The organism is Polynucleobacter sp. AM-7D1, assembly GCF_018688455.1.
In the GTDB taxonomy this organism is placed as follows: Bacteria; Pseudomonadota; Gammaproteobacteria; order Burkholderiales; family Burkholderiaceae; genus Polynucleobacter.
Genome location: NZ_CP061319.1, coordinates 1662229 through 1719899 on the forward strand (window position 1 = coordinate 1662229; position 57671 = coordinate 1719899).

At 44.8% G+C, this 57671-nt stretch carries 60 protein-coding genes and 1 tRNA gene (2 of these 61 only partly in view); 22 read left to right on the forward strand and 39 right to left on the reverse strand.

Annotated features, from left to right (window positions below; all coding sequences use genetic code 11):
- The 7 genes from GQ359_RS08680 to GQ359_RS08710 form a co-directional block, all read right to left on the reverse strand.
- On the reverse strand, positions 1-2069 hold the 5' portion of the coding sequence (locus tag GQ359_RS08680) for an efflux RND transporter permease subunit (protein ID WP_215386716.1). 1054 nt of this gene lie to the left of the window's left edge; only the first 2069 of its 3123 coding nucleotides appear in the window; its start codon is at positions 2067-2069; its stop codon lies beyond the left edge, outside the window.
- A 10-nt stretch (positions 2070-2079) separates the two neighbouring features.
- Positions 2080-3120 carry an efflux RND transporter periplasmic adaptor subunit gene (locus GQ359_RS08685; RefSeq protein WP_215386718.1) on the reverse strand — a complete coding sequence of 347 codons (1041 nt, stop codon included), beginning with the start codon at positions 3118-3120 and terminating at the stop codon, positions 2080-2082.
- Positions 3117-3689, reverse strand: coding sequence for a hypothetical protein (locus GQ359_RS08690; protein WP_215386720.1), 573 nt, complete (start codon positions 3687-3689; stop codon positions 3117-3119). The genes GQ359_RS08685 and GQ359_RS08690 overlap by 4 nt, the downstream gene beginning before the upstream one ends.
- 13 nt (positions 3690-3702) lie before the next feature.
- Complete coding sequence (locus tag GQ359_RS08695; protein WP_215386721.1) at positions 3703-4986, reverse strand: TolC family protein; 1284 nt, start codon at positions 4984-4986, stop codon at positions 3703-3705.
- Positions 4987-5056: 70 nt separating this feature from the next.
- On the reverse strand, positions 5057-5392 hold the full coding sequence (locus GQ359_RS08700; RefSeq protein ID WP_215386723.1) for a cobalt-zinc-cadmium resistance protein: 336 nt from the start codon (positions 5390-5392) through the stop codon (positions 5057-5059).
- A gap of 218 nt (positions 5393-5610) precedes the next feature.
- Positions 5611-5946, reverse strand: a complete 336-nt coding sequence (locus tag GQ359_RS08705; RefSeq protein ID WP_215386725.1) for a YnfA family protein — start codon at positions 5944-5946, stop codon at positions 5611-5613.
- A gap of 239 nt (positions 5947-6185) precedes the next feature.
- Positions 6186-7004: a hypothetical protein gene (locus GQ359_RS08710; RefSeq protein WP_215386726.1), complete on the reverse strand. Its 819-nt coding sequence runs from the start codon at positions 7002-7004 to the stop codon at positions 6186-6188.
- Positions 7005-7019: 15 nt separating this feature from the next.
- On the opposite strand from GQ359_RS08710, the gene GQ359_RS08715 reads away from it, so the two are divergent.
- The 10 genes from GQ359_RS08715 to dacB all read left to right on the forward strand — a co-directional run bounded on the left by GQ359_RS08715 (position 7020) and on the right by dacB (position 18977).
- Positions 7020-7355 (forward strand): hypothetical protein, encoded by a 336-nt coding sequence (locus GQ359_RS08715; RefSeq protein WP_215386728.1) that lies wholly within the window; start codon positions 7020-7022, stop codon positions 7353-7355.
- Positions 7356-7548: 193 nt separating this feature from the next.
- Positions 7549-8262: a Tn7 transposase TnsA N-terminal domain-containing protein gene (locus GQ359_RS08720; protein WP_215386730.1), complete on the forward strand. Its 714-nt coding sequence runs from the start codon at positions 7549-7551 to the stop codon at positions 8260-8262.
- 1 nt (position 8263) lies between these two features.
- Complete coding sequence (locus tag GQ359_RS08725; RefSeq protein ID WP_215386732.1) at positions 8264-10366, forward strand: Mu transposase C-terminal domain-containing protein; 2103 nt, start codon at positions 8264-8266, stop codon at positions 10364-10366.
- A complete protein-coding gene (locus GQ359_RS08730; RefSeq protein WP_215386734.1) occupies positions 10353-11237 on the forward strand; it encodes a TniB family NTP-binding protein in 885 nt (294 codons plus the stop codon). The genes GQ359_RS08725 and GQ359_RS08730 overlap by 14 nt, the downstream gene beginning before the upstream one ends.
- Positions 11221-12219: a TniQ family protein gene (locus GQ359_RS08735; protein WP_215386736.1), complete on the forward strand. Its 999-nt coding sequence runs from the start codon at positions 11221-11223 to the stop codon at positions 12217-12219. The genes GQ359_RS08730 and GQ359_RS08735 overlap by 17 nt, the downstream gene beginning before the upstream one ends.
- On the forward strand, positions 12216-13154 hold the full coding sequence (locus GQ359_RS08740) for a TniQ family protein (protein WP_215386737.1): 939 nt from the start codon (positions 12216-12218) through the stop codon (positions 13152-13154). The genes GQ359_RS08735 and GQ359_RS08740 overlap by 4 nt, the downstream gene beginning before the upstream one ends.
- A gap of 318 nt (positions 13155-13472) precedes the next feature.
- Complete coding sequence (locus tag GQ359_RS08745) at positions 13473-14300, forward strand: diguanylate phosphodiesterase (RefSeq protein WP_215386739.1); 828 nt, start codon at positions 13473-13475, stop codon at positions 14298-14300.
- A complete protein-coding gene (locus tag GQ359_RS08750) occupies positions 14300-14923 on the forward strand; it encodes a response regulator transcription factor (RefSeq protein ID WP_215301983.1) in 624 nt (207 codons plus the stop codon). The genes GQ359_RS08745 and GQ359_RS08750 overlap by 1 nt, the downstream gene beginning before the upstream one ends.
- A 7-nt stretch (positions 14924-14930) precedes the next feature.
- Entirely contained in the window at positions 14931-17360 is a 2430-nt protein-coding gene (locus GQ359_RS08755) for a response regulator (RefSeq protein ID WP_215386741.1), read from the forward strand.
- A 48-nt stretch (positions 17361-17408) separates the two neighbouring features.
- Positions 17409-18977, forward strand: coding sequence for a D-alanyl-D-alanine carboxypeptidase/D-alanyl-D-alanine-endopeptidase (gene dacB / locus GQ359_RS08760; RefSeq protein ID WP_215386743.1), 1569 nt, complete (start codon positions 17409-17411; stop codon positions 18975-18977).
- On the opposite strand, the gene GQ359_RS08765 is transcribed toward dacB, so the two are convergent.
- The 7 genes from GQ359_RS08765 to GQ359_RS08795 form a co-directional block, all read right to left on the reverse strand.
- Entirely contained in the window at positions 18923-20017 is a 1095-nt protein-coding gene (locus GQ359_RS08765; RefSeq protein WP_215386745.1) for an L-threonylcarbamoyladenylate synthase, read from the reverse strand. The two genes, dacB and GQ359_RS08765, sit on opposite strands and share 55 nt — an antisense overlap.
- Before the next feature lie 2 nt (positions 20018-20019).
- Complete coding sequence (locus GQ359_RS08770) at positions 20020-21204, reverse strand: 5-(carboxyamino)imidazole ribonucleotide synthase (protein ID WP_215386746.1); 1185 nt, start codon at positions 21202-21204, stop codon at positions 20020-20022.
- Positions 21205-21207: 3 nt separating this feature from the next.
- Complete coding sequence (gene purE, locus GQ359_RS08775; protein WP_215386748.1) at positions 21208-21702, reverse strand: 5-(carboxyamino)imidazole ribonucleotide mutase; 495 nt, start codon at positions 21700-21702, stop codon at positions 21208-21210.
- A gap of 81 nt (positions 21703-21783) precedes the next feature.
- The gene (locus tag GQ359_RS08780; RefSeq protein WP_215386750.1) at positions 21784-22680 is read right to left on the reverse strand and encodes a phosphoribosylaminoimidazolesuccinocarboxamide synthase; all 897 of its coding nucleotides are present in this window, start codon (positions 22678-22680) and stop codon (positions 21784-21786) included.
- 7 nt (positions 22681-22687) lie between these two features.
- Positions 22688-23752 (reverse strand): class II fructose-bisphosphate aldolase, encoded by a 1065-nt coding sequence (fba, locus tag GQ359_RS08785; RefSeq protein WP_215386752.1) that lies wholly within the window; start codon positions 23750-23752, stop codon positions 22688-22690.
- A gap of 61 nt (positions 23753-23813) precedes the next feature.
- Positions 23814-25250, reverse strand: coding sequence for a pyruvate kinase (gene pyk / locus GQ359_RS08790; protein ID WP_215386754.1), 1437 nt, complete (start codon positions 25248-25250; stop codon positions 23814-23816).
- Between the two features lie 2 nt (positions 25251-25252).
- Complete coding sequence (locus tag GQ359_RS08795) at positions 25253-26464, reverse strand: phosphoglycerate kinase (protein ID WP_215386755.1); 1212 nt, start codon at positions 26462-26464, stop codon at positions 25253-25255.
- Between the two features lie 211 nt (positions 26465-26675).
- Here GQ359_RS08795 and GQ359_RS08800 point away from each other — a divergent pair, with 211 nt between their 5' ends.
- From GQ359_RS08800 to GQ359_RS08820, 5 genes are read left to right on the forward strand one after another with little or no spacing between them, the layout of a single operon-like run.
- The gene (locus tag GQ359_RS08800) at positions 26676-27599 is read left to right on the forward strand and encodes a branched-chain amino acid transaminase (RefSeq protein WP_215386756.1); all 924 of its coding nucleotides are present in this window, start codon (positions 26676-26678) and stop codon (positions 27597-27599) included.
- A 14-nt stretch (positions 27600-27613) separates the two neighbouring features.
- Positions 27614-27805, forward strand: a complete 192-nt coding sequence (locus GQ359_RS08805; protein ID WP_215386757.1) for a zinc-finger domain-containing protein — start codon at positions 27614-27616, stop codon at positions 27803-27805.
- Positions 27806-27850: 45 nt separating this feature from the next.
- Positions 27851-28888: a lipopolysaccharide heptosyltransferase II gene (gene waaF / locus GQ359_RS08810; protein ID WP_215386758.1), complete on the forward strand. Its 1038-nt coding sequence runs from the start codon at positions 27851-27853 to the stop codon at positions 28886-28888.
- Between the two features lie 34 nt (positions 28889-28922).
- Entirely contained in the window at positions 28923-29357 is a 435-nt protein-coding gene (locus tag GQ359_RS08815) for a nuclear transport factor 2 family protein (protein ID WP_215302004.1), read from the forward strand.
- A 28-nt stretch (positions 29358-29385) separates the two neighbouring features.
- Positions 29386-30000 carry a DUF2946 family protein gene (locus GQ359_RS08820; RefSeq protein WP_215386759.1) on the forward strand — a complete coding sequence of 205 codons (615 nt, stop codon included), beginning with the start codon at positions 29386-29388 and terminating at the stop codon, positions 29998-30000.
- On the opposite strand, the gene GQ359_RS08825 is transcribed toward GQ359_RS08820, so the two are convergent.
- Positions 30001-31719 carry a M48 family metalloprotease gene (locus GQ359_RS08825; protein ID WP_215386760.1) on the reverse strand — a complete coding sequence of 573 codons (1719 nt, stop codon included), beginning with the start codon at positions 31717-31719 and terminating at the stop codon, positions 30001-30003. It lies immediately after the preceding gene.
- Between the two features lie 23 nt (positions 31720-31742).
- Here GQ359_RS08825 and moaC point away from each other — a divergent pair, with 23 nt between their 5' ends.
- Positions 31743-32222, forward strand: coding sequence for a cyclic pyranopterin monophosphate synthase MoaC (moaC, locus tag GQ359_RS08830; RefSeq protein WP_215386761.1), 480 nt, complete (start codon positions 31743-31745; stop codon positions 32220-32222).
- A 13-nt stretch (positions 32223-32235) separates the two neighbouring features.
- Positions 32236-32442 carry a hypothetical protein gene (locus GQ359_RS08835; RefSeq protein ID WP_215386762.1) on the forward strand — a complete coding sequence of 69 codons (207 nt, stop codon included), beginning with the start codon at positions 32236-32238 and terminating at the stop codon, positions 32440-32442.
- A gap of 23 nt (positions 32443-32465) precedes the next feature.
- Here the strand turns inward: GQ359_RS08835 and GQ359_RS08840 are convergent, their stop codons facing one another.
- The 15 genes from GQ359_RS08840 to GQ359_RS08910 form a co-directional block, all read right to left on the reverse strand.
- A complete protein-coding gene (locus GQ359_RS08840) occupies positions 32466-32822 on the reverse strand; it encodes a hypothetical protein (protein ID WP_215386764.1) in 357 nt (118 codons plus the stop codon).
- 118 nt (positions 32823-32940) lie between these two features.
- Positions 32941-34746, reverse strand: a complete 1806-nt coding sequence (locus GQ359_RS08845; RefSeq protein WP_215386765.1) for a sodium:solute symporter family protein — start codon at positions 34744-34746, stop codon at positions 32941-32943.
- A 12-nt stretch (positions 34747-34758) separates the two neighbouring features.
- Entirely contained in the window at positions 34759-35019 is a 261-nt protein-coding gene (locus GQ359_RS08850; protein WP_215386767.1) for a DUF4212 domain-containing protein, read from the reverse strand.
- Between the two features lie 241 nt (positions 35020-35260).
- Positions 35261-35911, reverse strand: coding sequence for a 3'-5' exonuclease (locus tag GQ359_RS08855; RefSeq protein ID WP_215386769.1), 651 nt, complete (start codon positions 35909-35911; stop codon positions 35261-35263).
- 2 nt (positions 35912-35913) lie between these two features.
- Positions 35914-37803: a DUF294 nucleotidyltransferase-like domain-containing protein gene (locus tag GQ359_RS08860; protein ID WP_251367865.1), complete on the reverse strand. Its 1890-nt coding sequence runs from the start codon at positions 37801-37803 to the stop codon at positions 35914-35916.
- 158 nt (positions 37804-37961) lie between these two features.
- Positions 37962-38477 carry a pilin gene (locus GQ359_RS08865; protein WP_215386779.1) on the reverse strand — a complete coding sequence of 172 codons (516 nt, stop codon included), beginning with the start codon at positions 38475-38477 and terminating at the stop codon, positions 37962-37964.
- Between the two features lie 110 nt (positions 38478-38587).
- On the reverse strand, positions 38588-39286 hold the full coding sequence (locus GQ359_RS08870; protein WP_215386780.1) for a TerC family protein: 699 nt from the start codon (positions 39284-39286) through the stop codon (positions 38588-38590).
- Between the two features lie 81 nt (positions 39287-39367).
- On the reverse strand, positions 39368-40261 hold the full coding sequence (gene sucD / locus GQ359_RS08875) for a succinate--CoA ligase subunit alpha (RefSeq protein WP_215386782.1): 894 nt from the start codon (positions 40259-40261) through the stop codon (positions 39368-39370).
- A gap of 15 nt (positions 40262-40276) precedes the next feature.
- On the reverse strand, positions 40277-41446 hold the full coding sequence (sucC, locus tag GQ359_RS08880; RefSeq protein WP_215302026.1) for an ADP-forming succinate--CoA ligase subunit beta: 1170 nt from the start codon (positions 41444-41446) through the stop codon (positions 40277-40279).
- A gap of 171 nt (positions 41447-41617) precedes the next feature.
- Positions 41618-42154, reverse strand: a complete 537-nt coding sequence (gene recX, locus GQ359_RS08885; protein WP_215386784.1) for a recombination regulator RecX — start codon at positions 42152-42154, stop codon at positions 41618-41620.
- A gap of 7 nt (positions 42155-42161) precedes the next feature.
- Positions 42162-43244 (reverse strand): recombinase RecA, encoded by a 1083-nt coding sequence (recA, locus tag GQ359_RS08890; protein WP_371822472.1) that lies wholly within the window; start codon positions 43242-43244, stop codon positions 42162-42164.
- 121 nt (positions 43245-43365) lie between these two features.
- Positions 43366-43896, reverse strand: coding sequence for a DUF2878 domain-containing protein (locus tag GQ359_RS08895; protein WP_215386788.1), 531 nt, complete (start codon positions 43894-43896; stop codon positions 43366-43368).
- A 65-nt stretch (positions 43897-43961) separates the two neighbouring features.
- Positions 43962-44038, reverse strand: a tRNA-Met gene (locus GQ359_RS08900).
- Between the two features lie 39 nt (positions 44039-44077).
- The gene (locus GQ359_RS08905) at positions 44078-44731 is read right to left on the reverse strand and encodes a VTT domain-containing protein (RefSeq protein ID WP_215386790.1); all 654 of its coding nucleotides are present in this window, start codon (positions 44729-44731) and stop codon (positions 44078-44080) included.
- Between the two features lie 52 nt (positions 44732-44783).
- Positions 44784-45191 (reverse strand): hypothetical protein, encoded by a 408-nt coding sequence (locus GQ359_RS08910; protein WP_215386792.1) that lies wholly within the window; start codon positions 45189-45191, stop codon positions 44784-44786.
- Between the two features lie 46 nt (positions 45192-45237).
- On the opposite strand from GQ359_RS08910, the gene GQ359_RS08915 reads away from it, so the two are divergent.
- Complete coding sequence (locus tag GQ359_RS08915; RefSeq protein WP_215386793.1) at positions 45238-45849, forward strand: MOSC domain-containing protein; 612 nt, start codon at positions 45238-45240, stop codon at positions 45847-45849.
- 60 nt (positions 45850-45909) lie between these two features.
- Here the strand turns inward: GQ359_RS08915 and GQ359_RS08920 are convergent, their stop codons facing one another.
- The 4 genes from GQ359_RS08920 to GQ359_RS08935 all read right to left on the reverse strand — a co-directional run bounded on the left by GQ359_RS08920 (position 45910) and on the right by GQ359_RS08935 (position 50711).
- Entirely contained in the window at positions 45910-47580 is a 1671-nt protein-coding gene (locus GQ359_RS08920; protein WP_215386795.1) for an MFS transporter, read from the reverse strand.
- Between the two features lie 154 nt (positions 47581-47734).
- Positions 47735-49060, reverse strand: coding sequence for a TRAP transporter large permease subunit (locus GQ359_RS08925; protein WP_215386796.1), 1326 nt, complete (start codon positions 49058-49060; stop codon positions 47735-47737).
- Entirely contained in the window at positions 49053-49577 is a 525-nt protein-coding gene (locus tag GQ359_RS08930; RefSeq protein WP_251367866.1) for a TRAP transporter small permease subunit, read from the reverse strand. The genes GQ359_RS08925 and GQ359_RS08930 overlap by 8 nt, the downstream gene beginning before the upstream one ends.
- 33 nt (positions 49578-49610) lie before the next feature.
- Entirely contained in the window at positions 49611-50711 is a 1101-nt protein-coding gene (locus GQ359_RS08935) for a TRAP transporter substrate-binding protein (RefSeq protein ID WP_215302043.1), read from the reverse strand.
- A 291-nt stretch (positions 50712-51002) separates the two neighbouring features.
- Between GQ359_RS08935 and GQ359_RS08940 the strand changes: the two genes are divergently transcribed.
- The gene (locus GQ359_RS08940; RefSeq protein ID WP_215386797.1) at positions 51003-52601 is read left to right on the forward strand and encodes a gamma-glutamyltransferase family protein; all 1599 of its coding nucleotides are present in this window, start codon (positions 51003-51005) and stop codon (positions 52599-52601) included.
- Here the strand turns inward: GQ359_RS08940 and GQ359_RS08945 are convergent.
- A complete protein-coding gene (locus tag GQ359_RS08945; protein ID WP_215386798.1) occupies positions 52588-53217 on the reverse strand; it encodes a trimeric intracellular cation channel family protein in 630 nt (209 codons plus the stop codon). The two genes, GQ359_RS08940 and GQ359_RS08945, sit on opposite strands and share 14 nt — an antisense overlap.
- Before the next feature lie 80 nt (positions 53218-53297).
- Between GQ359_RS08945 and maiA the strand changes: the two genes are divergently transcribed.
- A complete protein-coding gene (maiA, locus tag GQ359_RS08950; RefSeq protein ID WP_215386799.1) occupies positions 53298-53978 on the forward strand; it encodes a maleylacetoacetate isomerase in 681 nt (226 codons plus the stop codon).
- Here maiA and GQ359_RS08955 read toward each other — a convergent pair.
- Genes GQ359_RS08955 through GQ359_RS08965 form a run of 3 tightly spaced genes read right to left on the reverse strand, consistent with a single transcriptional unit; the run spans position 53949 to position 56655 of the window.
- On the reverse strand, positions 53949-54878 hold the full coding sequence (locus GQ359_RS08955) for an AEC family transporter (RefSeq protein ID WP_215386800.1): 930 nt from the start codon (positions 54876-54878) through the stop codon (positions 53949-53951). The genes maiA and GQ359_RS08955 overlap by 30 nt on opposite strands.
- Before the next feature lie 14 nt (positions 54879-54892).
- Positions 54893-55417, reverse strand: coding sequence for a gamma carbonic anhydrase family protein (locus GQ359_RS08960; RefSeq protein WP_215302052.1), 525 nt, complete (start codon positions 55415-55417; stop codon positions 54893-54895).
- Between the two features lie 35 nt (positions 55418-55452).
- Positions 55453-56655 carry an ammonium transporter gene (locus GQ359_RS08965; RefSeq protein ID WP_215386802.1) on the reverse strand — a complete coding sequence of 401 codons (1203 nt, stop codon included), beginning with the start codon at positions 56653-56655 and terminating at the stop codon, positions 55453-55455.
- A 138-nt stretch (positions 56656-56793) separates the two neighbouring features.
- On the opposite strand from GQ359_RS08965, the gene GQ359_RS08970 reads away from it, so the two are divergent.
- Both GQ359_RS08970 and GQ359_RS08975 read left to right on the forward strand, forming a co-directional pair.
- Positions 56794-57156 (forward strand): Rap1a/Tai family immunity protein, encoded by a 363-nt coding sequence (locus GQ359_RS08970; RefSeq protein ID WP_215302056.1) that lies wholly within the window; start codon positions 56794-56796, stop codon positions 57154-57156.
- A gap of 48 nt (positions 57157-57204) precedes the next feature.
- On the forward strand, positions 57205-57492 hold the full coding sequence (locus tag GQ359_RS08975; RefSeq protein ID WP_215302058.1) for a glycine zipper domain-containing protein: 288 nt from the start codon (positions 57205-57207) through the stop codon (positions 57490-57492).
- A 106-nt stretch (positions 57493-57598) separates the two neighbouring features.
- Here the strand turns inward: GQ359_RS08975 and htpG are convergent, their stop codons facing one another.
- Positions 57599-57671 carry the final stretch of a molecular chaperone HtpG gene (gene htpG, locus GQ359_RS08980; RefSeq protein WP_215386804.1) on the reverse strand. Its footprint extends 1829 nt past the window's final position, so only the last 73 of its 1902 coding nucleotides appear in the window; its start codon lies off the right edge, out of view; it ends in the stop codon at positions 57599-57601.

The following is a 57671-nucleotide window of genomic DNA, read 5'->3' on the forward strand; positions in this document are numbered from 1 at the left end:
CTACGCAGCACGTCTAAATCATCGCCAAAAATCTTAATCGCAATTTGCGATCGCACTCCTGAAAGCATGTGATCTATTCGATGTGAGATTGGCTGACCGATTGCAATTGCAGCGGGTAAGTTAACCAATCTTGACCTAATATCTGCCTGTATCTCGGCCATGGAGCGGTCTAAATCTCCCGCAGGCTTTAAACCAACATCTAACTCACTTACATGTACACCTTCCGCATGCTCGTCCAATTCTGCGCGACCACTCCTGCGTCCAACATAAGTCACCTCAGGAACCTGCCTGACTAATCTTTCTGCTTGGCTAGCTACGCCTGCCGATTCAGAGAGAGAGACACCAGGATTTAAACGCAGTCCGATCAGTAAAGTCCCTTCGTTAAAGGGCGGTAAAAATGAGCTCGCCATAAAGGGAACACTGGCAGCAGCGACTATGACGGATGCAAAAGCATACATCAGAGGCTTTTTAGGCGCCGCTAACAACCTTGACAACTGAACCTCATAATGGCTTTTAAGCCAAGTGACAATCTTTGTATCGTGATCCCTCAGGGACTGCATTGAGGGCAGCAGATAAAAGCAGAGTACTGGCGTGATAGTGACTGAAACTAAAAGTGATGCAAGAGTAGAGACTATAAATGCAATACCCAAAGGAACAAATAGTCGCCCCTCTACACCTGGTAATGCAAATAATGGGATGAATACCAAAACGATGATGGCTGTAGCGTAGATAATTCCGGTTCTTACCTCAAGCGATGCGGCTCTCACAATCGCTAGTGGACTTAATTGGTCTAAAGATGCTTTATCTAGATTTACTCTAAGGCGACGAATTACGTTTTCCACATCAACTACTGCATCATCAACCAGGCCGCCGATTGCAATGGCTAGGCCTCCTAAGGTCATCGTATTAATTGATAAACCAAAGTACTTAAAAACCAGGGCAGTTAAGAGAATTGAAACTGGAATTGCTGTTAATGAGATGAGGACCGGGCGAATTGTTCCTAAAAAGAAGTACAGCACTACAGCAACAAAGATTGATGCGCCAATGAGCTTACCCTCTAAAGTGCTAATGGATGCATCAATAAAGCTCGCCTGCCTAAATGTTACTTTTGGAGCTTCCATGCCAGTTGGCAAGCCCTGCTTTAATTCTGCAATAGCTGATTCAATCTTTTTTGTAAGCGCTACCGTATCTGCTGAAGGTTGTTTTTGTACACCTAGAATGACTGCTGGCCCACCTTCATAACCGGCATCGCCTCGCTTAACTGCTGGTGCAAAAGTAATATCTGCAACTTGTCTTAAAAGTATTGTTTGTCCATTGCGGTTTGATACCGCAATGTTCTTTAAGTCTTCAAGGCTAGAAGTTCGCCCTATATGACGAATAAGATACTCACGATTATTGGACTCAAGAAATCCACCAGACGTATTTGCAGAGTAGCCCCGCAATGCATCTTCAATCTGTAATATGCTAAGGCCTAGCTCCGCCATACGACGAGTATTCGGTTGTACTTGAAACTGCCTGACTTGCCCGCCAATAGGAATGACTTGCGCTACCCCGGGGATAGCCATCAATCTGGGTCGCAAAACCCAATCAGCATACTCGCGAACCTGCATGGATGAAATCTTAGATTCATCAATCGGAATGGCAATTTGCATGATCTCACCCATGATCGAACTAATGGGCCCCATACGCGAAACAATGCCATCCGGAATTGCTCCGTCCATAGATGAGAGTCTTTCTGAAACCATTTGTCTGGCGCGATAGATGTCTACAGACCAGTCAAAAGTAACGTATATGAAAGAAAGGCCAGCACTAGATACTGAGCGAATGGCTTCTACTCCTGGTAAACCATTCATAGCCGTTTCGAGTGGGAATGTAATGAGTTGTTCAACTTCTTCTGAAGCCATTCCGCCAGCCTCAGTCATGATGGTGACAGTAGGCTTATTCAGATCGGGAAAGACATCCACAGGCATCTTGCTTAAGGTGTACGCACCATAGACCATAGATATAGCACTAAGCAAAATCACCATCATGCGATTTTTTAAGCTGAAATCTAATAACCAAGTAAACATGTCTTAGTCCTTAACGAATTTGATTGATGAGTGATGCCCCATCAGTAATGACTCGTTCACCATCTTTAATACCGCTAGTGATAACAATGTTCTGACCATCTAAAGGCTCATATACAACTGTTCTGGGCTCAAATATTTCTGGGGACTTTTTAATCCAGACAATTGTCTGGTTCGAGCCACTTTTCACTAATGATTTTGAAGGCGCCTTTACTCCAGTGACCTTGCTATCGGTATTTACGAATACTCGAATGGGCTGACCTATGGGTAAAAATTGGAGATCGTCCGATTTAGCAGAAAAAGTAAGAGGTAAAGCTTGCTCTCTAAGGGTCTGTCCACCACCGAGATACTTGAGCTCAATCACTTTGCCATTGACATCCACCTTGCCATCAGCAATGTTCTTACTCAGATTTGAGTCGTAGGCAAGCGCTTCTATTAATAGCTTAGATGGATTAACGACCTCAAAGATTAGATCTCTTGCTTGCACTACTTGGCCAGATACAACACCCGTAGTAGAAATAATTCCGCTGACTGGGGCTCTTAATTCTTCATTAGCAACCGCGGCTTCCGCCTCTTCAATAGTCTTACGTGGAACCGTATCGCTCAGATCTCGCAAACGCTTTAGTCGACTTTCCGCAAGTGATCTTGATTTTCCTGGGCCAGCCTCTGGCGTTACATACGCCAAGACATCGCCTTTACTAACCTTCTGTCCGGGCAATGGAAAACCAGCTGGTCCCGGCGTAATACGGCCAGCAACAATCGCCTGCACCTTACCGCCAAAGTTAGGATCCATGATGACTTTTCCAGCTAAATCATAGGTTTTGGCATATTCGCCGAACTGGCCAGGAGTTGTCATCACGTGTAACTGGCGTTGCGCAGGCTTGGGAATAAAAAGGCTGCCGTCCGACTGTCTTTTCGGGGCATCGCCCTGAACTTGGGATGCTTCCGACTCGCCATGACCCGGCCCAGCATGAACCTTAAAAGCAAATAGCGCCACAGATAAACCAATAAGGATAAAGGGGCGAAATACAAAATCTCTCTGTTTGCGATTCATACCCGCTCCTTGATTTGTTTAATTAACTTTTTTGTATGCGTCATCAACATCTCTTTCTTGCGATAAGAAAAATAGGCAATTGCCATCAAGAGGCTGAAATAAAGCAAGATCTTTATTGCTGATTTCCAAGTGATCAATGAGGAGCGCTCAAAGGAACTTAGATCGATAGTGGCTGCTAGTATGTCGGTAACATCATCATCATTAATCGTGATGGTGATCGCAGTAGGCTGATCTTTAATTTTATTTTTTAGGCGAAAGAGATACTCTCCATCGCCATGAGGCTCTGAACTAATTTTAGAGCCCTCAAGCTCAATTTCAACCTTGGCTCCTTTGACCAATTCATTGGAGGAGTAGCGATCTAGGTAGAGTGTGATTTCCTTACCATTGATCACTCCTACCGCCTCATAGAGATCAGATTCAGCATAAAAGCGAGGTAATGTTTGAGTTTGTGCAGTGGTGGGTTTTTCCTCCCCATGACCAGGGCCTGCATAAGCTGCCGATGCAATTGTCAGAGATAGCGCAATTAACAGTTTTGACGCCAACTGACTGTATTTGTTCAATAAATTCATAGTTAAAGTGACCTTACTCTGGTAACAAGCCAAGGGCCTGTCGTAAATTTGAAACTGAGACTGCGTAATTGATTTTTGCAATCGCAGCCTGTCTATTTGCATCCACTGCTTCTAGCTCAATACGTAGTCTTGTGGGCAAATCGGTTTCACCAAAGCGAAATGATTTGTCAAAAAATTGACGTGTTTCATTGGCTAAGTTAGACCTCTTATCTGCAGCGCCAAGCTTCATTTGTGCCGACTTCACTAAAGCCACATTTGATTCCACATTACTTAATGCAGACTCTCGCTCATAGGACAATCGAACCTCTGAATCGACCATCTCAGCTGTAGCACTGGCCAATCTATTAGTATTGCGAGCATCAGAGCCAAAAGGAATTCTTAACCCAACAGCAACTGATTGCTGATAGGGAACGCCATAGACTTCACGGCCCTTAGTAGTCCATATTTGCAATTGTGGGGAAGCCCGAGTTTGAGATTTTGCTAAGTCAAGCGCTTTTTTAGCAACCTCTAACTGATCTACAAGGGCTGCAACGATTGGCAAACTGGAATCTAGTCCTGACAGGTTTTCAGGAACCTTGGGTAACGGTTCAATATTTTTAGCAATGTCACCGAATTGGATTTTCTTGAAATACTCACTTCCCAATAAAGAACGCACCCTTTGCTCAGCATTAATGACGTTGGCCTGCGCTTCGACCAAAAAAGCTTCTGATGATGCGAGAGCCCCATTAGCCTGATGAAGATCTGCGCGAGATAAGTCTCCAGCCTTAAATCTCCTCTCAACATCAAGAGCTAAGCTCTTTGTATTCTCATTTCTGCGGAGCGCTAAATCAGATTCAATTTTTGATTTCTGATAATTCCAATAGGCATCCCTTACTTCAGCTGCAATTCTCAATTGGGATAGATAGTATTGAGACAAAAGCTTTTTATATTCAGCATCCGCTAAATTAATTGAGCTTGACCGCTCATTCCACAACCACAGAGGGATATCTAAACCCAGTATGGTTTCACTAGCGCCTTGATTGGTGTTAGTTCTATCGGTCTTTTGCGACACTTCCACCGAAGCTGGGCTTACTAAAAGGCTGCTAGCAATTTTTTGCCTAGCAAGCGCGGCCTCTACTCGATACTGATAGGACTTATAGTCAGGTTGGCGCTCCCATGAAGATTCATAGAAGGACTTTAAGGCCGACTCAGCTTTGCGCTCGCTATTAGCAAACGCTATTGGCGACCCCAATATAAAAACCAATCCAGTAAATTGAATGACGCAGCGACGAACTACGCCCGAATACTCTCGCAACATAAAAACTCCATTTGTTTGTTCAAAACAGAGTTAGCGAGAGGAGAAGAATTAGGTTAAGGCTCTCGCTAACTTAGGCGAGAGCGAGCCAATTGGGTTTTTCGGGGCGGTGAGGAGAAATATCGACTAAAAACTCTAATCGAGCATCTTCATAATGAAAGACGGTAGAAGTAACTGAAATGCTAAAAGTGGAATGCAATGCTGGAGAATGTGCCAAATGACAGACTCCACAATCAGAATCGTAGCTTGCAGAATCGCTAGCTGAGGCAATACTGACTGGCTTCTCATGCTCGTGATGTGAAACATGAGCAGCTGCCGCCTGCTCTTCTTGGCAGTAAGCAGTAACCGTAGCATAGGATGTTTGTATCGATAAAACTAGCAGGGCCAGAATTATCAGGATTTTTCTCATTAGCCAATTACAGCATATTTCTCCGCACTTTGCATTTTGAGCTTTCTCACAAACGCATAATGGATTAGCTTCGCATAAAGATGTTTACCGACAGCTCATACCCGTAAAAACACCTAAGCAGGACGATTCTAGTATTTCTTGGTGTCCTTAGGCAGAATCGACCAAAAGCCCAGGATGCTCGACTCTGTATCTAGACTGTGGTTTTAAACAACATTCCGCTAGCTCCTACTAAATGGTTGAAAAGCGATAATTACCATACCAATTAAGGCGACTATTGCCCCAACTACGTCCCATCTAGTTAGTTCAACCCCTTCAACCACTCTGAGCCATATCAGCGCAACGACGATATACATACCTCCATACGCCGCATAAGTTCTGCCTGCGGCGGCAGGATGAAGGGTTAGCAACCACGCAAATAATAGAAGAAATACTACCGCAGGCAAAAATAACCAAGCAGACTTATCTTGTCTTAATACAAGCCACGGAAGATAACAACCGATAATCTCCGCTATAGCTGTAATAGCAAATAGCCCTGTGAGTTTTATAAATTCCATAATTCCTAAATTTTAATAATTATCCAATCAATTTCTTTATTAAGCCTTACAAACGAAAAAACTACTCGAAGGTGGTTTTGGTATTTCATGGTGGTCCGGGGCGGAATCGAACCACCGACACAAGGATTTTCAATACTCTCCTCCATTGACCCCTTATGGCCGGAATCCGTCAGTCAAACCCCTAAAAATAGCCTCTTTTGACTTTCCGCAATAGGTTAAGAAGAAGACGACGAAATGGGTTACGACACCCTACTAGATTTCAATGGGTGGCTCTTTCCACCGTAGTACGAACCTAAAACAGGTATCTGCCCGGCTTTGCAAAATGGCCATGTAATTGCCCACCTACGTTGGAAGGGGCTATTCCCCTCTTTCTGATTTTTAAGTACCTCAATATCGTCAACTTTTTTTATTAAATCCACATAACACTCCTTCCCAAAGTCGCCAAGCCTAAGAATTAAATATTCTTCTAGGAAATGACTCTTAACTGGAAAAGCGTCCATTGGTAGCGGGTATTGCATAGTTTTCATATGCATACCGTGAAGAAGCTCTAAATATCCCCTTGTTAACGCAGAAATTCCTTCCATCGACCATTCAAATGTTTCATTAAAGCTAGATGAAAATCTAGTAATCATTATTGCTTGTCTATATCCAGGGATATCTTTTCCGGGCCTACGCTCTAGATCATTTTGAATGAGCACTCGATCGATGCGCTCATAAATTTGTGCTTCCGTAATGGACTTGGTTTCCAACAAATCCCAAAGTTCTGCATTAAAGAGATCTGAGGTACCTTGATATTGCGGATCACTTTCAACGGCTAAAACTATTTCATTGATATCTCTCCAGCGGGGATCTAGGCCCTTAGGGTATCTGTGGTACTTCCTGATATTGGCAAAGATTTTAGGCTGCACATCCCCCTTTAAATGAGGAGAACGCCAAACAAATAGCTTATCTAATCGACCATCTTTTGGATTGCCCCTACTTTTAATTTCTTCATACCAAATCTGGATGCGAGCCTTTTCATAAGAGGTTTTAGGTTGTCCACCTGCTTTTTTGGGCATTAGAAATGGGGTGACTTGAATATTTATTTAATGAACCTTTTTTTCATTTTAGATCAAGGGCACACTAGTCCCAACCTAAAAGGGCTTGAAATGGCGACAACTGAGCGCAATTTATTGAAGGATTTAATGGATCGATATGGCTCCATGGTGGGCGGCAAAGACCTCTACCTGGCACTGGGGTTTAAATCCTATGGCGCCTTTCGCCTAGCCAATGAAAGGAATGAAATTCCAATCAAAATCTTTAAGATCCCCAAAAGGAGGGATTGGTATGGGCTCACGAGCGATTTAGCTCAGTGGCAGATGAGCCTCACGCAAAAGCTCCTCGACAACATAGAAGAGACAAGGAGCTAAAAATGTAAAAAAGCCAGAATCAACCCGAAGGTCTATCTGACTTTTTTGATGCTTGGATCTGCTGCTGTTCGAAATCACAGTATCTCCAAACCCCAAAACAAAGTCAATTTTTTTGAAGCTTATTTGAGCCGACGCGGGAGAAATGTATCCAATTGATGCCTTTTGACGGTTCAGACGAATCACTGGAGATGCAATGCAGCAACACTTACTTAGATCAACAGAAGAAAATTTAACATTAAAAACACTATGTAGAAAATTTAGTAATGGAGCGTTAATTATTCACGAGAACCCTGTTCGACAGGTAGGCGGCAAGAAGAATGCTCCGCACTTAAAAACTACTGCATACCATTTTGATGTTCTTGATGTTGATTGGATCAATACAGAGTCAAGTTTTGAGGCTGACTTTGTTTTAGTAACCACCCTTAATCCCAGTGTATCTGCTATATACCACCAGAGAGCAACCCTAACGCTTTCAAATGGATCAACCTACACTCCTGATTTTTTAGTAATCAAGAATGGGCGACCAACAATAGTAGAGGTAAAACCACATAAATTTACCGTCAAAGAACCATGGTCAAAATTATTCGAGGAAGCCCTTTCTATTTGTGAAACCGTAAACGTTAGATTTGAAGTTCAAACAGAACTGCAATTTCGCGTAGGAAATTTGCATAAAAGGGCCGAATACATTGCATTTTGCGCTCGTCTTGAATTTACTTCAGAAGATATTTTATTGGCTATTGAGGAGGTATCCAAATACACAGATGGAATGACCTTTGATTTTTTCATGAGAATTACGGGCCTTCCAAAGATATTGATTTTAAAACTCGTAGCAAGCCGTCACTTATACCTTAATGATGCGCTTGAATATGAAGATTGCTCGATGATTTATTCGTCACCAGCTTATTGACATGAGAAATTATTTTTCAGTTCAAAAGGGATTTTCATTTTTATTTGAAAATGCCATCCACGAATTTAATAAAGAATTTGCTACTTCGAACTCAGAGACTCGTGTTTATTTTACTAACATGACAACCGGAGAAATCTGGGACAGCACTCGGGAAGATATCTATCTCAATGTGACAAATAAGTCTTACGCGGTGATCCAGACAGGGCTAATCGATGACTTCACTTCAGACATACTACTTCACAATAATTACTCAACTATCGAACTAAATCTAAAACAAAAGTTTACCCATGAGAGGAGGATATTTTATTGCGGTCATTTAATTGCAAAAAATATTAGCGGAAATAATTTTTCTGAATTGCGCGCTGAACTCCATAGAATGAAATCATTTTTAAGTGAGCCAAAAAAACCAAGTCCATCAACTGTCAGACTTTGGATGCTTCAATATCAACCGCGGGAAGATGCTGCTGATTTAATTTCTGGTCATGCATTGCGTCCGAAAGGCCGATATCGATCACATCCTTCGCTAATAAAAATAGCATTTGAGGTCTTGAAACATCATTATTTCATTCAAAAAAATAATAAAAAAAATATAACAAGAAAAACAGCTCAGGCTTGTGCCATAGAAGTAAATGTGCGTGTGAATAAGTTACCGTTATCAGAATTCAAGGAAATATTTCCCGAAAAGGATCCGTTTGCCTATACCGGCAATCCCCCGCTTGCGCTCTTAAGATGCCCGTATATCAGTAGTGCCACCATTAAAAGATTAATTCAAAGTTTTACACCCTATGAACGCGATCGTTTGCGCCTGCCAAAGGAATTGGTTAAGAAAAAATGGCAACATTCAATTGGGGGCGGCTACCCGGAACATGCATTCCAATATGTTGAACTAGACCATACGGTATCGGATGTATATGTCTACGACTCGAAGCATGGAAATATTATCGGTAGGCCCGTCATAACATTTTTAATTGACTCATTCTCTGGCTATATCTTGTCTACATGGGTCAGTTTTGATGGGGAAAACATTGGACGATTCAGTAAGGTCATCGAATTTGCTTACCGAGATAAAACAAGCTTATTAAAAGAATTTAATCTTCAAAATGACTGGTTTTCTTTGCCAGTCAAACCCCTCTATATGCGTATCGACAATGCGCCGTCACAACGCTCCGCAATATTTTATGCGATATCTAAAAACTTAGGCATCAATCCAGAACGTGGCGCAGTTCGAACACCAGTAATGAAGGGTGGTGTTGAGAATTTGATGAAACGGTACTCTGATGCACTGCCTCAGCGAGGAAGACCACTTAAGCCAGGCGAGGTTTCCATTCCAGGCTATGACCCCCTGAAGGATGCAACCATTGCATTTGACGATTTTATTGCCTGGGTATTCAAATGGGTAGTTGATGTGCACAACGTTTCAATTCCTGAGCGAAGCTTAATATCTCCAAGAGATATTCTGATGGAGGAAATGGAAAAACTAAAAGGCACAGTGCCGGTCTACCCAATCATGACTGAAGAGTTTAGGAGAGACTTATCCGTTCCCAAGCAATGCCAGGTTGATAACAATGGCATCACTCTTTTTACTATTAACTATCGCAGCCCTGAGTTACGCGACCTGACCTATCAAATTAGTCCAAAATTTAAAACTGAGATTAGATTTGATCCGAATGATATGGGCAGTATTTTTGTCTTAAATAAAAAAACTCTAAATTGGATTACCGTTCCAGCAGTGCGGGAAGACCTCGCAGGAAAAAGTCTGTTCTGGGTTAAATCAGAACGCAAGGCTCGTCGCCAAATGAACATTGAAAGCGGTGCGCTTCAGAGGCATCTTGAAGCGATATATAGCTTTGGTGCATGGCAAGACCAATTTCTATCTTCCAGCAAAAGAAAATTAAATGAAGCGAAAAAGGATGCTAGGCGCAGGCAGGTTGACCAAGATAACCCCCATGGCAAACCTGAAATTATTCAAATGCTACCGCCGCCCACTCCAATAATCAGCTCCATTGCCGAACTGGAGGCGCTGACTGAAAAATACCCAGCTGTAGATGTTTCCACAACCCCTCTTGACGCAATCATCACATCCGTTACTTATGAACCACTATAAAGCAGCCTCTAAATCTAATATTCCAGCCTCCATTCAGTTACGCAATACACGATTAAGACACCCCCTTTTTGAGGAGGCGTTTAATGGAACTTTGCACATCTTAAAAAATGCTCTTGCAACAGCCCGCCCGAATAGCGGAGTCTTAATTCATGGGCATGGGGGCACTGGAAAATCCACCCTATTAGACTCATTGACAAAGGCCATTGAGAATGGGACCAATGGAGCTCCTCATGGAAGGGTCCTAAATATTACCTTCTCCGATTCAATTCCTACGCCAAAGAGCCTGTACTCTTCCGCCCTAAAACAAAGCAACTACGTTCTTAAGTTTGATGCACGATCAACTCGTGATGGCATTCTTGAAGATAGAGTTGTTGACCAAATTGAGCGCGAAAAATTTATTGCAATGTTTATTGATGAGTCTCAACAGGTAATTAAGCAATCAAAAGATGAGCTTCGAATACGCGTACTTGACTCCGTTAAAAATCTATCTACCAGGACAGGAATTACAACCGTTTTATCGGGGACGCGTGATATTTCGCCTTTATTTGATGGCGAATTAGGAGATGGACAACTAAGCACTCGTTTTGCAACACGATTTTATCTTGCTGAATTTCAAACAGAAATGGCTCTTATGGGATTTTTGAATGGGTATACACAACAGTGCACAGCAATGGATATAAATATTATTCGACATAAATGCAAGGAAATATTCACAAGTATTGGCGGAAACTTACGGCGCCTAACGGATTTCATCATCATGTCTGTTGAGATTGCTGAAAATACAAGTGAGGGCGTTCTAGCAGCCGAACATCTTAAATTGGCTTTCAAAAAATATTATGGAAATGCTCATACTCATGCCAACCCATTCTAATTTTCCATTACGGACTGAGTTATTTGAATACCCTAACTTCCCAATCCACGACACTCTAATGCCTGGTGAATCTGGTCCAGGATTTATTATCCGAATGGCTCAAAAAAACCATGTTGGCTACTATGAGTTAATGCGACATATCAATTTTTATCAGTATCCCTACATCACCAATAATGCCGCAACAATGATTTCCCCTCTTTTTGGGCTCAAACCAAAATGCATTGCAAGAGTAACGGCTGATCACTACAAAATATATGGGCAATGCCACACAAGATTAAATGGTTTTATCTTTAGAAAATCTTACCTTGTAAGACAACGACATCCACAAATATGCCATCTCTGCATTGAGGAGAAACTCTACTCCCAGCTAGTTTGGGATTTGAGCCTTTATACGGCTTGCGTTGAACATAAAATATGTCTTATAGACCACTGCTCTTCATGTGGGAAAAGTCTTACCTGGGCTCGGAACAAGCTATCTGTATGCGGATGTGGAAAACCTTTTTTTGGGAAACACAATAAGAGTTCCATCGCTAGCGAATTCCAACTCTTTGTTTCAAGCGTAATTAAGTCTAAATTTACAGATGATCTCTCAGAGCCAATTTCAAACAATTCATTACTGAAATTATCTGATGGTCTTTCTTTGGATATATTTTTACGATTAATTTGGAGTTTTGGCTTGCACACTGCACCCATGCTTGGCAGACTCTCCCACGGAAAGCAAATTTTAAATACCTCAGCAACGATAGATTTAGTGAATCATGCAATCACAAGAATAAATCACGCGATATATCAAAATTCCATTTCCACTATAAAGATTGCGATCAATAAGACGTCGCTAAACGATGTTTTGGAGGATTCAACTCATCAGGAATTCAACATAATCCATTTTTTATTAGATAAAGTGTCGGCGTTAGAGAGTATTCCTGGAATTAGAAACTCAAATATGCAAAAACAATTACTTTTATTTGCAGATAACGTATGAATAAATTTTGGCCCAAATTACCGACATTACTATGGCTTCCGCCAACTTTTAATGATGAGATCATTAGCTCTTGGTTTGCAAGAATTCGTCATGAACATCGCTTAACTTACTCGGCACTTCTCAAGCAATTTGAATTAAAAATACCATGCGATATTGATATAGCCTCCATCAGACTAGGTCTTGAAAAAATTACCAATGGAACAAATTTTCCTGTAGCAAGAATTTCAGACATGGCTAATATTTTTTCATGGGTCGAACGCAATCAAAAAATAAATTTTGCTTTAAATAGAGACAAAAAAGGTATTGCTTTCATTGCTTTTTGCCCAGACTGCTTGTCTGAGCCAACACCTTATTGGAGGGCTTCTTGGAGATTGAGATTTTATAAAGTCTGTATTTTTCATAGAAAGCCTATGCGCCTTTATTGTCAACACTGTAACAAGAGGCAAATGTGCAATCTTACAAATTTAAGAATTTCACATACTCTAAGAAAAATTGCATTGCGATTCTGTTGCCATTGTTCCAAATCGCTAACTGAAGAGAAATTTAATAGGCCTCATGATTCAAAAAAAATTGAAAAGCATATTGTTGTCCAAAAATTTTTGACTTACTTTTTTTCCAACTATAGACTACGTGAGGACCTTGACTTTGCCTCACTTTTTCTACAGGCCTTAGATCAATTCCCGCATTTCCTAAGGCATAGAAAACCAAATAACGATGAAATTAGATTGCTAAGGCGTTTATTGAGGTGCCTTACGCTTAACATTCGTCAAAAGATTTCGACATCCGATCCAAGCACAAATGACGCGTACCCTAGACATGAACTTAACGCTGTATGTGGAACATCTTCTCAATGGGATCCACTAGATCAAACGATGTACTACGGTGATTTTGATCACTCACTAGACTATTTATCCTTTAGGGCTGAAATTTACTAGCTGAGACTGCCATCTAACAGCTTTAATTTTCATTTGGCTCATGGTGAGTTTTTTTAAAACTCAATGAGATTTCACTCCATTTTTTTAAGATTAAGCAATCTCTTTTATTTCAATATGGTGATCATTTATCCTATAACTTATTAATTAATATAGATATTTATTTTAATAATTAGCGATCCTCTACATCAAAAGGGTTTCCTGTACTTTCTATAATTGAGGCAGGTGAGTAGGTAGATTCCTACATATAAATAAGCCTTAAGCCCTTACAGCTCCAATCTGTCCTGCCTAGACTGGCTATTCAATGATTGGAGAATGCTGATGAGCCCGAAATCCCGGCTGTACACGCTTGTAAAGGCTTGGAAGAACAAACCCTTCCAAGAAGTGCGCGATGCCTGTGGCCAGCCTTGGCTAGGTCTTAGCGGTGAAGTACTCGAAGAACACCAATCCTGGTCCCAGCGACAAGCGATTAGCAATGAACCCATCTTTAATAGCCAAGGAAGCAAGCTGACAAGCTCTTTATTTAGACCATTACTGACTGCCACCGATACACAACTCCTCAGACTGTTCATGGAAGGCTTGGATACGATTACCTACTGGTACCGTAGTGGTCGCTTCATTCCTGGCATCTTGCCTTTGCCAGCGCAACACTTAGCTTCAGCCGACTTCATTGATGCTCTGAGCGACCTCATCCTGAACTCACGACTTCCGGTTGGTCTTATCAGCTTGGGTGTGCACAAACTCAAGGATGCCGACTCCATGCATTCCTGTATGGAGGGCATATTGAGAATGCGCCGTCTCGGCGTTCTGATTCATCTTCTCGAATTTTCTGGAAGTAGCTCACAAATCCGGTGGATTGAAGAAATGGAACCCGAAGGCATACATATCGATATAGGGCAATTCCGTACCAATGGCTTACCAAATGAAATGGTCCTCCTAGCTCAGAAATTTCATAGCCAGATCTACGCCAGCAATATCACCCTAGTAAAGGATTTAGAAAACGCCATGGCTATGGGATCGCACCACTGCTATGGCGGCCTGATGATGCCACCAGTTAGTCGACATCAAATGCTACACACGAGCGATAGCCGTATCGCTAAAGCCATTTTTTCGCTGCACCCTCATAAAAACCTAAACGGAGACAAGTAATGAGAAAACGCGTGATGTTGGTAGATGACCATCCAGCAATGCTGATGGCATTAAAAAGTATGTTGCAAGATCAATTGCTTTTTGAGATAGCAGGACAAGCGCAGCATGGGGAAGAGTGTCTACGCTCAATCAAAGAAGTCAATCCCAATATGGTGATCTTAGATTTAGATATGCCCAAGACCGATGGCTTTGATGTCATTCGCCGGATTGGCTTGATGCATCCAGATGTTCGTATTCTCGTTTTATCTAGCTTAGATGAAGCTGTCTATGGGGGTAGAGTGCGATCCTTAGGTGCTCATGGTTTTGTCAATAAGACCGCTGGTGCCGATGTCATTCTGGCTGCATGTGTTGCTATCTCGCAGGGATATACGTTTTTCACACATGGGAAGAACGGCAACACCTCTTTAAGTGACAACGACAAATTGGCGCTGATATCCGATCGCGAACTGCAAGTCATGAAGTATCTCGGCAAAGGCAACACCAATCAGCAGATATCAGACTTACTACACATCAGCAATAAGACTGTGGCGACTTATAAGACTAGAGTCTTTGACAAACTGGGCATTAACAATATTGCCGATTTGATCTTGTTCTGCCGCATGAACAACATCATCGAAAGCTAAAGCTAGCATGCATCGATTCATATTGAAAAAAGTATTGGCACTCTGCTGCATCTATGGCGGCGTAACTCACGCCGGCCCCTTTAGCGCTTCAGAGCAATCATGGATCGATGCCCACCCAGTTGTGCGATTTAGTATTCACGAAAAATATGCCCCCTATCTTGTCCAAGCCAATCAGCAAGAAAGTGCAGCACCATTTAAAGCCCTACTATCAAAAATTGAAGAATGCACCCGACAGCAATATGTAGCGGTATGGAGAAAATCTGATCAAGAAGGTTTAAAACAACTCAGCAAGGGCGATGTGGATTTCATTATTGATCCGCCTAGCATTAATGACCATGTCATGCAATTTGGCTCTCTGTCTGAAGCCATCTTTTGGGGGCATGATGCCATTGTCACCAAGAACTCAAGTAAGCTGGATTCACCAAGCCTAAAAATTGCCTATTTTGATCGAGGTCTTGAGAATACGCCCTCCATCTTTAATGACTATGCCAAAGATAAAGAGGCTCAGTCACCTAATGACTTGATGCAATCCCTGATCAAAAGCGATATCGAGGCATTGGTGATGCCAATCCGCTTAGCGCGTCGATTGATACAAGAAACCCCAAATTCAGATCTAAAAATTGATGGGCTATATAGTCGAGATCCATTTGCCTATCGTTGGTTAATCTCAGATCAAGATGCTCCCCTGCATGATGTATTGAGTCACTTTTTAAATGACTTAGACCCCATTGAATCACGCCAACTATTTGCCTTAGGCGATGAAGCTAAGCCAAAATCAAGCCTACTACCCTGGCTAAGCGCAATACTGGTATTCATTATTGGTGGGGTGATGCTCTACCAGCTCCAAAGAAAGTATTTTCATCAGAAAAAAACTGCTCTTGAGTTGCTGAACTCCAAAGAGTTAGCCGAAAAGGCCAATGCAGCCAAATCCGCTTTTCTCGCAACCATGAGTCACGAAATTCGCACTCCCATGAATGCCATCTTGGGAGTTCAAGAGCTGCTACTCAGTAGCGCGCAATTTCCTAAAAAAGATAAACCGCTATTAAAGAGCGCTCAAGCTTCAGCTGAATCGCTTTTAGGGATGCTCAATCAAGTACTGGATATTTCTAAGATTGAAGCTGGCAAACTCACCCTCAATCTAGAACCGTGCAATCCACATCAATTGATCATGGATATTCATGCAGCGTTCTCCACGGTAGCCCAGAAACAAAATCTTCTTCTACATACCTCGATTGACCCCAGAATCGCTGAAGTTCTGATGATTGATTCATTGCGTCTACGACAAGTTCTGCAAAACTTACTAAGCAACGCAATTAAATTCACCAAGGAAGGTGAGGTGTACTTTTCCACCACCGTACTGGCAGATGATCATGCCGGCCAATTACTTGAGTTCAGAGTAATCGATACTGGGGTGGGCATGGGCAGCGAGCAAATTAAATTGGCTCTGCAAGCTTTTGAGCAATTACCGACTACGCAGGAATCTTGCCAATCTGAACAAGCGAGGGGTACAGGGCTTGGACTGACCATCACCAATCATCTAGTGAACTCCATGAACAGTCATCTCTACTTTGAAAGCGCTCCAGGCTTTGGAAGTAATGTTCACTTTTCGGTGGCCTTTCCTAGAACGAGTATTGCTGCTCCCCAGCCTACTAGCTTCGACTCATTGGAATCGCCATCCAAAAACTTGATCTCGAAAAGGGCGGGAAGGAAAAACTGCTCCATTCACGCCTTAGTAGTGGAAGATCACCCAGCCAGCCGACAAATTTTGTCTTTGCAATTAGAGGCATTAGGAATACGCACTCGTGTTTGTGAGAATGCTGCCGCTGCACTCATGCTGCTGAAAGATCATCATTTTGATCTCATGCTCACAGATCAGTCTATGCCCGGAATGCAAGGTTCTGAATTGGCTAAACAAATCCGATCTCTGGGTAATCGTGAATTAGTCATTATTGCTGTCACGGCCGATATTTACGCTTTAGACTCCCGCCACCAATTTTTATCCTCCGGTATGAATGGCGTGCTCATCAAGCCTCTAAGTCTTGGTGCTCTTGAGAATGAACTCATGCGCTATTTTGAATCTAGCCAAGACCCCATCTGCAGTAATGAGGTCTACTCATTTGACGCTTTCTCCAATCTCATTAAAGACGATCCCCGCCAAATCGTCGTAATCCTAGAAGAAATTGAAAAGGTACATCTAGAAGTTTTGAGTCAGCTCCAGTTAAATAGTATTCAAGCCCCTATCAATGAGGCACAGTTTCGAAGCCTGGTTCATAAAGTCAAAGGCGGGGCACAACTGTTGCAAGCGAATGAATTTATCTATGCCTGTGAATCGCTTGAAATTGAAGGACTGCTTTCAGATCGGATAGATCGATTCGTCACCCTACTCGAAGAACAAAATCAAACTATCGAGACTTATAAGAAAAGATATCGGCATTAATTTGTGGCTGTTGTCGTAGGCTGGGCATCAAGGTTTATCCTATAGGGAATGCGTACTCAGAATTCTTCAAGCCCAGTCCTAGCCCAAGCTCCCATCGTGTTGCTGGGCCTAGCCATCCTACTCCTGGCCCCTCAGGCGTACTCTGCGGACTTGGCATCGAAGGATGCCGCTCTGAAGTTCATACCTAAGGCTGTAGCAGCTAGCCTTGAGAAAAATCAGATTCCCAAAGATGCAATCAGTATTTCAGTAATGGAAATTGATCAGGATCGGCCAGGAAAAGTGACAGCAAAAACAGAGGTGGACTGGCGTTCACAGCAGGCAATGAACCCTGCATCCACCATGAAGCTCATCACCACCCTCGCAGGATTAGATGTCCTAGGGCCTCAATATCGTTGGCGTACAAACATTTATACCGATGGGCTTATTCGTCAAGGAACGCTCAAAGGCAATCTCTATTTGCAAGGCACTGGTGATCCAAAGCTAATCCCCGAAGAATTCGCCAAAATGATGAACGCTATACAAAATTTGGGCATCCAGAAAATTGATGGCAACTTATTCTTTGATAGAAGCGCCTATACGCCTAGCGTGATGGAACACAACACGATCGATGGCGAATCCTTACGCGCCTATAACGTCCCACCAGATCCTCTGCTGTACGCTTTTAGAACCCTCTCGTTTCAACTAGGTAAGTCACGCACTGCTGACTTTATCGATATCAGCTACACGCCACCACTATCCAAACTCAAAGTGATTAACCAAATGCAGTTGGTCAATCGGTCTTGCGATGACTGGAAAAGCAATCTTCGTTTTAACTTAGACCCTGAGGGTGATGGGTCTGCCACTAACCAACTACTGACTGCGCAGTTTTCTGGCAGCTTTCCTAATGCCTGCAAAGGGGTGAACTACAACGTCGTTGCTTTAGATGCGAATACCTTTCTTACCCAAGGCTTTGCTGCAGCCTGGGAACTCGCTGGCGGCACTTGGGCTCAAGCGCCCACCGGAAAGTCTAGCACCGTTCCCCTAGCGGCGCGACTGCTGCTGCAGTTTGAAGGCATCCCTTTAGCTGATGATGTGCAAGATATCAATAAGTTTTCCAACAACGTAATGGCAAGGCAATTGATGTTGACCTTAGCATTAGAAAAGATGGGTAAACCAGCGACTACTGAAAATGGTGAGCTTGTGATTCAGAGCTGGCTAAAGGGACTGGATCTTCAGTTTCCGGAACTCGTAATTGAAAATGGCTCCGGCCTATCTCGTAATGAAGCGGTATCAGCCGAGCATTTGACTCAACTATTGGTTGCAGCTCGTAACTTATCGGTAGCAGATACTTTTTATAACAGCCTACCAATTGCAGGTAAAGATGGCACGATGAAAAACCGCCTTATGGCACATTTGCGGAAATTTTTGCATTTGAAGAAAAAACCTGAGGCCCGAATAAAAACTGGAGCACTCGTAGATGTACGGGCAATATCAGGCTATGTGATGAGTAAGTCTGGAAGAATGTACGCTGTGACCTCTTTCATAAACCATCCAAATGCTTTGAAAGGTCTAGATGCGCACGATCAACTCTTGGCATGGCTATTAAATGATGGGCCAGATCCAAAACAAGCGCGTTGAAGTCGATCTCGAACACCATCCCATTCCTCGCCCACCGGAGGCTCCGGAAACAGAATTAGATCCCAGCCTTGCTGATCTAAATCTCGCAAAGAGCGGTACAAGCGACTCGCAAATGCAGCACTATCACTAGGCACAATCACTTCCTCAAAATGAGCTGATGGATGCCCATCATCACCTAATGAAGAATCTGAATCCCATACAGCAACGGCTACCCTCGACTTAATATCTGGGAACTCGCTGAGCGCATCCAAGACTCTGCCTGGCGCATACATTCTGAGAGGGGTTGTCGGAGCGTAATGGGCACGAAGACTACCAGAGACCCTTGGTGCATCTCCACCCTGCTTTACTAAATCACTTTCACCAGGCAAATAGACTTTAATACCCGTCTTGCTAAGAATTTCTCCTGGAGTAATGAGGCCTGGGCGTAATAAGACTGGATGCTCACCAGAAGATAAATCAATGATGGTCGATTCAATGCCGACTTCGCAGTCACCACCATCCAAAATCATGAGCTCCAACATACCCTCAAACTCGCTACGGACATCAGCAGCGCTCGTAGGAGATACTTTGCCGAAACGATTAGCCGAAGGAGCAACCACCCCACCCTTAAACTTACGCAGCAATTCTTGTGCAATCGGATGCGCAGGCGCCCGAATCGCCACGGTATCTTGACCACCGGTAAGCTCGTTTAAAACGCTTTTATCTTTTTTAAAGACTAAGGTCAGTGGACCTGGCCAAAAGGCATTAATGAGTCTTAAGGCATCCTCTGATAAGTCCCTTACCCAGGGCGCTAGAACCGGAACCCAATCGATTTGGGATTGATCAAACTTATCAGGGGCTGCCAAATGGACAATCAGCGGATGATTGGATGGTCTGCCTTTGGCGGTAAAAATCCGCTTAACTGCATCAGGATTCTTCGCATCTGCCCCTAAGCCGTAAACAGTCTCAGTCGGAAAGGCAACTAAGCCACCATCTCGCAAAGTTTGTACTGCTTCGTTAATTACCGCAGATGATTGTAGTGAGCTACTATCGCTGGACATTTCTAGGGCTCGATCCCTAATTCAATGGCAACAGCTGCGCAATTTTGGCGCGCTTGATTCAGTGACTCACCCAAACAATTGATATGACCCATCTTGCGACCCATGCGTGGATCGGATTTTCCATAGAGATGTAACTTAGCATCTGGATGTGAGAGCACCTCATCCCAAGCAGGCTCTCTTGTCTTATCTTCACTACCTTCGTACCAAAGATCACCCAAGAGATTAAGCATAGAGACTGGTGCTAGTAAACGGGTATCGCCCAAGGGCAGACGAGCCATGCTTCTTACTTGCTGCTCAAATTGACTGCTTACACAAGCATCCATGGTGTAGTGGCCTGAATTATGTGGGCGCGGTGCAATTTCATTGGCGATGATGTCGCCGCTCTTGAGTACAAAGAACTCGACACATAAAACACCTACGTAATCAATCTTACGAATGAGTGCTTTTGCAGCCTCAATAATTTTTTTCTCTTGAGCTGGCTTCAGTGATGGGGCTGGCACAGTGGAGGTATGCAAAATGCCATCACGATGGATGTTTTGAGAAACTGGATATGCGACAACCGCATCATCATATCCACGCACCACCAAGGCAGATACCTCAAAATCTAAATCCATACGCTTTTCAAGAACACATGGCACCTTAGCCAATTCCGACCAAGCGGCAACTAAGTTGGCAGAGTCATAAACGGTAATTTGACCTTTGCCGTCGTAACCCATACGCGCGGTTTTCAGAATGCCAGGGAATAAATCTGCTGGAACATGGTCTATATCTGCATCACGCTCAATTACACAATAGGGCGCAGGGCCGATATTGGTTTCTGCTTTCCAGGTTGCTAAGAACTTTTTCTCAGCAACACGGTTTTGAGCCAAAGAGACGCAACTACTGCGAGGCGCCACAAAGACGCCTAAAGATTCGAGTTCGTCTAGAGCTTGTGCAGGAACATTCTCAAATTCCGTACTAACGGATTTACACAATGCTGCCATTTCTTTTAGTGCGGCAGAGTCGGTGTAATCGGCTTGAATGAATTTTTCTGCAATGGACCCTGCAGGGCTATCTGATCCAGGATCCAGCACGCAGACCTTGTACCCCATAGCTTGAGCAGCTTGGGTAAACATCCGCCCCAATTGACCGCCACCTAAAATCCCTAAATACGAGCCCGGCAAAATGGGCTCCAAACGATCTGCCATCTTTTAATATCCCGGCAAATTCATGGCACGGGCAGTATCGGACTGCTTCACACGAAACTCTTCTAGTAGTTTTGCTAATGCAGGATCATTGACCGCTAGATTGGCAATCACATGCAAAGCTGCATTTGCGGCACCAGCCTCACCAATCGCAAATGTTGCCACTGGAATGCCCTTAGGCATTTGTACGATGGAATACAGAGAGTCTTCACCGCGTAGATATTTGCTAGCAACTGGAACACCGTAAATCGGAACAATGGTTTTGGATGCCAACATGCCTGGCAAATGTGCAGCACCACCAGCACCAGCAATAATTGCCTTTAGTCCATTTTTGGAAGCATTTTCTGCATACGCAAACATATCGTCTGGCATGCGATGAGCTGAAACTACTTTAGCTTCATGAGCAATACCAAATTGCTCCAGCATTTGAGCGGCATGTTGCATGGTGTCCCAATCTGAATTGGATCCCATGACTATTCCGACTACTGGCTTTTTGCTCATTGACCTCTCCAAATGCCCTGATTTACATCGTTAATCTATCTAAGGACTTATTATCCCAGCCTTTTTGGGGCTTCTAGGAAATTAGCCTTTAGTTAGGCGAGCAAGGGCTTCGCGGTACTTTTCTGCTGTTTTATCAATCACATCAGCCGGCAAAGCAGGCGCAGGGGCCGTTTTTGGCCAGAGCTTGCCGTCGACTATGGCTGTTTCTAGCCAGTCCCGAACGAATTGCTTGTCATAAGAGGGTGGATTTACACCCACATAGTAGGTTTCAGCAGGCCAAAAACGGGAGGAGTCGGCAGTGAGGATTTCATCCATCAAGACCAACTGACCAGCGTCATCTAAGCCAAACTCAAACTTGGTATCCGCAATGATGATTCCACGAGTTGCAGCATATTCAGAAGCTTCTTTATATAAACGAATACTGACCTCACGAATCTGATTGGCTAACTTCTCACCAATCATCTCAATCACCTTGTCAAAGGAGATGTTTTCATCATGCTCTCCCACTTCCGCTTTAGCGGCTGGAGTAAAAATAGGCTCAGGCAACTTCTGCGCATTTTCCAAGCCTTCTGGCAATGCAATACCGCAGACCTTGCCAGTTTCCTTGTAGTCTTTCCAACCGCTGCCTGCTAGGTAGCCACGCACCACCGCTTCAACCAAAATTGGCTTCAAGCGTTTAGCAACCACCGCACGACCTTTAACTTGATCCACTTCATCGGCAGGCACAACGCTCTCAGGATCAATACCTGTCAGGTGGTTCGGAATTACCTTGGCTAACTTGTCAAACCAAAAGTTGGCCATTTGGTTGAGCACAATGCCCTTCTCAGGAATAGGCTGACCCATGACTACATCAAAAGCAGACAGGCGATCCGTGGTGATCATGAGCAGTTTGTCATCCCCCAGCGCATAGACATCACGTACTTTCCCTTTAGAAAGTAGAGGTAATGACTGAATAGAGGTGGCGTACAAAGCGGGCATATTTATCTCACTTCACGATCTGGGCTAATTTGCCACTCTTGTACAGCTCAGCCATTTTTTCCAAAGGAATTGGCTTAATTTTGGATGCTTGACCTGCGCTGCCGAAAGCATTGAAGCGTGCAATGCACACTTTCTTGGCGGCTTCACGTGCAGGCTTTAAATAATCGCGTGGATCAAACTTGCTTGGGTTCTCGAACATGTAGCGGCGAATAGCACCAGTCATCGCCAAACGAATATCGGTATCAATATTGATCTTACGCACACCATTCTTAATGCCCTCTTGAATTTCTTCAACAGGTACACCATATGTTTCTTTCATATCGCCACCAAACTCACGGATCTCAGCGAGCAACTCTTGTGGAACACTAGATGAACCATGCATCACTAAATGCGTATTCGGAATACGTGTATGAATTTCTTTAATACGCTCGATAGCCAAGATGTCGCCTGTAGGCTTCTTCGTAAATTTATAGGCGCCGTGACTAGTACCAATCGCAATCGCCAAGGCATCGCACTGGGTAGCCTTTACAAAATCTGCAGCTTGCTCAACGTCCGTCAATAATTGCTCGCGTGTCATCTTGCCGTCAGCACCATGCCCATCTTCTTTGTCGCCTTGCATGGTCTCCAATGAGCCCAGAACACCCAACTCAGCTTCAACAGTCACACCAATAGAGTGAGAGAACTTCACCACTTCTCTAGAAACATCGACGTTATATTCATAACTTGCAACTGTCTTGCCATCTGCCTCTAGGGAGCCATCCATCATCACACTGGTAAAGCCGCTCTTAATCGCAGCCATACACACTGCTGGACTTTGACCATGATCTTGATGCATGACGACTGGGATATGTGGGTAAGCCTCTACCGCTGCAGAAATCAAGTGACGCAAGAATGATTCGCCGGCATATTTACGAGCGCCAGCAGACGCCTGCATGATCACTGGAGAATCAGCTTCATTAGCCGCCTCCATAATTGCCGTAACTTGCTCTAAATTGTTCACGTTAAATGCTGGCAAGCCATAGCCATTTTCAGCTGCGTGATCCAAGAGTTGTCGTAAAGATACTAAAGCCATGATGGTCTCTTAATTAAAAATGTTAGTAATGAATTATTTGAATCAATATTTAAAAAGCGAATTACTTCACTTGAACAATCTTGAGTGAGTTCGTGCCACCAGGCTCACCCATAGGCTCACCAGAAGTCAGAACAACTACATCACCCTTCTTCACCGCCCCTAACTTCTTCAGGCAATCTTCAACTTCCTGCAAGGCTGTATCACGTTGCTTGGTGTAGTCCAAGCCAACAGGGAATACATTGCGATAAGTGCTCAATGCACGCTGAGTGGCAATCTTTGAAGTTAAGGCGAAAATAGGAACATGAATATTATGTCGACTCATCCAAACCGCAGTAGATCCTGAGTCTGTCAAAGCAGCAATCGCATTGGCATTGAGATGATGTGCAGTAAATAGCGCGCCCAAGGCAATTGTTTGGTCAATACGTGAGAAGGTTTGGTCCAAGAAATCGGTATCTAGCTTTACACGGTCCGACTTTTCAGCCTCAACACAAATCTCAGCCATCGCTTTAATCGTTTGCACGGGATACATACCAGCAGCAGATTCTGCAGACAACATCACCGCATCCGTACCATCTAATACCGCATTAGCTACGTCACTGACTTCAGCACGCGTTGGCACTGGAGCATTAATCATGGACTCCATCATTTGCGTAGCAGTGATCGTGAATTTATCAGCCTCAAGCGCCAGCTTAATCATGCGCTTTTGCAAAGCTGGGACAGCAGCGTTACCTACTTCAATCGCTAAGTCACCACGCGCAACCATGATGCCGTCACTCTCCGCGATGATGCTGTTCAATGCATCAGGTTCAATCGCCTCTGCACGCTCTACTTTTGCAATCGTGCGCACTTTGCCAACACCATGCTTTGCACTAGCGGCATCTGCCAACTTGCGGGCATAGGCCATATCTGCGCCATCTTTCGGAAAGCTGATGGCCAGAAAATCTACGCCCATCGCAATCGCCGCATCTAAATCGGCGATATCTTTTTCTGTCAGGGCTGGTGCAGTCAGACCGCCACCAGCACGATTAATACCTTTGTTATTTGAAAGTGGGCCACCTTGCTCGACAAGGGTAAAGATTTCTCCGCCTTTAACATTCTCAACGCGAAGCACAACTAAACCGTCATTTAGTAAAAGGCGATCGCCTGGCTTGACATCTTGTGGCAACTCTTTGTAATCCAGACCGACACGCTCCTGATTACCCAACTCACATGCGACATCCAGAATAAAGTGCGCACCTTCTTTTAAAAGAATTTTGCTATCAACAAATTTACCAACGCGAATTTTTGGACCTTGCAAATCGGCCATGATGCCCACTTCTTTTCCTACTTCCGCAGAAATGCTACGCACTAAATCATGACGCGCCTTATGGTCAGCAACAGTGCCATGAGAAAAGTTCATTCTCACGACATCCACACCTGCTCGAATCATCTCGCGCAATACTTCTGGCTTCTCTGAAGCAGGGCCCAATGTGGCAATGATTTTTGTTGCTCTCAACATAGTTAGTCTTTCGCTCTTTCAGCCAATACTGCAAAGGCTGGCAAGGTTTTGCCTTCCAAGAATTCCAGGAAGGCGCCGCCGCCAGTAGAGATGTAATCCACTTGATTTTCAATACCGTACTTCGCAATTGCAGCCAAGGTGTCACCACCACCTGCAATGGAAAATGCAGGTGAATGGGCGATTGCTGCAGCCAACATCTTGGTGCCACCGCCAAACTGGTCAATTTCAAACACGCCTAATGGGCCGTTCCAAACAATCGTCCCGGCATGCGCCAACATGATGGATAAACGTGCAGCAGTTTTAGGGCCAATGTCCAAAATCATGTCATCCTCTGCGACTTGATCAGCGGGCACACGGTTTGCGCGCGCCAATGGAGAGAGTTCGTTCGCAACCACGACATCCTCAGGAATCGGAACGTGTGCGCCGCGCTTTTCCATAAGCTCCATGATCTCTCGTGCTTCATCAACTAAGTCTGGCTCTGCCAATGACTTACCAATCGGCAAGCCTTTGGCCAACATAAAGGTATTTGCAATACCGCCACCCACAATCAACTCATCTACTTTGTCTGCTAAAGCTTTAAGGATGGTTAGTTTTGAAGATACTTTGGAGCCAGCCACAATCGCTACCAATGGGCGCTTAGGACTTGCTAGGGCACGGCTCAAAGCATCCAACTCAGCAGCCATCAATGGCCCAGCACAAGCAACTGGGGCAAATTTAGCTACGCCATTCGTAGTCGCTTCGGCGCGATGAGCGGTACCAAACGCATCATTGACATAGACGTCACACAAAGCGGCAATCTTCTTAGCCAGCTCATCATTATTCTTTTTCTCACCCACATTAAGACGACAGTTTTCTAGCAATACCAACTCGCCTGGATTGACTTCAAAGCCGCCATCAACCCAATCGCTAATTAAGGGAACTTTACGATTTAAAAGTGTGGCAATTCGATCGGCTACCGGAGCCAAACTATCTTCAGGCTTGAATTCGCCCTCAGTTGGGCGACCCAAATGTGAGGTGACCATGACAGCCGCACCAGCATCCAAGCACATTTGCACTGCTGGCATAGAGGCCCTAATCCGGGTGTCTTCTGTGATGTTGCCCACATCATCCTGAGGCACATTGAGATCGGCGCGGATTAAAACCCGCTTTCCCTTGAGCAGACCTGCTGCAGCGAGATCACTGAGGCGTTTTACTTTAAAGAGAGTTTCCGGCATGAGAATGGGCAAATTTAGTGGTTTACAGGGAATGCTCCATTCTAAATCGTCTGGGCTTGAGACCTCAAAGGAATTGGACTACCCCGCCCCGCTCCCTGCTCTACAATAAAGGCTGAGACGTATTCCAGGCCTAGGGGCTCCCTAGCAGCATGGCACCCAGTTTTACCGAATTGAATCACCCTATTTATTACATATTTAAAAGGTAGAGAAAATGTCGATGTCCGACCGCGATGGCTTTATTTGGTCCGATGGGAAGCTCGTTCCCTGGCGTGAGGCCAATATTCATGTGCTAACCCACAGTCTCCACTACGGAATGGGTGTATTTGAAGGCATTCGCGCCTACAAAACCCCCCAAGGTACCGCCATTTTCCGCCTTCCAGAGCACGTTAAGCGCCTATTCAATGGAACTAAGATTTTCCAAATGACTATGCCTTGGACCCCTGAGCAAATCACCAAGGGCATTATTGAGGTCGTCAATAGCAATCAGCTGGAATCTTGCTATATCCGCCCAATTATCTTTATTGGCTCCCAAAAGCTCGGCATCTCTCCGAAAGGCAACAGCATCCATACCGCGATCGCCGCCTGGGAATGGGGCGCTTATTTGGGTGAAGATGGTATTAACAAGGGTATCCGCGTTAAAACCTCCTCATTTACACGTCACTTTGTGAACTCCTCATTGGTACGCGCCAAGGCTTCCGGCTACTATATCAACTCGATTTTGGCGAACCAAGAAGTAACTGCTAATGGCTACGATGAAGCCCTGCTACTGGATACAGAAGGCTATGTATCTGAAGGATCTGGTGAAAACGTTTTTATGGTGAGTGACGGGATCGTTTACACCCCAGATCTGGCTTCTTGCTTAGACGGCATTACTCGTGACTCCATTATTGAGATCGTAAAAGATCTCGGCCTTGAATTGCGTGAGAAACGCATCACCCGCGATGAGATCTACTCTGCTGATGAGGCCTTCTTTACTGGTACCGCTGCAGAAGTAACGCCAATTCGTGAGTTGGATGATCGTACTATTGGTGATGGAAAGCGTGGTCCTATTACCGAGAAAATTCAGAAGACCTACTTTGATGCGGTCTACGGTAGAAGCGATAAGTACAAGTCTTGGTTAACTTTCGTTAAGTAATAGGAAATCAGAGAATGAGTGAAGCTCAAGTTGTGATGGTGAATGGCAATACCGATTTACCTTTACATTGCCCAACCAATAAAACTCCTAGTTGGAATTCACATCCACGTGTATTTCTGGATGTGGCTAAAACGGGTGAGGCAAAGTGTCCTTATTGCGGCATTGAGTACAAACTCATTCCTGGCACCGAACCCCACGGACACTAAGTCCATCAGCACCCCTAAATGGGGTGCTGTATCGGGATACCTCATATGAATCGTATTCTGATCATCGCTCCCAATTGGATTGGTGATGCCGTAATGTCCCAGCCTCTGCTGGCGAATCTCAAAGCAAGTTACCCGCAGTCACAGATTGATGTTTTAGCAAGCCCCTGGGTTGCGCCCATCTATCGCGCCTGCGCTGAAGTGCATCAAGTCTTAGAGGCGCGCCTGGAGCATAAGCAATTGCAGTGGGGTCTACGCAAGAAGCTGGCAAGGCAACTGGAATTAAATCAATATGATGCCTGCTTTGTTCTTCCCAATAGTCTCAAGTCCGCCTTAATTCCTTGGCTCGCCAATATTCCACTTCGAATTGCTTATCGTGGAGAGATGCGCTTTGGACTCATCAATTTCGCTTTGGATAATCCGAGCAAAACCAATCGTCCCCCGATGGCAAATCATTACCTTGCTCTCAGCAATGTAATACGGCCATCACAAGAGATTGATATCAATCAATCAGCGGATCCTACACTCAACATCTCACCCGCAGCAACAAAGTCTGTCAGCGCTAAGTTGCAAATAGCTGGGGTAAATGAAAAATCTATCTATGTGTTTTGTCCAGGCGCTGAGTACGGCGTCACTAAACGCTGGCCCACCAATCACTTCGCAACCCTTGCGCAGCAATTAATCATGCATGAATCTGATGCGCATGTCATTCTCTTGGGCAGCAAGAGTGATCACGAATTGGGCAAGGAAATTATTTCCCAAGTGACAAATACCTCTCAGATTCAGAACTGGTGTGGCGAGACTTCACTAGATGAAGCAATTGCACTTATTGGTATGAGTAAAGCATTGGTCAGCAACGACTCTGGCTTAATGCATATCGGCGCAGCATTAAAAGTTCCGCAAGTGGCGATCTTTGGATCAAGCGATCCTCACCATACCCCACCGCTATCTGATAAGGCAAAAGTCATCTGGCTTAACTTGCCATGTAGCCCCTGCCATAAAAGAGAGTGTCCACTTGGGCATCTCAAATGCTTAAAAGATATTTTGCCCACGACTGTATTGAGCGCAGCTCAATCACTCCACTAATTTTGTCGCGATACACATCACCAGAAAGTAAGCCATGACCAAACTTGCCAGACTTTTTCATAATGCCGATGAAGTGGTGGATGCCTGGCGTGATGCCCTCAAGCATCGTGACGTCAAAGGCGCCTTGGCAATCTGGCTAGATGACGACTCAATTACTTGCGTACTCCCCGAAGGTCAACGCTTAAGCGGGCATGCAGAAATTCGTGAGGGTCTAGAGCGCCTGCTGGCAAAGCAAGCTCTCTTTTTAGAGCCGATTGCCTGTATTAACCATTCTGTTTTAGGTGCTGCGGTCTATGACACCACTGAAGCTGTTCATCTACGTGCCGATCAAATTGAAGCGGAGTTTTTCCTCAATATCACTTTGGTCTTACTGCAGGATAGTCAGGGCTGGCGAATTGCTCACCTGCATGCAAGCCATTCAACTGAAGATACTTTTGATGCCCCATCGACTCCACACGGACTGCACTAATTCGTGATGGCTCAAAGATTGCCGCTTTATGGATGAGCAAGTACTTCGATCTCTCATTAAGTGGCCTAATGTTCCACACTGCTTTGGATGGTTAGCCCTGGATCGTCGAGGTCAATGGCGCATGCGTGATGAATTTGCACAAGCCAATCAATTGGCTGGAAGTATCATTCAGCACCTAGCCCTCAATGAATTTATCTCCAGAAATTACGCATGCGATTCCTTGGGTAGATATTTTTTTCAAAATGGGCCACAACGGGTTTTCATAACCCTCGATGCCACGCCATGGATTGCCAGAATTACTCCAACTGAAAGTGGTCCTCAATTATTAACTCAGTGCGCTACAGAAATAAAACCGCATGGCGCTCTGAGCGATGAAAAAGGCAATATCTACATCACTGGCTTGATCCCTCAATCAAGCTCCGATCAAATCGATGCCACTGTATTCACTCAAATAGAATACTTATCAGTTGCGCTATTGCATGATCATGATTTGGATCTCTTCTCAGAGCAATCTCAAGTTCAGGAAGATGCCTGTAGCTTCAGAGGCTCTTGGCAGTGGAATGGCAAAAGTTTACCGATCGAGCCCATTCATTCGGCGGAACTAAGCGAGCGCTTTCACTTCATTAAAGCGCCTAGCAATTAATTAGCTAGGCATATTTTTGCCCTGCTCCTTCAGCTCTTCTTGATACTCCTTCTGCATTTCGCGCAGGCGCGCATCAATACTAGAAGCCTGATAAAAGTCAGCGCCACCAGAAGATCTAGCTATCTTGAGTTGCTCAATGGCAGATGGCCAAGCACCCTCTAGCGCATACTTTTCTCCAAGAGCGTAATGGCGCATCGGCACATTCTTTGCCTGATCATAGGCATTCGATAACATGGTCCACCAAACCACCTCATTAGGCTGCAACCTAGTGCGCGCCTTTAACCAGGCAATGGCATCATTAGTGCGGCCTAGTTTCAGGTAAGCATTCATCATCGCTGCGCCAGCAGCATAGGATTGTGGGAAGGCCTTTAAAGTCGCTTGAGCAATTTGTAGGGCCTCATCACCCTTACCCCTAGCTAATGCTAACTCGGAGGCGGTAATGTCTAAAGATAGGCTCTGTCGAATTATGGGAGATCCAGGCGCACTTGCGCTATTGGCTAGATTGCGTGCCTGTTGCAAATAGCCTGCAGCCTGATCGAACTTACCTTGCTTTTGAGCAACGAGCGCTAGTCCATAAAAACCTTCCATCTGTTTGCCTGGAGAAGACTGCTTACTCAGGCTATCAAAGGTATTTTTTAAGTCATACATTTGACTAGAGCTTCCAGACTGCTCCATACGAGCACGCGCTTTGATGAAGTAAAACTCCACCGCAGTAGGCACATTTCGACTGGCGACATTACGAGCACGATCTTGCATATCCGCAATACGATCAGTGGTTAATGGGTGAGTGCGCACATAGGATGGAACACCGCTATCCATAATCCCCGTAGCTTTTTGCAACCTCTGGAAGAATCCTGGTGCACCATTCACGTCGTAACCGCTTGCCGCCAGAATCTGAAAGCCAATACGATCAGCCTCGCGCTCAGCATCCCTCGAGTAGGAGAGTTGATTGTTCACTGCCACCGCCTGACCACCCTGCATCAAACCAGAAGCGGCGCCTGGATTGCGTGAGGCAGCTAATGCGCCCAACAAAATACCTGCAAGGGCAATCATCGTGTTGGTGGTCTGCTTGTCCATCTGACGCGCTAGATGGCGCTGTAAAACGTGGCCAGTCTCATGCCCCATCACTGAGGCTACCTCTGAATCTGTTTCAGCACTCACCAACAAGCCCGTATGAAAACCAATAAATCCACCAGGCAATGCAAACGCGTTAATACTGCTGTCTTTAACAGCGAATACCTCAAAGTTATAGGCGCCACTGCCCTGCTCATTAGCCCCACCCAATTGCAAACGTTTTGCAGCTTGCAATAAGCGTCGCTCCATTTGATTTAAATAATCATAGATAGGTAAGTCATTGGAATAATCTGGATCCGGACGAATCTGGCGCATGATCATCTCGCCATACTTTTTCTCGTCCATACGACTTAAGCTATCGCCACCTGGATCACCCATATCTGGGAGCACAAAGCTTGGCTGAGTTAGGGGTGTATTGCGTGAGGGCAAATTTGAAGAGCGGGCGTCGGGCGACTGAACTGCTCTACCTAGGTTCTGCAACGCAGCAGAGTCACCCTGAACCGAGACATCCCCCGTTATCGGGGAGGGCAAAGGACCAGCGGCATAAACAAAGCCAGCGCTTGGCCAAGCCAAGCTCAAAATGAGCTGAGCAGCCAAAATTCGCTTAAATAGCGATGATTTTTGCGATGTCTTTATGACTTCCATCCCTATATGGTAAAACTTATCCCATGAACAAACTAACTCATTTTGACGCCTCCGGCCAAGCCCATATGGTTAATGTGGGTGACAAGCCTAATACTCACCGAATTGCCCTTGCTGGCGGCAAGATTTCGATGTTACCTAGCACCTTCAAAATGGTAGAGGGAGGAACGCATAAGAAGGGTGACGTTCTCGGTATCGCCAGAATTGCAGGCATTCAGGCTTCTAAAAAAACATCTGATCTGATTCCCCTTTGCCATCCCTTGGCTTTGACCCATGTAAGTCTGGAATTTGTCCTACACCCAGAAACCAGTAGCATTAGCTGCCAAGTGAGAGCCGAAACCACAGGGCCCACAGGCGTTGAAATGGAGGCCCTCACCGCAGTTCAAGTCGCCCTACTCACCATCTATGATATGTGCAAAGCAGTCGACCGTGGCATGGTCATGGGTGATGTAAAACTACTTGAGAAGAGTGGCGGCAAGTCTGGCGAATGGAAAATTGCCGAATAATTTTGGAGGATATATGGCAGGAAAACTCAGTAAAAACGGCATTGCAATCCTTGCCAGCTTAGGTGTTGGCATCACCATGACTATTTTGTACTTCAACGAAAACATCAGCTTGTTTTTCGCTATTGTGTTTGCCTTGATTTTTAGCACAATCTCGAATTACGTCATCCTCGGCAGGGAAGCCTTTAAAGACAAATATGGAATGAACAAAAAGAAGAAATAAAAAATGCCCGTCAGGGCATTGATTTAACTCTTCTTTCTACCCCATGGCTCCATATGGGCATGGCGACGAATAATAAAATCAAAAATAATTTTCATCCACAAGGTTGAGCCAGCAATTGCTGACCAGGTTTCATAAGGTAAACCTAAAACCACCACGCCAAAAATGGCGTAAGTCATGATTAATCCCCCAAGCAAATTGAGAGCACCAACAATCAGGGCAAATTTATGAGGGTTCTTAGGCGACTTGCCGCCCTTCAGCGCTACCTCTGAGTAGTCTTTCTTGACCAGCACCCACCAGGCGCGGCGATACCAGTAAAACGCGATAGGGAACATGGCCAGAAACAAAATCCATGTCAGGGCTGTACTGATATCAAAAACCATTGAATACCTCTTTAATTAAAGTCGGTTCATTTTAGACTAATAAAAAAGGCCCTCTTGCGGGGGCCTTTTTTATTAGTCGGCACTAGCGAACTAGTACCGACAATGACATGCACTCTAATTAGTGTGCGCCATCTACTGCTTTTGAACCACGTGGAATACGTACAGCTTCAACCATTGCCTGGATGTGTGCTGGTGGCTCTTTAGTTACTTTATCAACTGCGAAAGCTACGATAAAGTTCACAGCCGCACCAATCGCACCGAAGGCTTCTGGAGTAATACCGAAGAAGCTATTCGCACCACCAATGAGACCAAGATACTCAGTACCCTTGATGAAGAAAATACCTTTGTGTGCGAACACATAGAACAAGGTGATGAAAAGACCAGCAAGCATACCGGCAATTGCACCTTCTTTGTTCATCTTCTTGGAGAAGATACCCATCATGATTGCAGGGAACAAGGAGCTAGCAGCAATACCGAATGCTAAGGCCACAGTACCCGCCGCAAACCCTGGCGGATTCAAGCCAAGATAACCCGCAATAACGATCGATACTGCCATCGCAATCTTACCGGCCATCAACTCGCCCTTCTCACTAATCTCAGGCATAAATACGTTCTTGACCAAATCGTGAGAAATCGCAGCAGAAATCGCCATCAACAAACCAGCAGCTGTAGAAAGCGCCGCAGCTAAACCACCCGCTGCAACCAGACCGATAACCCAGTTTGGCAACATCGCAATTTCAGGGTTAGCCAACACGATGATGTCAGCATTCACTGTCAACTCGTTGCCTTTCCAACCAGCAGCATTTGCTTTGTCAGCAGCAGCTTGATTTTTGGTTTTGTCGTTGTAGTACTGAACACGACCGTCACCATTCTTATCTTGCCACTTCAACAAACCAGTTTTTTCCCAACGAGCCATCCATGCTGGACGTGCGTCAGCTTTGATGCTTGACTCAACTGCAAACAAATCACCGTTAGTTGCAACAGCTGTATTTACTGTAGCAATCAAGTTGTACTTAGCCATTGCTGCAACAGCAGGAGCAGTAGTGTACAAAGCGGCAATAAAGATCAATGCCCAACCAGCAGATGAACGTGCATCAGCAACTGTTTTCACAGTAAAGAAGCGCATGATCACGTGTGGCAAACCAGCAGTACCAATCATCAATGAGAGTGTGTACACAAACATATTGAGCTTGCTACCAGCAGTTGTGGTTGTGTATTGACCAAATCCAAGTTCAGTTACCACTGTGTCAAGACGTGCCAACAAGGAAACATCTGAACCAGTCAAGTTTGCACCCAAACCAAACTGTGGAATTGCAACACCAGTCAATGCCAATGAAATGTATACCGCAGGGATGATGTAAGCTACGATCAACACCATGTACTGAGCTACTTGGGTATAAGTAATACCTTTCATACCACCGAACACAGCGTACGCAAACACAATACCCATACCGATATAAATACCAGTCTCAGAAGATACTTCCAAGAAGCGGGCAAACGCGATACCTACACCAGTCATCTGACCAATAATGTAAGTTAAAGAAGCTACGAGTAAGCAAACAACAGCCACTGTAGATGCTGTCTTAGAGTAGAAGCGATCGCCAATGAACTGTGGAACTGTGAACTTACCGAACTTACGCAGGTACGGAGCTAGCAAAAGCGCCAAGAGAACGTAGCCGCCAGTCCAACCCATAAGGAAGAGACCGCCGCCGTAGCCCATATTGGAAATCAAGCCAGCCATCGAAATGAAAGAAGCAGCAGACATCCAGTCAGCCGCTGTCGCCATACCGTTCATTACTGGGTTAACGTCACCACCGGCAACGTAGAACTCACTAGTAGAGCCTGCACGTGCCCATATCGCAATACCGATATAGAGCGCGAAGCTCAGACCAACCATGAGATATATAGTTGTTTGTAATTCCATGAAAATCTCCTGTTAGTCTTCGTGAACGTCGAACTGACGGTCAATTTTGCCCATACTGCTCTTGTACCACCAAATTAAGGCGATAAAGATCACTAAGGAACCTTGTTGAGCAAACCAAAATCCAAGTGGATATCCACCAAGATGAAATGCATTCATTTGTTCAACAAATAAAATGCCGGCACCGAAAGAAACTAAGAACCAAACAATCAAGATCCTAGTCAATAAGCCCAAGGTAGCTTTCCAGTAGCCGTGAGCGTCATGAGAATGTTGCATATTCCCTCCAGAGAATCGCTTTAGTTATAACCATAATTCCAGGTTTCCCCAGAGTCCTATCCGATCAATAACCGCAAAATACGCAGCTATTTATCATTAATCGCTAATATCGTGGGTATTGGCAAAAGAAATAACTAGTATTAACCCTAAAAATTGCTAGGTATAAACCCCCGACTTTTTATTTGAAAACAAGCCATGAATTGACTTGAGTCCCAGCCCCTCAGGAGCACACCCGGATTCACTAGTGACGAGGCAATTTTCGCAGACGTTTCTCGAGCTGCTCAATCTCCTCAATTGAGCTGGCATGCTGTCTTAATAGTGGCCAAATCTGCATCATGATTTCTGCAGTGGCAAAGGTATCAGCTGCAGCCTGATGACGCACCGCACACTCAATCCCTAAAAACTGCATCCAGTCATCCATATATTTAGCCTTTACTTCAGGATGACACTTCGCCACCAATGGCTCGATGTCAATCCAGGCATTCTTTATCTTTCGCCCTAAGAATTGCTTAAAGGTTTTTTGAATCATTGCCTCATCAAACACCGCATGAAAAGCAAACAATGGAGCATTGCCAACCCACTCCTCAAACTGGAGTAGTGCGGTGGTTGGATCGACACCCGCCTTTTGAGCCTGCACCCCAATGCCATGTAGCAAAATATTTTCTTTATCGGATGTTTTGCTGGCTTGCTGCTTGAGCACAATCTCAAAGCTATCAGCCAGGTCAATTTTTAGAGTTTGGGTCACTGGATCCAAATGAATGCAGATTGCAGCAATTTCTATCAAACTGGCTTTACGGGTATTGAGGCCAGTCGTCTCTACATCCAGCACAACCCAACGGTAAGGATCCATGGGTGCCGCGCCCCACAAGCCCTTAATCCAATCGATATTCATGTTTATTGACCAAATGCGCGCTCGAGGCGCTGCTGGAAGTTTCGTGTGACGCTCAAGGATTCTTTCAAAATACGTCGATCAATATTGTTCAGGCTATTGAGCTCAATGGCATTTGGATTGCCATCGATTTCATGGCCATCAATCTGAATCGATAAACGTAGCATCTGTAGATATTCAAATGCTGTCACCCAGGACATGTACTCTGCCTCAGGAACTTTTAAAGCCTGGCCTACTGCTATGAGACGCTCTCTGGTATTGGTTTCCGGTATGGCGTTTGCCAAAGCATAAATTCGTGCAGCATCCACCAAGATTGCAGTGCCATGTTTTTTTAAGTCAATACATTGCTTGCCATCGAGCTTGATCGTATCTAATCCACCATGCCAGGTAATAGGCACCTTCATGCGTAATGAATTGTCAGCCAACTGCTTCAGGAAACGCAGATTGGGAGGAGCATGAGTCAGGATGATTTCCTTCATCTTCAGGAGTAAGTCGGGATTGCCCGCAACTCTTCTAAAGTCAAAGTAAATACTGGCGTTTAATAAATTCTCACCAGAACCTTCGTCAATCCAATGGGCAAACTTACGATTCCACTCGGCCTCACTTAGACAGATCTTTGGATTGCTCGCCATCACATTGCCTTTGCACAATGGATAACCACAAACATCCAAGGCCTTATTCACATCTAGAGCAAAAGCAAGATACTTTTCCCGTACAGCATCACTAGCTTCTCCTGCAAATACCAGGGCATTATCTTGATCAGTTGCAATGGTTTGCTCAGAGCGGCCCTCAGAACCCAAGGCAATCCAAGCAAAGCTCTTCATATCGATGTTGTGCTGGTGTGCGTATAACTCAATCAACCTGTCACACACTAAATCATTCAAATCACTAATCAATCTGGTTAACTGCTTAGCCTGAACCCCTTGACCAATCAGGTTCTTAGCAAAACGTCGAACATCTTTTGCGCACAGCGCTACGCTCGCCAAATCAGGTGCAGAGCGAATCGCCATACTGATGTGCTTTAGCGAGAGTCTCTGCATCGCAAATAAATCTCTCTCTGAGAGAATATTGACCACCTCTTTGCCATCCATTACTGGAATATGTCTAATCCCCAGCTGCAAGAATATTAAGGCTGCATCCTGAGCGCTATCGCGGATGGTGAGTGATTTCACCCCTTGAGTCATCACCTCTTTGATGGGCAGATTTACATCTATCTGAGGGATCGTCACTCTGCCTAAGATGTCATAACGCGTCAAGATGCCCTGCAGCCCTTCTTCTGAGTCACCTACCAAGATCGAACCAACTCTGCGCTCGTGCATTAATGTGAGTGCCTCTTTGATGCTGGTATTAGGAGTGACACACAATGGTTTTTTGCGTGGCAAATCTCCCAAAGGTGTTTCTAAAGACTGCTCTGAGAAAATTTGTGATGTATAGGTTCTCTGCAATACCTGCCAAGAACGCTCTAAGAATTTCATAATGCTTTGACTTAAAAAGTCAGCAAACTGTGGCGACATTTCTGCCAAACGCCGCATCACATCAGTTGTAATACTTAAACAGAAACAATCACCAATAGCGGCATAGGTTGCGGTTGGAGATCGCCCTGCCATTGCAGCACTGACCGGAAAGAGCTCTCCCGCTTCAAACTCATGTGCCTCACCCGCTTCATTGGAGAGACCACGACGAGAGACAACGCCGCCCTTACGAATAAAAAACAATCTATTGACCGGTGGACTCTGCGGAGACAGAAATACCTCATCTGGCGCAAAGTACTCTTCCTGCGAATTTTCAATAAAGAAATCTACATGCTCTGGCTTCATTTCAGAAAACGGCAGAACCTGCATCATCTGCTGAGTCAGATTCACAATCAAACTGCGAGATGGGCTAGTTTTCTTCAAGGCATCCTCTGTTCTTCGCTTTACTTTAACCATTCAATTTATCGCGTCATTAGGCTACTGTCTATATGATTTGACCCACTTATTTGATCGTAATCAAATAAGTGGGTCATTCTCTTATCCAATCCCCCATGCCTTGCTTCTACGAAGCAAAGAGTGGCTTACTTAGCGAGTCGGCACTCTGAGGGTAGCAATTGAGGAGATAAGTTGCTATCTGGGCTTCTGCAAGACCAGCCTCCTGACCATAATGAGGACTCTGGTCTTGATAAATCGATTGCGCTTGGGATGATTGCATCAGGCTCATTTGTTGGAATGAGATACAAGGTGTTTTTACCCACAGGTGCCACATTGGCTTGATAGCCAATGACAATGGTCCCAGAAGGATCAATTTCAATGAACTTGACATTGCGAGTTGGTGCAAAAGTGAAGGCTCCCTGCGTTGCCTCATCCATCGCTACAGCGCCTCTACTAGAAAATACTTCCGTGACGGCAAGCTTGGCAGTAGAAGCGAGATTCAAGCCCTCCACAATGCGGCTTCGGGCTATGTAATCTTGATATTTAGGAACGGCTACTGCAACCAAGATACCAATGATGGCTACAACCACCATTACCTCGATCAAGGTAAAGCCAGCCTCTTTGGACTGATCGTTGTTGGAGCGCGATGCTGAATTTTTCATGTAAATACCCCTAGTTAAATCACCCTATGATCCAACATAGAGCCATTTTTCTAGGGGTCTACTGCTATCAGATTTCTCTGATTTTAATGCGCGCTACTCGGTAAAACTAATTAAGCCTTTTTATGACTGCGCTTAACCAACTCACCTGCAGCCATCACCGCAATCGCACCAATAGCACCAGCAACCAAGCTATATGACTCCACTCCAGCGCCAAAGAACTTAATTACTCCTGGATCAGACATGATCATGCCGCCTGCAATCCAGCCCAACAAGCCAGCACCTGCAGTAACGATAATCGGGAAACGATCAATCAAGTACAGCACGATACGACTGCCGCCAATAATGAGTGGCACTGAAACCAACAGACCAAAAATGATGTAGCCCAGCTGATGTGCTTGATCATCAACTTGACCAGCAGCACCGGCAATTGCCAACACGTTATCCAAACTCATCACGATGTCAGCAACGATGATGGTTTTAATAGCAGCAAAGAGCTTGTCTGGGGCTTGGAGATCGTGTTCCTCATCACCGCCAGAATCGACCATTAATTTGTAGCCGATCCATAGCAATAACAGACCACCAACAAACTTTAAGAACGGAATCTGTAGCAGCGTCACAGCAAAGGCCACCAAGACAATACGCAAGATGATTGCGCCTGCCGTACCCCACAAAATACCTTTACGACGTTGATTGGGGTGAAGATTTCTGCAAGCTAAGGCAATTACAACAGCGTTATCACCGCCCAACAGAATATCGATCAAGATGATCTGCGCAACGACAGACCAATCTAGCATTGTTAAAAACTCCATGTCATCCTCTTATATTTTTATGTTTTAACTACGGGCACTGCAAAAAAGGATGCTATTAGGCATCCTTTTCCTTGAACACAATTACAACATGGCTTTGAGTAAAGCTGCCATTTCTGATGGATTTCTTGTTACTTTAAAGCCACATTCTTCCATCACCGCTAGCTTAGCATCAGCCGTATCTGCACCACCAGAAATCAATGCACCGGCATGACCCATACGTTTTCCAGGAGGCGCTGTTACACCAGCAATAAAGCCAACAACTGGCTTCTTCATATTGGCTTTACACCAGCGAGCTGCTTCAGCTTCATCAGGTCCACCAATTTCGCCAATCATAATGACCGCATCAGTATCAGGGTCTTCGTTGAACATGCGCATCACATCGATATGCTTCAAGCCATTAATTGGGTCGCCACCAATACCAACTGCTGTGGACTGACCTAGACCAATCGCTGTTAATTGACCAACTGCCTCATAAGTCAAAGTGCCAGAACGGCTAACAACACCGATACGACCTTTTTTATGGATATGGCCAGGCATGATGCCGATCTTGATTTCGTCTGGAGTAATGATTCCGGGACAATTTGGCCCTAGCAATAATGTCTTCTTACCACCAGCAGCTTCTTTTGCATGCATCTTGTTACGCACTTCCAACATATCCTTAACTGGAATGCCTTCTGTAATACAGATAACAAAATCTAAGTCAGCTTCAACAGCTTCCCAAATTGCAGCAGCAGCGCCAGGAGGCGGGACATAAATTACGGAAGTAGTAGCGCCAGTTTGCTGAGCAGCTTCTTTTACAGTTCCATAAATTGGAATGTTAAAAATAGACTCGCCTGCTTTTTTAGGATTTACACCTGCTACAAAACAGTTTTTACCATTTGCGTATTCCTGGCACTTCTCAGTGTGGAACTGGCCAGTCTTACCAGTAATACCTTGAGTAATCACTCGTGTATTTTTGTTTACCAAAATAGACATATTGAAGTTCCTTGATTATTTGTTTTTCGCAACAGCAGCAACTACCTTGGTAGCAGCCTCTGCCATTGAATCGGCGCTAATGATTGGTAAACCAGAATCCGCAAGAATCTTCTTGCCCAATTCCTCATTGGTACCCTTCATGCGAACAACCAAAGGTACAGTCAAGTTCACCGCTTTACATGCAGTCACTACGCCATCGGCGATCACGTCGCAACGCATAATGCCACCGAAAATATTTACCAAAATCGCTTCAACACTCTTGTTTTTGAGCATGATCTTGAATGCTTCAGTAACCTTCTCTGCTGTAGCACCACCGCCAACGTCCAAGAAGTTTGCTGGCTCACCGCCAAACAATTTAATGGTGTCCATAGTAGCCATTGCCAAGCCAGCACCATTCACCAAGCAACCAATATTGCCGTCGAGTGAAATGTAAGCCAAGTCAAATTTAGAAGCCTCAATCTCAGCTGCATCTTCTTCATCGATATCGCGGTAAGCCACGATCTCAGGATGACGGTACAAGGCATTTGGATCAAAATTAAATTTAGCATCAAGAGCTTTGATCTTGCCGTTGCCTTCAAGAATTAACGGGTTGATCTCAACCAATGAAGCATCCGTTTCCCAGTAGGTCTTGTATAAATTCTTGAACACATCACGCGCCATTGGAATAGAAGCATCAGGAACGCCAATGCCTTTAGCAATGATGTCGCAATCCGCATCTGTCAAACCAATGAGTGGATCAACAAATACTTTGATAATTTTCTCTGGGTGAGATTCAGCAACCTCTTCAATGTCCATACCGCCTTCGCTGGACGCCATGATCACATTCTTTTGTGTTCCGCGGTCAGTAACGATACTGAAGTAATACTCTTTTTTGATATCAGCGCCGTCTTCAATCAAGAGGCGATTTACTTTTTGACCTTCTGGACCAGTTTGGTGAGTCTTCAACTGCATCCCCAAAATTTCAGAAGCGTACTTTTTCACTTCATCCATACTGCGTGCCAATTTCACACCACCACCTTTACCGCGACCACCCGCATGAATTTGCGCTTTAACAACCCAAACTGGGCCGCCTAGCTTTTCGGCAGCTTTAATAGCCTCATCAACGCTAAATGCAGGAATGCCATTTGGAACAGGCACATTAAATTGGCGCAAAAGTTCTTTGCCTTGGTACTCGTGAATTTTCATAATTACTCCGAAACGGTGTCTTTTTTAGCAAGCGATAAGAATGTATAAAACCAGCCGCCTGCTTTTGGTTTTTTCTCTATCCAACCAAAAAAATGGCGAGCGTTTTACCCGACTTTGTAAGTCTATCATGCTGCAATGCATCAACTTGGGGTTTTTGGCTCCGTAATTGCCCTAGTCAAGGCGTCCTGCGACCACCTTGGAGACTACATCAGAACTGAAGCCCTTGGAGGCCAGAAATCGATATTGGCGCGCCCGCTCTTTCTGTTCAATTGCCAATGCACCAAACTTGCGCAACCACAAGTCATGGGCACGCTGGTATTCAGTTTCCTTGAGATTCCTGAGGAGAGCTACCGTCTTTGCGCTATCCACCCCGGCCTGAGCAAGTTCGTCCTGTATTTTTCGAGTACCAAAGCGCTCGCTACGGCGTCGGACCAGAGCCTCTGCAAAGCGCTGGTCTGACAACCAACCGCGAGCCTCAAAATCATCAAGAACGGCTTCAATTTGTGAGGTCAACGGAATGACTGGCTCAAGCACCTCAGAATCCTCCGCGGCAGTCTGTAACTTCAACATCCTTGCAGCAGACTCTTCGAGCTTTGCAGCCAGCCCTTTGCGACTGTACTCTCGCATAGACAAAAGGCGCAAAGCCCGAGCTTTGAGACTCGGGCTTTGTTTTTTACTTTTCTTAACAGCGCTACCTAATTCTGACATTGAAGAATTACGCTTCCTCTTCTTCACTCAAAACATCGCTCACTACTGCTGTTCCAGCCTTGACACCCAATTTCGCACGAATCTTTGATTCAATATCTTGTGCAATGGTTGGGTTCTCTTTTAAGAACTCGCGCACATTATCTTTTCCTTGACCAATGCGATCACCGTTGTAGCTATACCAAGAGCCTGATTTTTCTACGATATCGGCTTCAACACCCATATCAATAATTTCACCTTCTCTAGAGATGCCGGCGCCGTACATGATGTCAAAGATGGCTTCGCGGAATGGAGGTGAGACCTTATTCTTCACTACCTTCACGCGAGTCTCGTTGCCGACCACTTCGTCGCCCTTCTTAATACTGCCGATGCGACGAATATCTAGACGCATAGAAGCATAAAACTTCAGCGCATTACCGCCAGTAGTAGTTTCAGGGGAACCAAACATCACGCCAATCTTCATTCGAATTTGGTTAATGAAAATGACTGTAGTGTTAGTGCGCTTAATTGCGCCAGTTAATTTACGCAATGCCTGACTCATCAAGCGCGCCTGCAGACCTGGCAATGAATCGCCCATGTCGCCTTCAATTTCTGCTCTTGGTACTAAGGCTGCTACTGAGTCGATTACGATTAAATCGATTGAGCCTGAACGCACTAAAGCATCAGCAATTTCCAATGCTTGTTCACCAGTATCGGGCTGAGAGATCAATAAATTATTAACATCTACACCTAAGCGTGAAGCGTACTGAACATCCAAAGCGTGCTCGGCATCAATAAAGGCGCAAGTTCCACCTATCTTTTGCATCTCTGCAATCGCATGCAAAGTTAATGTTGTCTTTCCTGAAGACTCTGGGCCGTAAATCTCAATCACGCGCCCACGCGCCAAGCCACCAACACCCAGAGCAATGTCTAAACCCAATGACCCACTAGAAACTACTTGAATATCTTGATGAATCTCTGCATCACCCAATCTCATGATTGAGCCTTTGCCAAATTGCTTTTCAATTTGCGCCAAAGCAGCTGTTAATGCCTTTTGCTTGTCTCCACTCATGCCGTCAAACTCTGATGAGGCTGATTTCTTCTTATCATCCAAGGCCATTTTTTAATTCCTTTTCGCTATGTATTGGGCTTTTTCCCGAAGTTTCTGTACTTTTTAACAACTTAGAAGTTACTGTATATAAAAACAGTAGTATTTGCAAGAAACTTTTTTGGCTCTATGCCTGATTTTTATCTAGGGTCACTCTTACGCGATCCCAATACAGGAAAAGTGGCATTGCGGCACCCCAAATGATTGCTAAAAATATGAGGCCGCCCACTTGTCCTTGTGGCCCCCATGCTCCAGCACCCATTTGGATGCCTGCCTCATAAGACATTGGGCCTGCAATTGCACCTAATGCTGCTGCCAGAATGGGTCTTCCACGCAGCCAGGATAGTGACCCGTTGATTGTGCTGGCGACCAAAGCCCAGAGCACCCACATCCAAACGGGTGATAAATAGCTACTTGGCCAAGCATCTTCAAAAATTAAAAATCCAGATAAAGATACAAGTGAGTCAGCACTTACTCCGTATAAGGTCGCCTTGAATAATAGACCCATCTCCAACGATGGTTGATTGGAGCGCGCAATATGAATGGTCAGATAGATTAAGGTAATGACAACGGGCCAAAACACCTGATGATTGGCGGCGCCAATAATGCAGGCAAACCAACCGAGCTGGAAAAGCACAAAGTTCCAAAATTTAGCCATCGCTTACGCCCAAGCAGTCACACCTAAGAAAAAGGCCACTGCCGCTGGGCAATGGCCTGAAGATATGGTGGCGAATCAGGGATTTGAACCCCGGACCTGCGGATTATGATTCCGTCGCTCTAACCAGCTGAGCTAATTCGCCGAAGCTAAGATTTTAGCTTATTTGACTAAGTCGATCAATTTATTTAGTGCGGTGAGAAAGCTTTATAAAGACCTCTTTCACGAAAATCCAAAGGGCTGGCAAGCCCGGAATGACAATCATTGCCAGCGCCACTAGTGAGAAATTGCTCTTCACCCAGGGGTGATCGCCAATGAAAAAACCAAGGCTGGTCAGACTGCAAACCCAAACAATGCCGCCAATCACGTTATAGAAAACAAAGACGGAATAGCGCATATGCGCCACCCCGGCCACAAAGGGGGCGAAAGTACGAATAAATGGCATAAAACGCCCTAGAACAATGGTGATTGGGCCATATTTCTCGTAAAAAGCATGTGCCTTATCAAACGCATTCCGATTAAACCAACGTGAGTTTTCCCAAGAAAAAACCCGGCTACCAATCTTTCTGCCGATGGAGTAATTCAGAGCATCGCCCGTTACCGCAGCTGTAGTGAGAAGAGCCATCAAGGCAAATAAATCTAATCCCCCTACCGCTGCAATGGCGCCAGCAACGAATAACAAAGAGTCACCAGGCAAAAAGGGCATCACCACTAAACCGGTTTCAACAAAAATGATGGCGAATAGCAGGGCATAAATCCAAACGCCCCACTGGTTAGCGACTAATGCCAGATTTTTATCTAGATGTAGAAATAGATCGATGAGGTATGCAAAGTCCAAAAGGGCTCCAGAGTTTTAATAGATGAGCTGATGTGAGGTCTGAGCTAGGATGCTACTTGATTTGAAAAGTGCTGGTGGCTTCATCTCGGTTGTAGCGAACAAAAACTTCAATCTTCTTAGCCAAAAAGAGTTTTTTTAGTACCTCATCCTTATTCTCAAAGGTAATTGCGGTTTGCTCAGGGTAGCGTGAGAAAGGATCGCTCATCACTTCAATAGGGTGATCGTCGATCTTAATTAAACGAATTGTGCGCTTATGGAGGCGGTCGGGCCGAATGAAAATCAGGCGCTTTATATACTTATCGAGCACTAGCTTTTGCCCCTGCTCATTGGTTTTAAAGTAGTACACGAGCTCATCTTTACCATTGACGGTAACATCACGCTCCTCATCCCATTTTGCGAGGGCTGGCTGGCTCAGACAAACACCCAGAATCACCCCTACTACGATCCTATACAGTTGCATTATTTGCTTTCTTCATATGATCGTTCAATCTTATCAGCGAATCCCTATGCGACTACTATCCATTTCTCTTGGCAAAGCAGGCCCCTTGTTTGGATTAAATCATCCCGACTACTCAAGCGTAGCTTCCGCGATTAATAAAAAGCCGGTGAGCACGTTAAGCCAAGCAACTCCAGTTGAAATCAAATCACTAGGCGTTGTAGGTGACGAGCAAGCAGATTTATCAGTTCATGGCGGCCTTGAAAAAGCGATATATGTTTATCCAATCGAACACTATGCATTTTGGAATGAACTACTCAGCAGAGAAACCAAACAAATAGTTAATCTCCCAATTGGCTCCATGGGCGAGAACTTCACGATCGAGGGACTTCTTGAGGATGAAATATTTGTGGGGGATAAGATGTCCATTGGCGAACTTGAATTTACAGTTGTCAAACTCAGAGAGCCATGTTTTAAGTTCAACGCAAAGATGAAATACAAAGGCGCAGCTAAGGCAATGCTGCAATCTGGGAAAAGTGGCTGGTACTTACGAGTTAATAAACCAGGAATCCTTGCAGCAGGCGCCAAGATTGATCTCACACCTGGACAAAGAATTACCTCGATAGCCAGCCAAAATAAAGCCCTCTTTCAGCGCGGGAATCAAAAAGATCTTTGGGATTAATGTTGGCAATAAAAAACCCGACCATAAGCTGATCGGGTTTTTGACTGAGTAAAAGATTAACTAATCGTTCGCATAAATATCAACATCTTTTGTCTCGCGAATAAACAAAGTACCAATCACCAATGTAATGGCAGCAATGATGATCGGATACCAAAGACCATAGTAAATATTTCCGTTTTGAGCCACGAGAGCAAATGATATTGTTGGCAGCAATCCCCCAAACCAGCCGTTACCAATATGGTAGGGCAAGGACATTGATGTATAGCGAATGCGCGTTGGGAACATCTCGACCAACATGGCTGCAATAGGGCCATACACCATGGTCACCAAAATAACTAAATAGGCTAACAACAAAAGAACTGGCACATAACTGATTTCATCAGGATTAGCTTTTGCTGGATAGCCCGCATCATTAAGAGCATTACGGATAGCATTTTTAAAATCTGCGTCTCTCGACTGACTCTCTATTAAAGTCATTCCCTTTGCTGAATACGCCTGAATTTCAGTTTCACCAATTTTAATAATGGCAGTACTTCCCACTGCACCAGAAATTGTTTTGTAACTGGCAGAGTTAGATGCCATAACCTGCTTAGCAATGTCACATGAACTCGTGAATTTAGCCGTATCAGTTGGATTGAACTGGAAACTACATTCGCTCAAATCCGCAGTAATCGTTGCTGGCGCAGCAACCATCGCCTTTTCTAAAGCGGGATTTGCGAAATGGGTTAATGCATTAAATACAGAAACAGGTGTGCCCGGAATATAGGTCACTACAGCTAGCAACAGGCCTCCCATGATGATGACCTTGCGCCCAATCATGTCCGACAAGGTTCCAAAAATAACAAAGAATGGTGTACCAATGATTAAGGCGGCGGCGATTAATAGATTAGCTGTTGTGGAGTCCACTTTGAGCACCTGAGTAAGGTAGAACAAAGCATAGAACTGACCTGTGTACCACACCACTGCTTGACCAGCCACTAAGCCAAATAAGGCTAAGAGGACAATCTTTAAATTCTTCCATTGGGCAAACGACTCTGTCAGCGGCGCTTTAGATAACTTACCCTCCTCTTTCATTTTTTTGAAAGCAGGCGATTCGTTCATGGACAGTCGAATCCAAATCGATATGCCAAGTAATGCAATGGATACGACAAATGGAATACGCCATCCCCAAACCTCAAAATCAGAACCCGTTAGCTCACGAGCACCCAAGATCACTAGCAGGGATAAAAACAAACCCAAAGTAGCCGTCGTCTGAATCCAAGATGTATATGCACCGCGACGACCATGGGGTGCATGCTCGGCAACATAAGTGGCGGCGCCACCATACTCGCCACCCAAAGCCAAGCCCTGCAGCATCCGCAATGCGATGAGGATGACTGGGGCAGCCACACCAATCGAATCGTAATTTGGCAAGATGCCAACAACAAAGGTTGAGACACCCATTAACAAAATGGTGACTAGGAAGGTGTACTTACGACCAATCAGATCTCCTAGTCGTCCAAATACCAAAGCACCAAACGGTCGGACGATAAAGCCAGCAGCAAAAGCCAACAAGGCAAAAATAAAAGCGGAACCCTGGTCTAGCCCTGAGAAAAACTGTTTGGCAATAATGGCAGCCAATGAACCATATAAATAAAAGTCATACCATTCGAAAACCGTACCCAAGGACGAAGCAAAAATAACTTTGCGCTCCTCAGCAGTCATGGGGGCGACCTTAGTTGATCGTGACATCTACAACATTCCTAATAATTTTTTATAGGGGCAGATTATCACTTGAAAATTAGCCCTCAAATATAGAAATTAGGGTATCTCCCCATCAAGTTATAAAAAATTTTGATCAAAAAAAAGAGGAGGCATAGCCCCCTCTTTTCTTTAATTTACTTCTCTACCAACCAATTACTTTAGGCAACCAAAGTGAAATTTGTGGGTAGTAGAAAACTAAGAACAATGCTACGCCCTGCATAAACAGGAATGGCAAGACACCAATGTATAAGTCCCTAATCTTCACCTCAGGTGGAGCAACCCCTTTGAGATAAAAGAGTGCCCAACCAAATGGGGGAGTTAAGAATGATGATTGCAGGCAAACGGTGATCATCATTGCAACCCAAACAGGATCTGCACCTTGCGCCAAAAGAACGGGGAGGAACAATGGCACAGCAATATAACTAATTTCAATCCACTCAATAAAAAAGCCGAGTACAAAAATTAGCAAGAGCATGAACCAAATATCGCTATTAATTCCGCCAGGTATCACCTCAAACATCCCAGAGATAAGCTCTTCTCCGTTAAGCCCCCTGAAGGACAAGGCAAATACTTGTGCGCAAATTAAAATAAACATCATTAACGCGCTGATCTTGGTAGTGTCTATTGCAACTTGCTTCAAAATATCCCACTTAAAGCGACCAGATAAAAAAGTTACCAAAATTGATCCGACGGCACCCATCGCTGCAGCTTCGGTTGGCGCAGCAACACCACCAACGATAGAGCCTAATACTGCAACCACCAACATAATTGGTGGAACCACAACTTTCCAAAAACGCACCCAGAGTTCTTTACCCGAAACACGGCTGCGCTCTTCCTTGGGAATAGGTGGCATTAAGTCAGGCTTAAGCCAACCTAAAATCAAAATGAAGACTATATAAACCACTACCAAAATGAGCCCGGGTCCTACTGCAGCGGCAAACAAAGTACCAACCGACAACTGCATGATGTCGGAGAGCAAAATTAAAATGAGACTAGGTGGAATAATTTGACCCAAGGTACCAGAAGCGCAAATTGCACCGCAGGCAATACTCTTGTTATAGCCACGTCGTATTAAGGTTGGTAGGGTCAACAAGCCTAAGGTGATGACGGTAGCACCAACAATGCCGGTTGTAGCACCCATCAAAGCCCCGAACAAGATAATTCCAACCGCCATACCGCCCTTAACACCGCCCGCTATGTGCCCAATCACATCAAGCAAATCATCTGCTAGCCGAGATTTTTCCAGCATGATTCCCATAAAAATAAACAAGGGAATTGCAAGCCATTGATAACCCGCCACAATGCCAAAGACTCTGGCTGGCAATAAGTTAAACAAGGAGGTTCCGAATCCTAAAAATCCAAATACGAATCCGACTGTTGCCAAAGTAATGGCAACTGGAACCCCAACCATCAATAAAATGAAAAAGCCTATCAGCATCAGAATGGCCATCACATGCATATCAAACATGCTGACCTCCTTTGGTGCTATAGCCATTCAGAATCACCCGACAGAGCTCCCCAACGCCTTGTAGAGCCAGTAAAGCAAAGCCAATTGGAATTAATCCCTTCACAATCCAACGATAAGGAATGCCTCCTGGATCGGGCGACATTTCTCCAATCGAGAAAGACTGGACAACATATGATGAGGACAAGTAGATAAATAGCAGCGCCACAATTATTGTGAGGACTGCAGAAAGAATATCTACTCGATATTTTGTCTTAGGTGAGTAATTGGCGTAGAACAAATCAACCCGAACATTATCCCCACGTAACAAGGCATAACTCATACCGAATAAGATTAATGCCGCCAATAGATGCCACTCAAGCTCTTGTGCCCACACCGAACCAATGCTCATGGTGTAGCGTAAAAAAACGTTAACTGTTATTAACCCCACAATGGCCAAGGCCACGTAAGACGTGGCCTTGCCAGTGAAATCAATTAAGCCTTCGATACGCAATGCGATTTTTAATAACAAAGGATGCACTGATATTCCTAACTTAAATGATTAAAACAAAAATCAACCGCGAACTTTGCTGTGGTAGGTTGCCTCGCTGTAAGAAGCCCAGGAATCGTAATTGCGCTTAAAGGCAAAATAAGAATCATGTACTTTTTTAGTCATAGGATCAGCAGCGGCAGACTCGTCCAAAATCTTCTTCGTTTCAGTGCGCATCGCAGCTACTACTGAATCTGGCAATTGCAGAGCAGTAACGCCTTGCTTCTCAACCAAATCTTTCATTGCCTCGGCATTGTTACGCTGACACCATGCCTCACCAATAACATTACAAGCTGCAGATGCATTTTGCACAACCGCTTGAAGATCTTTAGGTAGCTTTTCCCAAGCTGCTTTATTAATCAAAAGCTCAGAAGTAGTTGCTGGCTCATGCCAACCAGTGGTGTAGTAGAACTTAGCTGCTTTTTGCAATCCAAGACGACGGTCTTGAAATGGGCCAACGAATTCAGCTGCATCAATCACGCCACGCTCAAGCGCTGGGAAAATCTCACCGCCTGGCAATACTTTCACATCAACACCCAACTTGGCATAGACCTTACCAGCAAGTCCAGGGATACGCATTTTTAGACCCTTTAGATCTGCGACGCTATTAATTTTCTTTTTAAACCAACCAGTCATTTGCACACCGGTATTACCGCAAGGCATTGCAATCATGCCAAAAGGTGCATAGGTTTCATTCCAGAGATCAATACCGCCACCGTCATATAGCCAACCATTCATCCCTTGGAAATTCAGGCCGAATGGCACAGCTGTAAAGTACTGAGCTGCAAATGTTTTGCCGGTCCAGAAATAACTATTAGCATGATTCATCTCCACCGTACCAGAGCGAACAGCATCAAAACCCTCAAATGCGGGAATCAATTCTCCAGCGCCGAAAACTTGAATCTTTAAGCGGCCATTGGACATTTCGCCAATCCGTTTCGCTAAGTCAGTTGCACTACCTGGGCCGTCCATATAAAACGGTGCACCCTTTGGGTAGGCGCTGGTCATCTTCCAGTTAAAGGTTTGTGATGATTGCGCTCGCACAATGGCTGGAGCGCCCAAGGTAGCCCCAACAACACCTGCACCAATTCCTGTACTGAGAAACTTACGACGGTTTGTTTTCATAATTGACTCCTCCTAAAAAAATACTAACTACACACATATGGTTAAAAGTTGATGAAGATCAAGATTTCCGAAATGGCTTGTCAGCATTGCAATGCAATAAATGATTTTTTTCCTACCAAACCAATGTAGAGCATATTCAACAAGAGAAGGTCAGTACATTCCCTAATGCAGTGCATAAAGTGCACTTTTTTTGGGATGATGGGATTTGATGCTTCAATTTGGTGTCTGCAAGAATCTAAACTACCTTTACTAAATTAATAACTCAAACCTGCAATAGGAGATATACAAATAATGCAACCAAAATGGGGTATTCGCGGAATGGCGGTAGCGCCACACTCACTTGCATCTGAGTCAGCCTTAGGGGTTCTTAAAGAGGGTGGGAATGCTTTAGAGGCAATGATTGCCGCTGCTGCAACGATTGCAGTGGTCTATCCCCACATGAATTCGATTGGTGGAGACTCATTCTGGGTCGTGCATTCACCCGGAAAAGCAATGGGGGGTATTGATGCTTGCGGAGCCGCAGCAGGATTAGCCACTAAAAACTGGTACGCAGAGCGCGGCATTACTAAAGCGATTCCATTTAGAGGCGCTGTTGCAGCTAATACTGTTGCAGGCACTATTTCTGGTTGGGGCGCTGCGCAGAAACTTTCTCAACAAGGTCTTCGCGGCAAGCTTCCGCTCTCCCGCCTCTTGGCAGATGCCATCTACTACGCAGAAGCTGGTGTGCCAGTTACCCACAGTCAATCAAGCTTAACTGCCAAGAAGCGTGCAGAGCTCATTGATATACCAGGTTTTGCAAATACCTTTTTAGTAAACGGCCAAGCGCCTGCCGTTGGCAGCATCTTTAAACAAGATCGCCTAGCCAAGACCTTGCGCCAAATTGCCCGCAAAGGAACTGAGGATTATTACCGCGGAGACTTAGCAGAGCTATTAGCAAAAGAACTCACTGAGCTAGGTAGCCCATTAAGACTCAGCGACCTACATCGTCACCATGCAAAATTAATTGATCCACTGGAGTTAAAACACAGCCTAGGGAATGTCTACAACATGACTCCGCCAACTCAAGGTGTCGTGTCGCTGATGATTTTGGGAATCTTGGATCAACTCAACTTAAAGCGCTTCAAAGTAGACAGCGCTGAGTATGTACACCATTGTGTTGAAGCCACCAAGCAAGCTTTTAAAGTCAGAGATCAATATGTCACTGATCCCGCTTATATGGCAAAGCACGCACAATCTTTCTTAGCGCCAGCATTCTTAAAAAAACTCGCTAAAAATATTGATCCTGAAAAAGCTTTGCCTTGGGGTCAAGGTAAGGGCCCTGCCGACACGATTTGGATGGGCGTAGTCGATGGTGAAGGCAACTGCGTTTCTTTCATTCAAAGTATCTATCATGAATTTGGCGCAGGAATCGTATTACCGAAATCCGGCGTCAATTGGCAAAATCGTGGCTGTAGTTTTTCATTAGATCCTAAAACACTGAATCACTTAGAGCCCTATCGCAAGCCGTTCCACACATTAAATCCAGCCATGGCTTTATTTAAAGACGGACGTTCCATGGTTTATGGAACGATGGGAGGCGATGGACAACCCCAAACACAATGCGCAGTCTTTACGCGCACAGCCACATATGGACTTGATCCTCAAGATGCAATTAGTCGTCCTCGCTGGTTATTAGGGCGAACCTGGGGGCAAACTAGCGATAGCTTAAAACTCGAGTCGCGTTTTAACCCGTGGGTTGCTAAAGAGCTCCATGCTCTTGGGCATGAAATTGAAATGCTAGATGCTTTTGATGAAACTGTAGGGCATGCGGGCTGTATTATTCGAGAGCCCTCTGGAACCTTGCGTGGCGGCTGGGACCCACGTAGCGATGGGGCAGTTAGCGCTTATTAGTAATAAATAATTTGGGTACGCGTAGATCCCAATGAATGGCAGCTACGCGTAATCCAAATATAGCGAGCATGCAAACGACCGAAGCTTCTAGCGTGTATTGCGGAAAATAATTCAGCGCTAATACATAGAGGGTGCATCCAATAGTCACAGGAATAGCATATAACTCATGAGACATGAGTAAAGTTTTTCTACCCGCCAAGACATCTCGCAATAGTCCACCGCCAATAGCAGTAACCACACCCAAGATGACAGGTGCTACCGGCAAACCGAATCCAAGATTCCAGACTTTATCCGCTCCTTGAATCCCAAACAAAGCCGCACCCAGACCATCTATATAGAGCATCATCCGATAGATCTGCGGTTGAGTAAAAAACGATTCCGCCACAAACGTCAACACGCATGCACCAAGAGCAACCCAGATATAAATTTGCGAAATTGACCAAAAAGCTGGGACATCTAAAATCATGTCACGAATCGTACCGCCACCAATTGCAGTAATCACACCCAAAACCAAAACGCCAAATAAATCGACGCCACGATCGGAAATTGCTAAAACCCCTGTAACAGCAAAGGCAACTGTGGCGATCATGCCAATCCAGAAATTAATTTGATCCATGACATTGAGTCTAAAGCACTCGAGTGAGACGAGCAATGAAGTCCTGAATATACTGAGACTTACGATCACAGGAAATTCTTATGAAAACCCAACTTTATAGTTTTTGGCGTAGCTCAGCAGCTTTTAGAGTGCGCATTGCCCTCAATTTAAAAGGGATCGATCATCAAATCATTCCAATTCATCTTCTCAAGAATGGTGGCGAACACACTAGCGCTGAATACACTGCTAAAAACCCTACTCGCCTAGTGCCTCTTTTAATTGAAGGTGATCATGCTATTCATCAATCGCTAGCCATCATTGAGTATCTTGAAGAAACGTATCCCAACCCACCACTACTCCCTAAGCATGCAATCGATCGGGCTTGGGTGCGCGCTTTAGCAATGGATATCGCTATCGATGTTCATCCTATTGGCAATTTGAGAGTACTGCGCTACTTAATGAAAAACTTAGGTGTTAGTGCTGAGAACAAAGATATGTGGAGTCGGCATTGGATGATGCTGGGTTTAGAGAACCTAGAGAAACAATTAAGTTCAGATTCTAGAGTAGGTCGCTTTTCTTTTGGAGATCAACCGGGCTTGATTGATGCTTGCCTTGTCCCGCAGATCTTTAATGCGCTCAGCGCTAAATTGAATATGAAAACCTACCCGACACTTATGAAGATATTTGATGAATGTATGACCCTACCGGCTTTCATTGATGCGGCCTGGGAAAAACAAATTGATGCGGAGGGATTAAACCCCTCTATTCCACCAAAGGAATAGCGAGAGGGTCAGTAGTGATCCAACAGTAGTAACAAGCACTACACGAGAAATGACTCTGCCATCTGCCATGTAGTACTGAGCCAGCATATATGGTCCTGTGCCAGTTGGCATGGCCGCTAATATCACCGCAGCATTGACCCATAGCGTAGGCAATTCCAAAAGAGGGCCAGCAATTAACCAGGCAATGATTGGCTGAATAATCAGCTTGCCAAAGCTAATACCCCAAACTTTGCTCGAAGCATTTTCATCTTTACGAATCAGAAATAATCCGATTGATACCAACGCGCAAGGGGTTGCTGCTGCCGCCAAAAATGAAAGCACTTGCGCCAATGGATCGTAAATCACCCAACCAGAAGCAGCCCATGCTAGACCTAATACAGGTGACACCAAGAGCGGATTAGAGGCCAAGGATTTCAGCACACTCCAAACTATTTCATGAGACTTTTTATGCGACAACATGTCGATCTCAATGAGAATCGTCGCCAATGCAAACAGAATAAACACCAGGAAAGTAGCAATGATGGCAGGCGCTAGACCATCTTGACCAAGCGCTAATAAACATAACGGTATACCCATGTAACCGGTATTCGAATAAGAGGCACTCAAACCAGCAAAGCTTGCTGCTGCCAAGTCGCGCCCTTGATACCAATAGAGGCTGAGTGCGAGAACAAAAACAATCAAGGCACTAATTAAAAAAGCAGCAATAAATCCAGGCTGCCAGAGTGTCTCCCAACCACTATTCGCTGCGAAGTTAAAGAGCTGGGCGGGTAACGCAAGCCAGATAACAAATCGATTGAGCTCAATAGATGCATTAGCGCCCAACTTACCACTTTTGCCACTTAAGTAGCCCAATGAGATGAGTGCAAATACGGGGAAGAGAACGTTAAATACGTAGATCACGGGAAAAGTCTTAATTACGCAATCTTGCGTAGTGTCGCTTGATACCGCAGAGCATTTTGCACATAGCGTCCTGCGATATCGTTAATGCCTGCAATTTGCTCTGGACTGAGTGACTTCACCACTTTTGCGGGCGTGCCCAAAATCATCGAACCATCTGGAAACTCTTTTCCCTCGGTGATTAAAGCGCCTGCACCCACAAGACAGTTCTTACCAATTTTGGCGCCATTCAAAATAACTGCGCCAATACCAATCAAACTGCCGTCACCAATCTGACAACCATGCAGCATCACTTTATGACCAACAGTCACGTGTTTGCCAATGACTAAGGGATAGCCTGGGTCAGTATGCAAGACAGAAGCATCCTGCACATTACTACCCTCACCAATCTGAATATGGTCGTTGTCCCCGCGTACTACTACCTGAGGCCAAACGCTCGCATTTTTTTGGAGCTCAACCATGCCGATTACTTCAGCGCTCTCGGCAACCCAAGCCCCCTCAGCTAACTGGGGGGCATTTCCGTCTAGTTCAAATATAGCCATGACCCATTATAGGTAATGGCTATATTTATGAAAGCCTACCAGTTAGGCTCTCGGTCTGGCGTAGAAGAAATACGGTGAATACTCAAATCAGCACCGTCATATTCTTCTTCATGTGACATACGGATACCCAAGAATGCTTTCAAGAGGCCGTAAACCACGATACCCCCTATCAAAGCGATTGCCACACCCAGGAAGCTGCCAATGAATTGCCCTAAGAAGGTAACGCCACCCATCCCACCAAGCGCCTTACTTCCAAAAATACCAGCCGCTAAACCGCCCCACAAACCACACAAGCCATGTAATGGCCAAACGCCTAATACATCGTCAATCTTCCAGCGGTTTTGCACTAAGGTGAACATATATACAAATAGACCGCCAGCAATTAAGCCCACGACTAATGCGCCCAATGGATGCATTAAGTCTGATCCAGCGCAGACTGCCACTAAACCAGCTAGGGGGCCGTTGTAAGTAAAGCCAGGATCATTTCGACCAATCACCCATGCAGCTAAAGTACCGCCAACCATTGCCATCAAAGAGTTCATCGCTACCAAGCCACTGACCTTATCAATGGTCTGCGCACTCATCACGTTAAAGCCAAACCAACCTACCGCCAAAATCCAAGCGCCCAAAGCCAAGAAAGGAATGCTTGAGGGTGGGTGTGCAGCAATATGACCTTCTTTGGTGTAACGTCCACGACGCGCACCCAGCAAAATAATCGCCGGCAATGCAATCCATCCTCCTACTGCGTGGACCACGATCGAGCCCGCAAAATCATGGAACTCTTCGCCAGTCAACCCCTTAATCCAAGCCTGAATGCCGTAGTGCTGATTCCATGCAATGCCCTCAAAGAATGGATAGACAAAGCCCACCAAGACAAAGGTTGCAATTAATTGCGGATTAAATTTAGCCCGCTCTGCAATACCACCAGAAATAATGGCTGGAATTGCAGCAGCAAAGGTCAATAAGAAAAAGAATTTAACTAGCTCATAGCCATTTTTCTCGGCTAATAATTCTGCGCCTGAGAAAAAGTTCACGCCATAAGCAATGCTGTAACCAATAAAGAAATAAGCGATTGTCGAAACAGCAAAGTCGACCAAGATTTTGACTAAAGCATTGACTTGGTTCTTTTTACGAACTGTACCGAGCTCTAAAAAAGCAAACCCTGCGTGCATTGCCAAAACCATAATGGCGCCGAGCAATATAAATAGGACATCACTGCCTGATTTCAAGACTTCCATTGAAGCACCTCCCTGATATTTTGTGCATCATTATGGGGAATATATAGGGCACATTTTTCTGGGATTGCACTCATTTAGTGCAATTTATGCGCTGCAACATGGTTTATTATCAAAATATATACACTCGAGGGAGAACCCATGAAAAAAGTTTTATCAATTTTGGCTATTTTGGCTGCTTTTTCTGGCTTGGCACAAGCACAGGAGAAAATTCCTGTTCTGAGCACACAAGAACTGGCAAAAGTTTGCAAATTACCAGCTAGCCCAGAATCCCGCAGCTTTTGCATTGGTTACACCACAGCTATTTATGACACTTACTTAGCCACACGTCACCCACAACGTGCCAAGCCTTACATTTGCGTTAAGCAACCAGCTCCGGCCCGTGATGAGGTTATTGGTGAGTTTGTAAAATTTGCTGATGCTAACCAACAGGCCGCAGACAAACCGGCAGCCGGCGTTTTCTTGGGCTTCTTGGCATCACGCTTTCCTTGCGCCAAAAAATAATCCAAGCTACTCAGCATATTTAATCTATAGACATAAGGAACAGTTGATATGAAAAAAATTATCGCTATTACTGCTGCAACCCTAGCAATCGCAGGTTGCTCGAATATGAGCAACACAGAACAACGTACCTTATCTGGCGCTAGTATCGGCGCAGCTGCAGGTGCAGTTGGTACGGCTATTTTTCACGGCAACCCAATCTGGGGTGCAGTTGGTGGCGCTGCGGTTGGTGCAGCATCTGGCTATGTATACGATGCCTACAAAAAAGAGCAAGCATCTGAATACAACTCTGGTTACAACGCTGGCAAAAATAATCAACCAGCTAAAGCACCAAACTAATCCGACATCATTCGCATTGGTAGTGCTGTAGATTTAGAGTAGTTAATAAAAAACCCGACTTGTTATTCGCAAGTCGGGTTTTTCTTTTAAAGCCTCAGTTATAGACTTAACTTAACAGCAATTGATTAATCCGTTTTACATAAGCAGCAGGATCATTTAATTGACCACCTTCTGCCAAG

Excerpts from the sequence above, each read along its gene's own strand:
- GQ359_RS08685 (WP_215386718.1), bottom strand. The coding sequence starts at position 3,120 with ATGAATCGCAAACAGAGAGATTTTGTATTTCGCCCCTTTATCCTTATT.
- GQ359_RS08690 (WP_215386720.1), bottom strand. The coding sequence starts at position 3,689 with ATGAATTTATTGAACAAATACAGTCAGTTGGCGTCAAAACTGTTAATT.
- GQ359_RS08695 (WP_215386721.1), bottom strand. The coding sequence starts at position 4,986 with ATGTTGCGAGAGTATTCGGGCGTAGTTCGTCGCTGCGTCATTCAATTT.
- GQ359_RS08700 (WP_215386723.1), bottom strand. The coding sequence starts at position 5,392 with ATGAGAAAAATCCTGATAATTCTGGCCCTGCTAGTTTTATCGATACAA.
- GQ359_RS08705 (WP_215386725.1), bottom strand. The coding sequence starts at position 5,946 with ATGGAATTTATAAAACTCACAGGGCTATTTGCTATTACAGCTATAGCG.
- GQ359_RS08710 (WP_215386726.1), bottom strand. The coding sequence starts at position 7,004 with ATGCCCAAAAAAGCAGGTGGACAACCTAAAACCTCTTATGAAAAGGCT.
- GQ359_RS08720 (WP_215386730.1), top strand. The coding sequence starts at position 7,549 with ATGCAGCAACACTTACTTAGATCAACAGAAGAAAATTTAACATTAAAA.
- GQ359_RS08725 (WP_215386732.1), top strand. The coding sequence starts at position 8,264 with ATGAGAAATTATTTTTCAGTTCAAAAGGGATTTTCATTTTTATTTGAA.
- GQ359_RS08730 (WP_215386734.1), top strand. The coding sequence starts at position 10,353 with ATGAACCACTATAAAGCAGCCTCTAAATCTAATATTCCAGCCTCCATT.
- GQ359_RS08735 (WP_215386736.1), top strand. The coding sequence starts at position 11,221 with ATGCCAACCCATTCTAATTTTCCATTACGGACTGAGTTATTTGAATAC.
- GQ359_RS08740 (WP_215386737.1), top strand. The coding sequence starts at position 12,216 with ATGAATAAATTTTGGCCCAAATTACCGACATTACTATGGCTTCCGCCA.
- GQ359_RS08745 (WP_215386739.1), top strand. The coding sequence starts at position 13,473 with ATGAGCCCGAAATCCCGGCTGTACACGCTTGTAAAGGCTTGGAAGAAC.
- GQ359_RS08750 (WP_215301983.1), top strand. The coding sequence starts at position 14,300 with ATGAGAAAACGCGTGATGTTGGTAGATGACCATCCAGCAATGCTGATG.
- GQ359_RS08755 (WP_215386741.1), top strand. The coding sequence starts at position 14,931 with ATGCATCGATTCATATTGAAAAAAGTATTGGCACTCTGCTGCATCTAT.
- dacB (WP_215386743.1), top strand. The coding sequence starts at position 17,409 with ATGCGTACTCAGAATTCTTCAAGCCCAGTCCTAGCCCAAGCTCCCATC.
- GQ359_RS08765 (WP_215386745.1), bottom strand. The coding sequence starts at position 20,017 with ATGTCCAGCGATAGTAGCTCACTACAATCATCTGCGGTAATTAACGAA.
- GQ359_RS08770 (WP_215386746.1), bottom strand. The coding sequence starts at position 21,204 with ATGGCAGATCGTTTGGAGCCCATTTTGCCGGGCTCGTATTTAGGGATT.
- purE (WP_215386748.1), bottom strand. The coding sequence starts at position 21,702 with ATGAGCAAAAAGCCAGTAGTCGGAATAGTCATGGGATCCAATTCAGAT.
- GQ359_RS08780 (WP_215386750.1), bottom strand. The coding sequence starts at position 22,680 with ATGCCCGCTTTGTACGCCACCTCTATTCAGTCATTACCTCTACTTTCT.
- fba (WP_215386752.1), bottom strand. The coding sequence starts at position 23,752 with ATGGCTTTAGTATCTTTACGACAACTCTTGGATCACGCAGCTGAAAAT.
- pyk (WP_215386754.1), bottom strand. The coding sequence starts at position 25,250 with ATGTTGAGAGCAACAAAAATCATTGCCACATTGGGCCCTGCTTCAGAG.
- GQ359_RS08795 (WP_215386755.1), bottom strand. The coding sequence starts at position 26,464 with ATGCCGGAAACTCTCTTTAAAGTAAAACGCCTCAGTGATCTCGCTGCA.
- GQ359_RS08800 (WP_215386756.1), top strand. The coding sequence starts at position 26,676 with ATGTCGATGTCCGACCGCGATGGCTTTATTTGGTCCGATGGGAAGCTC.
- GQ359_RS08805 (WP_215386757.1), top strand. The coding sequence starts at position 27,614 with ATGAGTGAAGCTCAAGTTGTGATGGTGAATGGCAATACCGATTTACCT.
- waaF (WP_215386758.1), top strand. The coding sequence starts at position 27,851 with ATGAATCGTATTCTGATCATCGCTCCCAATTGGATTGGTGATGCCGTA.
- GQ359_RS08815 (WP_215302004.1), top strand. The coding sequence starts at position 28,923 with ATGACCAAACTTGCCAGACTTTTTCATAATGCCGATGAAGTGGTGGAT.
- GQ359_RS08820 (WP_215386759.1), top strand. The coding sequence starts at position 29,386 with ATGGATGAGCAAGTACTTCGATCTCTCATTAAGTGGCCTAATGTTCCA.
- GQ359_RS08825 (WP_215386760.1), bottom strand. The coding sequence starts at position 31,719 with ATGGAAGTCATAAAGACATCGCAAAAATCATCGCTATTTAAGCGAATT.
- moaC (WP_215386761.1), top strand. The coding sequence starts at position 31,743 with ATGAACAAACTAACTCATTTTGACGCCTCCGGCCAAGCCCATATGGTT.
- GQ359_RS08835 (WP_215386762.1), top strand. The coding sequence starts at position 32,236 with ATGGCAGGAAAACTCAGTAAAAACGGCATTGCAATCCTTGCCAGCTTA.
- GQ359_RS08840 (WP_215386764.1), bottom strand. The coding sequence starts at position 32,822 with ATGGTTTTTGATATCAGTACAGCCCTGACATGGATTTTGTTTCTGGCC.
- GQ359_RS08845 (WP_215386765.1), bottom strand. The coding sequence starts at position 34,746 with ATGGAATTACAAACAACTATATATCTCATGGTTGGTCTGAGCTTCGCG.
- GQ359_RS08850 (WP_215386767.1), bottom strand. The coding sequence starts at position 35,019 with ATGCAACATTCTCATGACGCTCACGGCTACTGGAAAGCTACCTTGGGC.
- GQ359_RS08855 (WP_215386769.1), bottom strand. The coding sequence starts at position 35,911 with ATGAATATCGATTGGATTAAGGGCTTGTGGGGCGCGGCACCCATGGAT.
- GQ359_RS08865 (WP_215386779.1), bottom strand. The coding sequence starts at position 38,477 with ATGAAAAATTCAGCATCGCGCTCCAACAACGATCAGTCCAAAGAGGCT.
- GQ359_RS08870 (WP_215386780.1), bottom strand. The coding sequence starts at position 39,286 with ATGGAGTTTTTAACAATGCTAGATTGGTCTGTCGTTGCGCAGATCATC.
- sucD (WP_215386782.1), bottom strand. The coding sequence starts at position 40,261 with ATGTCTATTTTGGTAAACAAAAATACACGAGTGATTACTCAAGGTATT.
- sucC (WP_215302026.1), bottom strand. The coding sequence starts at position 41,446 with ATGAAAATTCACGAGTACCAAGGCAAAGAACTTTTGCGCCAATTTAAT.
- recX (WP_215386784.1), bottom strand. The coding sequence starts at position 42,154 with ATGTCAGAATTAGGTAGCGCTGTTAAGAAAAGTAAAAAACAAAGCCCG.
- GQ359_RS08895 (WP_215386788.1), bottom strand. The coding sequence starts at position 43,896 with ATGGCTAAATTTTGGAACTTTGTGCTTTTCCAGCTCGGTTGGTTTGCC.
- GQ359_RS08910 (WP_215386792.1), bottom strand. The coding sequence starts at position 45,191 with ATGCAACTGTATAGGATCGTAGTAGGGGTGATTCTGGGTGTTTGTCTG.
- GQ359_RS08915 (WP_215386793.1), top strand. The coding sequence starts at position 45,238 with ATGCGACTACTATCCATTTCTCTTGGCAAAGCAGGCCCCTTGTTTGGA.
- GQ359_RS08920 (WP_215386795.1), bottom strand. The coding sequence starts at position 47,580 with ATGTCACGATCAACTAAGGTCGCCCCCATGACTGCTGAGGAGCGCAAA.
- GQ359_RS08925 (WP_215386796.1), bottom strand. The coding sequence starts at position 49,060 with ATGTTTGATATGCATGTGATGGCCATTCTGATGCTGATAGGCTTTTTC.
- GQ359_RS08935 (WP_215302043.1), bottom strand. The coding sequence starts at position 50,711 with ATGAAAACAAACCGTCGTAAGTTTCTCAGTACAGGAATTGGTGCAGGT.
- GQ359_RS08940 (WP_215386797.1), top strand. The coding sequence starts at position 51,003 with ATGCAACCAAAATGGGGTATTCGCGGAATGGCGGTAGCGCCACACTCA.
- GQ359_RS08945 (WP_215386798.1), bottom strand. The coding sequence starts at position 53,217 with ATGGATCAAATTAATTTCTGGATTGGCATGATCGCCACAGTTGCCTTT.
- maiA (WP_215386799.1), top strand. The coding sequence starts at position 53,298 with ATGAAAACCCAACTTTATAGTTTTTGGCGTAGCTCAGCAGCTTTTAGA.
- GQ359_RS08960 (WP_215302052.1), bottom strand. The coding sequence starts at position 55,417 with ATGGCTATATTTGAACTAGACGGAAATGCCCCCCAGTTAGCTGAGGGG.
- GQ359_RS08965 (WP_215386802.1), bottom strand. The coding sequence starts at position 56,655 with ATGGAAGTCTTGAAATCAGGCAGTGATGTCCTATTTATATTGCTCGGC.
- GQ359_RS08970 (WP_215302056.1), top strand. The coding sequence starts at position 56,794 with ATGAAAAAAGTTTTATCAATTTTGGCTATTTTGGCTGCTTTTTCTGGC.
- GQ359_RS08975 (WP_215302058.1), top strand. The coding sequence starts at position 57,205 with ATGAAAAAAATTATCGCTATTACTGCTGCAACCCTAGCAATCGCAGGT.